We start from the raw sequence: 57,545 nt of genomic DNA on the forward strand, positions 1-57,545 counted from the left end.
TCGAAACACAGCCTGACCTCCTCACCCAGCACACCCTCTTCCACGGGTGGCCTCTCTCAACCAACGAATCGGAGTCCGTATGAGGGGAAATCTGATCCTAAGTTCCTCCTCCCAAGGGTCTGCCCCTGAGACTGCTGCGCCATGTCTACGGTTAACCATGGCCCCCGCAGCCTTCTGAAGATTAGGAAGAGGGGGGCGGAAAAGTCACGCCATAGCGGGCGCAAATCTCAACTGAGGGTGAGTCGATGTTGCACACCTGGAGTTAAGCCCCGATTCACGCGGAGGCACCCCATGACCCAGCGCAACACGTATACCGCCGAATTCAAGCGAGGTGCCTGCGCAACTCGCGCAGTCCACCGAAAATATCGCCGGCACTGCCCGCAATCTTGGAACCCTATTGCTCGCCTTAAGACAGTGGATCAAAGCGGCTCCAATGCTCAGCTTAGAAGCGGGCCTGTGAGACGGACCACCACCACACGCCCGCCCCAACGAGCACGGGCAAGGCCACCGTCAGCAGAAATCCAGTGGTGTAGCGCCCCAGTCTGCCCCGAGCGAGGGTGCCGGCATCCGCTGAGGTCTGCCGTTGGCCCGGTCTCACCCAAAGACTCAGCGCGCCCACACCGTAGCTGATCAGGATGCTGGTCAGCAGGGTGACCAAGCTCAACCGCCCCACCTTTCCGTTAAGCGCGGCCAACGTCCACGCCAGCACACCGCAAGCCACGCCCAACACGGTCGGGGATGCAGTGGCTGAACGGGGCACGCGCCCAGCATACCTGCTTGTCCTGCGTGCAGGCGCGTTGAAGAGGGCGCACCTGCACTGGAGTTCCTAACGTCAGGCCCGGCGCAGCACTTGGCCGAGAGAAACGCACTCCTGCTGGATAACGGTGCAGCCGCAGCTCAGCCGCACGGGCAGAAGACAGTCCAGTGGCGACCTGCACGGCCTCTCAACCTCTTCCGTTGGTTCACTCCAGTTCAGCTTGGCCCCCGCTGGAGGCTGATTACGTACCTTCACCCCTCAGGTACCTTGACCTCCACCGCTTCAGGCTGTGGGGTGGGCTAGGTTTCCGGTTCTGGGCTGGCCCGCCGCTTCTTCCCCTCGCTCGGTGCCTACCAAGCCACCGGCCCAAAGCGGTCAATGAACCGGCCAGTCCCCGCCTCTGGAGCCTCAGTCGCCAGGGTGACGATGGCGTCGGTGCCTTCCAGCACAGTCTGAGGCCCACTGTGGCCGTTGAACTCGGTGGCGGTATAGCCGGGATCGACGGCGTTGAAGCGGATGCTGGGCAGCCCCCGGGCGTACTGGGTGGTCAGCATTGTGACCGCTGCTTTGGACGCCGTGTAGAGGGGGGCGACGAACTGCCCCTCTGGCCGCTCCGGGTCGTGCGTGGCGGCAAACGACCCCATTCCGCTGCTGACGTTGATCACCACCGGGTGTTCCGCGCGCTGCAACAGGGGCAGGAGAGCTTGGGTCACGCGCACGATTCCCGCCACATTGGTATTGAAGACCTCGGTGGCGTCTGCGCCCGTGAGCTGCGCGGTTTCCCGGTGGGGGCCGGAAATCCCGGCGTTGTTGATCAGCACGTCGAGACGCCCTTCGTGCGCTTCAATGTCCTGTGCCGCGCGGGTGACGGAGGCGTCGTCTGTCACGTCGAGCTGCACGAAGCGGGCCCCCAACTGCTGCGCGGCGCTCTGGCCGAGTCCGGTGTTGCGAGCGCTGATGATGACAGTGTGGCCGAGGCCGATGAGTCGCCGGGCGGTTTCGAAACCGAGGCCTTTGTTTGCGCCTGTGATCAAGGTGATGGGCATGCAGACAGTGTGGGGGGCAAACGCGCACGTGACCAGAGACCGGGCGTCCATAGGACTGCCAATCCCACGTTCCTTTGCGCCAAGCGGCGCTACCATCAGATCCATGACCGACACCAGCAGTCTGGCCGCCACCCTCCGGGTGTGGCGCGACAGGCTGACGCCGAGCGAAATCGGCCTTCCCGCCCACGCGCTTCGCCGCACCGCCGGACTGAGGCGCGAGGAACTGGCGGAACTGACGGGGCTTTCGGTCGATTACATTGTCCGGCTAGAGCAGGGCCGCGCCACGTCGCCATCGGGGACGGTTGTGGCGGAACTGGCCCGCGCCCTGCGCCTCGTCCCGGCAGAGCGTGACCACTTGTACCGATTGGCGGGGCTGCAGCCTCCGGCAGACCGGTTGATCAGCGACCTCATCTCACCGGGCGTTCGCCGGTTGCTGACCCGGCTGGGCGAGATGCCGGTCTCGGTGTTCGCGGCAGACTGGCGGCAGGTCTGGTGGAATCAGCGCTGGGCGGCGCTGGTGGGAGACCCCTCCGGCGTCGCCCCGGAAGACCGCAACTTTGCGGCGGCGCGCTTCCCGGTGCCGGGCCGCCGGGCGCAGGTGGCCGCGTGGCCGGTGCGGGTCAGGAACCAACTGGTCTCAGACCGCGCGCTCGTCGCGGATCTCCGGCGGGCGAGCGCGCACTACCCGGGAGATTCGCGCCTGAGTGACCTCGTGCAGCACCTGGTCAGCGGCAACCCGGAATTCGCGGACCTCTGGCGTGGGGGGGTGGTCGGTCAGCACACCGATGACCGGAAAGTCATCGAGCATCCGCTGATCGGTGAGGTGGAGGTCGATTGTGATGTGCTCTCCGCTGGCGACACCGACCTAAAGATTGTCGCCCTGACCGCGTCGCCTGGAAGCGAGGCGGCCCGGCAGATCGAGACTGTGGGGGTTCTGGCCGCTGAACTCGAAGCGCTGAGCGCAGTTGTGATTGGAGACGACTGACCACCACGCACCGCAGGGGACGGTGTTCCAAAGAAATGACCGTACCGGTTCGGCCAGCGTTCCCTTGGAAAGCCGAGCTGTGGTTCGGTGGGCAATTTTCGAATTCGTTGAGGTCTTCTATACCCGATAACGCCCTTATTTAAATTGGCGGACTTGATGCCACACGAGTGCGAAACCGACTCAAGCCCAAACGCGCCCTTTGACGCGTTCTTGGCCATAGTCTTCGGGATGGTGCCCCACGCTGGGCTGGAGATGGAGGGTGTGAATTTTCACTCCAGCAGTCAGGCACGAACTCCATTGGAGCATCAGTTCGCCTCAGTGGCCCTGGTGAAGTTCGGGGCCGATCCGACGCCGCTGTTGGAGCACTTCACAGTCTCCCGCCTCTTGGACACCCTCCTGTATCCGTACCGCACCGCGACCCAGGAGGTGATGCATACCGTCATCCAGTGCCGGGAGGCGGGCGTGTCGATCGCCGGGGTACGGCTGGATGGAGAGTTCGGACGAGATCAGGTCGTGACTGAAGGTCACGACACCCAGATTCCCGTACTGGTGCGGGCTCAGCGGAACATGGGGGTTGAGGCTGAGCGTGTTCCCCCCGAACGGTGCCCTCTTTCCGCCGAGCTGGGATAGCGTGCCCATCGCCTCCGGGTACCGCGCGAGGGCGGCGCGTTCGACAGAACTTATTAGTTGGGGCAAGGTTCACGGCCAATGGAGCTGCTTGTTCCTGTTCAGTACCTTCGAGCCCTCATGGACTGTGCGGGCCTTCCAGGCCCGCTGGGGCATCAAAGTGATTGACCGCTTGATCAAGCAACGTCTCGGTCAAGGGCGCTGCCGCTGTCGAACCATCTAGGCCCAAGAAAACTGGGCTTGGTGTGGTGGAGGCAGTTCATGCGGTGCTGCTGGTGCGTCAGGCGCACCCGCTCGCCACGCGGAACGGTACGTCCTGAGCGAGATGCAGCCTTCCCCCCACCAACTCGACGCCGCGTGACACGGCATCGAAGAAATTGCGGAACCTCTTGTTCATTGGTCAGAGACCGCGAGTGGAATAGGACCGGTCAATCCTTCGAGTTCAATGGTGCGCTTTTCATTGCGGTCGACAAATTTGATCACGCCACCGATGAGGGGCTGGCTGGTCGCCATAAAGCGGTTCTTGCCCAAAGGCAACAGGTTAACTGCGAACCGAACGCCTTGAAAACCAGACTCTAGTTTGAGCGTGCGACTGTCAACGGCCGTGATCTGGGTTGGCTTACTGTCAGCCAGACTTTTGTAGCTGCCCACCAGAACACTCAGTTCTGAGGCGTGAGGCTGGTAAGTGCGGGCCGCCAGCCGATCCGCTGCAATACTGACGTTGTCTTGACCTAAAAGTTTGAGTTGTGCTTGCAGTACGGCGTTGACATCGGGCCCTGGACAGCCGAGCAGGACTTTGGCGACATGCAACCGGACTGCTTCCATAAACGTGTTGGCTCCCTCGACATTGGCCAAGATCACCACACCTGAACGCCGTTTGGGCAACAGGGTGATATTGGCGGTTTCGCCTGTGACATTCCCGCCGTGTTGTACCAGCGTCTCCCCGAGAAACGTTTCGACCCCCCAGTAAAAGCCGTAGCGCTCGCCGGTGACAAGTGAAGCGGGTACATCCGACGGTCTGGCGGCAACTTTACGCGCCTGATCCGCAAAGATGCCCGGCAGATTGAAGTCAGGTGCAGCCACCTGACCTTGGTGCATCTCATTGAGGCTGGCCTGAGAAAGGAGTGGGGAACCGTCACCGAGCTGGAAGCGCACGTAGCGGGCCATCTCAGCGGCACTGGCGTTGACGGCTCCAGCGGGAGCGTCCGCTCCTAAGGTCAGATAGTCGGTGGGTTGCGAGCCGCCGCCTTTCACATTTAGCTCGTGCGCCACGGCGATATCAGGCTGTTTTTTAAGGTTCTCAATAGAGAGTGTCGCCGTATTCATTCCCAGCGGTTGCAGCACACGCTGACGGGTAAAGACTTGCCACGGCTGACCGCTGACCCGGCTGATAATTTCACCGGCGATAATTGTGTTGACATTGCTGTAGACAAACGTTTCGCCGGGTTTACCGACCAGAGGCGTACTTGCCGCCGCCGCAATGATGTCTTTGGCCGTCAGTTTCGGATTGAACGTTGAGGCGTCGGTTCTGACCAATCCGGTTGAATGCGTGAGCAGGTTCCTCACAGTAACGGTTCGGGTGGACACCAGGTTGGCCAGCTTGAATTCCGGGATGTAGGTCGTAACCGGCGCGTCAAGGTCAACCAAGCCGTCCTCGACCAAGACCATCATGTCCAACGCGGTGAATGATTTCGTCACCGAACCGATGGCAAATTGCGTGTTGACCGTGACTGGCGCGCGCGTCTTCACGTCGCGGATGCCGTACCCTTTGACATACCGAATGTTGCCGTTCTCAATGACCGCCAGGCCCACGCCAGGGACGCCGTACTCCTTCATCATGCGCCGTATGTAGGCGTCGAGCTGTACAGGATCGAACGTAGACTGAGCGACGCTGCAGGAAGGTTGACCGCCGCCGCCCAGCGCGAAGGTTGTGTGGTCAAGCGCAGTCTGGGCAAAAGTGCCCTGCGACAACAGACAAATGGTGGCCAGCATTGAGCGAGAAGTGCGGTTTGCACACATAGAAGACTCCTACTAGAGCGGCCGAAGCCCTCAAGAGGGCCGTCGGTTAAGGAAGGCGGCTGGGAAGTGAAACGGCGGTCAACCGGTGCGGGGCGCAACACCTGAAAGGCGACCGGTGCCAACAGCAGTGTCGGTGCCAATCAATCAGCCTTAGCCCGGCCTTTGACAAGATCTTTCCGATCTCGCGCAACTTCTCAGGAGTGCTCCTCAGGCCGGCAGGATCACCCTCCTTCAGCTGCTTGGATCTCGAGTTCTCATCCCATCCTGTTCCAATCTTCTCAAAACCCAGCTGCCACTGCTCCACTCCTCTTACACTGAGGGATGGGTTCATTGGCATCCCGGTCTTCACTTGTCCTCGTCGTCGAGGATGAACCGAGTTTGAGTCAGGTTCTTGAGGCCTATCTGCGTCGGGAAGGGTTCCGAACCGAACGCGCCCTTGACGGTGAAAGTGCTCTGCGACTCTTTTACGCCACCCGCCCAAATCTAGTGCTCCTTGACGTGATGCTGCCCAAGCTCGATGGGTTTGAGGTTCTGCGGCGGATCCGCCAAGCTGGGGACACCCCGGTCATCATGGTCACCGCCCGCGTCGACGATGTTGACCGGCTGGTGGGATTTAGGATGGGCACGGACGACTACGTGACTAAACCTTTTAATCCGCCTGAGGTGATCGAGCGGGTCAAGGCGGTCTTGAGGCGCGCGCAGCCCAGGGACGGGGAGAAGCCGGTAGTTGTGGCCGGACTTGAAATTGATTCTCGCGGGATGCAGGTCAAGGCTTTGGGCAAGCGCCTCGATCTGACCTTGAGCGAGTTTCGGCTGCTGGAACTATTGGCCCGGCATCCAGGGCGTGTGTTCAGCCGTGCCGAACTCATCCAGGCGTGTCTGCCTGAATCTGGGGCGCTGGAACGTGTGGTCGACGCACATCTCAACAGCGTACGGCGGAAGCTCGGTGCCATCGGGGCCACTGATCCACTCGAATCAGTTCGTGGCGTCGGGTACCGTCTGGGCAACGGGAGCAGCTGATGAACCGCATTTGGGTTGGCCTCTGGCTGGCCATTATGGGTGTCTTGGTGGTCTTCTGTGTCCTGTTTCAACTTGCCAAAGGCTTGACGTCGCTCTTCACGGATGAAGCAGCTGTGCCAGCCTGGGGATCGCTCTTTGGATTCATGTTGGCCACGCTGCTGGCGGCCTTCATCGCGTGGTCTCTGGCCCGGCCACTCAGCGCAGTCTCGAAGGCGGCGCAGCGAGTGGCTGGGGGAGATTTGAGCGCCCGTGCCCAACTGCCGTTCATGCCGCAGAGAAGGCATTTGAACTGGCAGAGCGGTGAAACTCTCCGCCTTCTCGACGACTTCAATCTGATGGCCTCTTCTCTTGAACGGCTTGAGACCGAACGACAGGCCACCACAGCTTCGATCGCCCACGAACTACGAACCCCGCTGGCCGTTCTGCAAGCCCGGCTCGTCGCCTTACAAGACGGCATCTTTACGCTAGATTTGAACGAAATCAATATTCTTAAACAGCACACTGATTTCTTGGCACGGTTGGTGGAGGATCTGCGCTACCTCTCGCTGGCAGATGCGGGCAAACTGAACCTTAATTTTGAGACGTGCGATCTGGCTGTTGTCGCCAGCGACGTGGTGGCCGGGTTTCGGCAGCGCGCCCTCCTGAAAGGAGTCCATCTCGACCTCTCTGTGCAGAAGGCAGTCTTGCGGGGTGACTCCGCACGGCTCTCTCAAGTCATCATGAATCTGCTGGAAAACGCACTGAAGTTCTCTCCTCCGGCAGGGCAAATCAGCGTGTGCGTTGAGGCGCAGGGAACAGTTGTGAAGCTTCTCGTTCATGATTCCGGCCCCGGCATCGCCGACGCGACGAAGGCGCGGATTTTTGAGCGTTTTTACCATTCGGACACCCACGGTTCTGGTTCCGGTCTCGGCCTAGCTATCGTCAAACAGCTGGTTGAGCTGCATAGGGGCACCGTCGAGGTCATGAACGCGCCAGAAGGGGGGGCCTTATTCCAAGTAGAGTTTTCCAGAATGGTTGTACCAAGTTAACCGTGCAGCCGCTTAAAGCAGCATAACCCGATGTGGTTATGCTGCTTCAATTCGGTCAGGTTAGGCTGATCCGCTGTGACCGCTCCAAAGTCCTACCGTCACCGACTCAAGCTGATCATCATTCGACATGCCGACCTAGCTGTATCACCGCTTTCCATGAGCTACCGAAAGGGTAGCGTTGCCCTAACTGGCTCAGGAGGGGTGAACCGGCCGCAGCTAGTGCTAGCGTGGACACCTCGGTACTCCAGACGAGCAGCTCCTAGGGCTTAAGCGCCGACTGCTTCAGACCCGGTAGCCCCTGTCCTTTCCAGGTGGCTGGGATGCCGGGGCTGACCTCGCCGTCGTTCAGCACTTGACTTTGCACTGGCAGGCGTCATGTGATGGGTGGGCGCGGGAAGCGCAGCTCAGTCAGTGGCTCAGTACGAGACAGTGCTTAATGGGCGAGATCTTTACTTGGTTCACCAGCCTGGTACAGATTCCGTTCCACTGCCGCTGATGCTGACCTATGGTTGGCCAGGCTTATTCGTCAAGTTGGAACGATTGGTGCGTTTGCTTGCCTACCCAGATGCGCACGGCGCAGACTCAGCCGACGCTTTTCATGTGGCCGTTCAGTCTTTGCCTGGTTTCGGCTTCTCCAACCCGTCGGAAGTGCCCAGCACCCACAGCCGTCAGATCGCGGGCCGCTGGGCACAGTTGATGACCAGACTCGGCTAAGCCCGGTTCGGAGCGCACGGAGGTCACATTGGAGCAGGGGGCTCCGCTTGGCTCGGCTTCGATTGTCCAGCGCGGGTCATCGGCCTGCACATCAACTACATCCCCGGTTCGTTCTTGGCGCGGATCGCAGCGTGGGACGAGGAAGAGGATGGGTATGGGCCCCTCCAGGATCATCGGCCACAGACGGCCACCTATGGACTCAGTGATTCACCGATCTGCCTAGCTGCTTGAATCGCTGAGAAGTGTTACGCCTGGACGGACGTAAGGGGCTGGGGATCTCCACCGACGCGCCGCTGACGAACATCGCGCTGTATTGGTTGACCAACATGATCGGCTCATCGGTGCAGCTCTGCCGCGAGAATCGGCGGGAGCCGGTTCACTTTGGCTTTGGGGAGCGCGTACAGCCACCATTCAGTACGGCGCTGTTCCCCCATGGGCTGCCGATGCCGCCGAGGAGTTGGGTTGAACGGGTGTACAACAGGTACCACTGGACGCCCATGGCCCGGGGTGGGCACTTCACCGCCATAAAACAATCTGAACTGTTGGCCGAGGACATTCGTCAGGCGTGCTGCCCTCTTGCGGGAACAGCACTGACCAGAGAGAACCAAAAGCGTTTCGTACGTGTTGGTGTTGCCCTCTCCACCTGCGCGAGAGGGGCGCTTGGGTTGCAGCGGGGCGAGGGGGCTACAAGCGGCGAACCCGCCCTCTGTCAAGGATTCAATTTAATCTCGTATAGCACTTATCCCAATTGAACCTGCCTTAAACCGGGACACCAACTCGGCTGCCGGTTCAATCGGATTTTCGTTGTACCGATTTTGCAGTAGACGGGTGGGACGCGAAATTTTTCTTAGCGAAGTAAGATTTCTGGAACGTGCTTCCGCCCCTATCCTTGGGGCACAGCAAAACGGCTTAAGGCTCAGGATAGGCGGCCGCTAGGTCTGCCTTCTCCCCTAGTCTGGTGGGTTGGGGTCAGGCCATGCCGCTTTCTAGAGACCTGTACAGCTCAGTATAGGCCGGCTCCTTTTCGCTTTCTCGCACTCCGTCATATTCACAGGTCTGCTCCCGGCCATGAGATTCGGGGCGCTGCCGTAGATTCACGCAGGATCAATTCAGTCAGGAAAGGTGGAGGGAGCGCCGTCTCTTGGCCCTCAGCCAGCCCCACGAGCAGCTGCACGGCCTGCTCACCGATCCGGTGAAGGGGTTGAGACACCGTGGTCAGCGCTGGGCGAGCCGCCGCCGAAAGCGGCAAGTTGTCGAAGCCCACCACCGAGAGGTCTCGCGGCACCTGCCATCCCCGATCTTGAGCGGTGTGAATGGCGCCGAGCGCCATGGCGTCCCCAGAAACGAACAGGGCCGTGGGAGGCCGGGAGAGCTGCAGCAACTGCTCAGCGGCGCGCGCGCCGCTGAGTTTGGTGAAGTCACCGTGCTGTACGTATTCAGACTGGAGGGGTAAACCGGCAGCAAGCAGACCCTCACGGTAGCCCCGCAAACGCTCATGGGCGTCGTTGCGTTCAAACGTCTCTTTGTAAGCCGCGGCGTCCCCCACCTCTGGTTCAGCCTCTAAGCCACTGATGAACCCGATCTCCGTGTGCCCCAGCGCCAGCAAATGCTGCATGGCCAGGCGTGCCCCACCGTAGTTGTCCACCGTCAGAGGATGCGCCGAAGGGCCGTCTACGCTAACGACATGGGCGGGCAACTCGATGTTCCCCCACTGCCCTTCTCGCGAGGGCTGGATCAGCAGGGCACCGGCGGACAGCCGTGTCATCGTGGAAAAGTCCGAGGTGCTGGCCCCAACCAGCATCATCACCACCAGATCGTAATTCAGCCGGTCCGCAGCCTGGGCCGCGCCCTGCACAACTTCCGAGGCATAGGGACGGTTAAGCTGAGGCGTGAAGACGCTGATCAAGCGGTTGCGGCCGCCGGCGAGAGAACGGGCCGTCGCGTTGACCCGGTAGCCGGTCTCGGCAATGGCCTCCAGCACCCGTTGCCGGGTCACTGGACGCACCACATTTTTTCCGTTGATCACGTTGGACACCGTCATGGGCGAAACGCCCGCCCGAACCGCGACGTCGTGCAGGGTCAGTACCGGACTGCCGGCCTTATCTGGCATGACGGTCTAGTGGATTTAGCAGCTCACGGGGCAGGGCAACAGGAGATTCAACTTGCATTCTACCAATTATAGCGCTACATTCTACGAACACACATCATCCAGTCCTCTCCCTTCTCTGCGCTTACCGAGTCAGGAGGTGCCTTTGGCTTTGAGCATCCATCGGCCTGTTATCCGTCACAAAATTATAGCGCTATAACTCCCGTGCCCGAGCGTCTGAGGTGTCTGCTCCCTCAGCACTGCGCCAGGAGCGCTGTCACTCCGAGCTGTTCACTGAGGAGCACCATGAACAAAGTTGTCACCCTGTTGACCGGACTGACCGTCGCCTTAACTGCCTGCGGCACCTCCACAAACCCCCGTCCAGCTGCTGCAGAACTTCAAGCGCTGGCTACCTGCAACCCCACCAATGTGGCGCTGGGCAAAGCCGCTTCAGCCTCGTCCACCGAAAATCCAGCGTACTTGGGCGCTCAACAAGCCTTCGATGGCAGCGGTACCGGGGGTACCCGCTGGGCCAGCCAGTGGAGCGATCCCCAGTGGCTCCAAGTCAATCTAGGCTCCCGGCAGCCCCTGTGCTCAGTCACTCTCCTCTGGGAAGCCGCCTACGCCAAGACCTTCCAGATCGAGGTCTCCGACAACGGCACAGCGTGGACTCCGGCCTCACCGGTGGTCAACGGTACCGGCGGCACTCAGACGGTGGCGGTCAGCGGCACCGGGCAGTACGTCCGCATGAAGGGCCTGACCCGCATCGGCGGCTACGGCTACTCCCTCTACGAACTGCAGGTCTACGCGGGCAGCGGCACCACCACGCTCCCCACCTCCGACACCCCAGACTTTGGCCCGAACGTTTCAGTCTTTGACCCGGCCACCCCTATTTCCACCATCCAGTCCAAGCTGGACACAGCCTTCAATGCGCAGCTGAAAAATCCTAGCGCGCAGTTCGGCGACCAGCGCAACGTGTTTCTGTTCAAACCGGGCACCTACGGCCGCGTCTTCGCCAACGTAGGCTTCTACACGGCCCTCGCAGGTCTGGGGCGCAATCCCGATGACGTGACCATCAACGGCGCGGTCAACGTGGACAGCGGCTGGGTGTTCGGCGACGAGCGGAACGCGACCCAGAACTTCTGGCGCAGCGCCGAGAACCTCGCCGTGGTCCCCGAAGGCGGTACGAACCGCTGGGCCGTGTCTCAGGCCGCGCCCATGCGCCGCGTGCATATCCGGGGCAACCTCACCATGGGACCCTCCAATCAGGACTTTGGTCAGGGCTATTCCAGCGGCGGTTACATCGCCGACAGCAAGGTTGACGGCGCCGTGACCTCGGGGTCGCAGCAGCAGTGGTACACCCGTGACAGCACCCTGGGCAGTTGGAGCGGCAGCAACTGGAACATGGTCTTTTCCGGCGTGCAGGGCGCGCCCGCCCAGACGTTCCCCAAACCTGCCTACACCACGCTCGCCACCACCCCTGCGTCGCGCGAGAAGCCGTACCTGTACTTTGAGAACGGCAAGTACAACGTGTTCGTGCCCAGCTTAAGAACCAACTCGGCGGGTATCACCTGGCCCAATACGCCCGGTACGTCTATCCCCATGAGCCAGTTTTATGTGGCCCGGCCCAGCGACAGCGCGGCGACGCTTAACCAGGCGCTCTCACAAGGCCTCAACCTGTTTTTCACGCCCGGCGTGTACCACCTCAATCAGACCCTGAACGTGACCCGTGCGGGTACCGTGGTGACGGGTATCGGCTTCCCGACCCTGATTCCCGACGGCGGTGTCAACGCCATGCAGGTTGCCGACGTGGACGGCGTGAACATCAGCAGTCTGCTGTTCGACGCCGGCACCGTGAACAGCCCCGCGCTACTGACCGTGGGCACCGCCGGATCGCACGTCAGTCACGCGGCCAACCCAATCAGCGTGCAGGACGTGTACTTCCGCATCGGCGGCGCGGTGGCGGGCAAGTCCACCACCAGCCTGATCGTCCACTCTGACCACACCCTCATCGACCATATCTGGGCTTGGCGGGCCGACCACGGCAACTCTCCCACGGGCTGGACCATCAACACGGCCGATACCGGCGTGATCGTGAACGGCAACAACGTCTTGGCGACCGGCTTGTTCGTCGAGCACTACCAGAAGTACCAAGTGATCTGGAACGGTCAAGGCGGCAAAACCATCTTCTTCCAGAACGAAATGCCCTACGACGTGCCCAACCAAGCAACCTGGCGTGCGGGGGCCAACGGCTATGCGGCCTATAAGGTGGCCGACAACGTCACCACCCATGAGGGCTGGGGACTGGGAGCCTATGCCTACTTCAGCACCAATCCGGCCGTTCACGCCGACCGGGGCTTTGAGGTGCCGAACACTCCGGGCGTCAAGATGCACAGCGTGTTGACCGTTTCGCTGGGCAACACGGGGTACATCGACCGCGTGATCAACACGGTGGGCGACACGGTCCCCTTTGCCGATCCGGCCAAGAACACCGCGCCCAGCACGGTGATCAACTACCCCTGAGGCGGGAAAACCGACTGCGAGGGGGCTGGCACGAGGCGCGGGAATACCCGCAATAACCGGCCCCAGCCCCCAAGTTGGACAGCACGAGGGGCACGTTCGCACCGTGTCCCTCGTGCACAGGCTTGAAAACGCCCCCTTCACTTGCTTTCAAGAGAGACGATCATGCCAGACGACGCACGGATCACCCCGGCTCCGCTTCTCAGCGCTCCCCTCTCGCCCAAGCGTTCCAGCGTTCCTCTCCTGATGACCCTGGCTGGCCTGACATTGCTGCTGGGCAGCTGCGGTGAGCAGAGCGGCACGGCAGCGCGGCTGCCCCAGACAGGCGCGAATCTCGCCGGAATGGATCACGCGGGGATGAATATGGACGGAACCAGCCTGACCATTCAAGCTCTGGGGGACTGCGCTACCCTCGGCAGCGTGAACCTCGCGCAGGGACGGGTGGCCGCCGCCTCCTCCCTTCAGTCCCTCGAATTCAAGGCCCGCAACGCCTTTGACGGCACGGACACCACCCGCTGGTCGAGTCTGGCCAACACTGATCCGCAGTGGATTCAGGTCAATTTGGGCCGTGTGCAGACCGTCTGCGGCCTGACGGTGCAGTGGGAAGGGGCCTACGCCAAAGCCTTTCGCATCGAGGTGTCCAACGACGCCGTGACCTGGACGCAGATTTACAGCACGGCCACGGGCACCGGCGGCACCCAGACCATCAAGCCGACCGTGACGGCCTCAGGCCAGTATCTGCGGCTGACCGGCACGGTGCGCGGCTCACCCTACGGCTACTCGCTCCTGGACATGAAAGTGTTCGGCCCCTCGGGCAGCGGCCCGGCCACCTCGGGTGCCGGCTGGGTGGACGCCCCTCAACCGGTGACGGGCGTGACGTCCTCCACGGCCAAGCCCACGCCCACTGGACACCATGAGTTTCAGGCCAACTGCTCGGTGAGCCGCAGCAACCTGTCCGACGATCCCATCAAATTTTTTGCCCAACCCGGTGCGTCGCACCTGCATACCTTCCTGGGGAACACCACGACCAATGCGGGCACCACCCTCTCCAGTCTGCAGGCGGGGGGCGGCTCCTGTACGGCCCCCGACGACCGCTCGGCGTACTGGATGCCGACCATGCTCAACGGCGATACCCCGGTGCAGCCCGTGGGAACGCAGGTGATCTACTACAAAGCGGGCGTGACCGACTACACCAGCGTGCGCCCCTTTCCAGCCGGCCTGCGCTTTATCGTGGGCGATATGAACGCCACGCGCGAAGAGTTCCTGGCCGAATCCGTGGTGGGCTGGGAGTGCGGCGATAAGACGGGCCTGTCCGACTTTCCAGCGAGCTGCGCGGCAGGCAGCCAGCTCAACTTGCGGTACCAGGCGCCAAGTTGTTGGGACGGCCTGCACCTTGATTCCCCCGACCATCAACGCCATATGGCTTACCCGGTGGGCAGCACTCAGGATAACGGCGTGTGCCCCGCGTCCCACCCCATCGCTGTCCCCAAGATCGAATTCAAGATGGCGTTTCCGGCGGGCAGCGACACCTCGCGCGTGCGCCTCTCCAGCGGGCGCGGGTACTCGTTCCACTACGACTTTTTCAACGCCTGGGATCCGGCCACCCTGAAGGCGCTGGTCGACGGCTGCATCCGCAAGGGCTTCCAGTGCAGCGCGCAAGGCGCTGATCTCTACCATCCCGAAGTTAAACCTGTACTGGGCTCCGACTACCGCCTCCACTAGCGCTGGGCGACGGCGGCTTGACCACTGGGGAGGCGTGAATAATTGTCCGCTTCCCAGTGGTCAACCCAACCCTGCGCCCTCCTCCTCTGCCGCGAAAGAGCTGTGCGGCACTCCCCAAGAGGTGACGGATGAACCGAAATCACGTATTGACCCTATCGGCTGGACTGGCTCTGCTGCTGAGCGGCTGCGGTAACACGGGCACGTCCGCGCGCCAGTCGGACGTGGAGCCAGGGGCCCAGGCAGGCGCACAGCACCGCCTTCAGTCTCAGGCGATCGCCAAAAGTTTTAAGCGCGGCATCGCCTACGACCTGTCAAGCGCCGCCGACTTCAGCGCGCTCGCACCCGGCGTGAGCTGGTGGTACAACTGGGGGTCTTCTCCCAACAGCAGCGTGCCGCCGGATTACAGCGCGCGCTACAGCATGGACTATCTCCCTATGCTGTGGAACGGCAACTTTGACGCGGCCACCGTTGAGGGCAAACTCAGGGCCAATCCAGCCGTCAAGTACTTGCTGGTCATGAACGAGCCGAACCTCACGGCGCCGCAAGCCAACCTGACCCCCACGCAGGCCGCCGACATTTGGCCGAGATATGAACAGGTCGCGCGCAACACGGGCGTCAAGATCGTCGGGCCGCAGATCACTTGGGGCAACCTGCCCAATTACAATGACCCAGTGGTGTGGCTCGACGCCTTTTATACGGCCTACCGCACCAAAAACGGAGGCCGTGATCCCCAGATCGACTTCCTGGGCTTTCATTGGTACGACTATGGCCTCGCCGGACAGCTCGACCGACTCAAGAAGTATGGGAAGCCGTTTTGGGTGACGGAGTTTGCCAACTGGCATGTGGGGGACGGCAACGCGCAGATCGATAGCGTCGCCAAGCAAAAGGCGCAAATGGCCGAGATGGTCGCGACGCTCGAGGCACGCCCAGATGTGTTCCGCTACGCCTGGTTCACGGGGCGCTGGACCAACGACACCCATTTCACTGGGCTGCTGGGTGCCGATGGTCAACTGACCGAACTGGGTTCTTACTATCTCTCGCTGCCGTATAGCGGCGCAGCGAGTGGGGGAGCGGGAACGTGCAACCCCACCAATGTGGCGCTGGGCAAAGCCGCTTCAGCCTCGTCCACCGAAAATCCAGCGTACTTGGGCGCTCAACAAGCCTTCGATGGCAGCGGTACCGGGGGTACCCGCTGGGCCAGCCAGTGGAGCGATCCCCAGTGGCTCCAAGTCAATCTAGGCTCCCGGCAGCCCCTGTGCTCAGTCACTCTCCTCTGGGAAGCCGCCTACGCCAAGACCTTCCAGATCGAGGTCTCCGACAACGGCACAGCGTGGACTCCGGCCTCACCGGTGGTCAACGGTACCGGCGGCACTCAGACGGTGGCGGTCAGCGGCACCGGGCAGTACGTCCGCATGAAGGGCCTGACCCGCATCGGCGGCTACGGCTACTCCCTCTACGAACTGCAGGTCTACGCGGGGCAGTGAGGCATGCGGATCTGCCTGAACCGGACCGGGGTCTTGGGCGAACAACCAGCCAGATGGGATGCACGTGTCGTAGGGCGGAAAGGGCTCCCGCTATACGAGGTGAGTACTTTCGGGCTCAATGTTGGTCACCAAAACCATGAACTCAAAGGCCCGGCGGATGACAGCGAGGCGCCGCTGCGCCTGAGGGGAGGGACTCCGGACACCGCGGTGGTCAGGAGGAGCGGCCAGCTGTCCAACTCCCAGGGATCTGGAGCTTCAGCCTGGCCTAGCACCAGCACACCGAGATCGGTCACCGACAGAGGGATGAACTCCGCCCAATGCCAACCGTGTAGGGTTGAACCTCGACCTGCGCGCGAAGCATGCGATCCATAAGGCACTGTATTCAATGCTGCTCTCACGCACGCGTGTGGTGCTGCAGGCCGCGGAAGCTCGCCTTTCTCTTTGCTGTGCAGCCACTTCACCTTACGCCCCTGACGATGCCAATCAGGGATCTCCGTTTACCCTGACCTTGTCGGCGTCAATAGGCGGGGGCCAGTAGGCCATCGGTGTTAAGTTTGGACAGGATGCTCCCCGCATGCCCGCCACAGGCTCCTCGACTGCCGCAGAAGGCGGTACCGAACCAAACATATTCATTGGGAAATTGATAGGCTCCTAGGGCATTGATGCGCCGCCGGGTGCGTTCCCCGACATTAAGAACGTTGTACGGCACCTGGAAGCCGTAGGAGCAGTGGTCGCTCCCCCAAAATCCTCCCCGGTCACAGCGGGCGGTGCTCAAATAGTTCCCATGTTTGTTCTCCGACGAGAACAACACGCCTGTGCCGCCGCCCAGCCGGCCCCAGGTGCAGCTCAGGCCCAGATACTGCGTCTCACGCGAATCCGCGACTGTCCCCTCATGTGCCACCGTCTGCGCCGCATAAACGCCGTATCCGTCAGGACAATCGGCATTGGGAGCCAAGGTCAATGCAAAGGGTTCGACGTCTCCGTCGTGCCCAGACGCGAAAAAGTCCCCACAGTCCCGGCTGTACAACAGCACGTACTGGATGGCGATTTTGCCCCCGTCACCAGGATGGGGCCGGATGCGGGCCAGGGCTGTACCAGGATTCCAAGGGGCGGCAGGCCCACTGCACCCGTAATTCTCACCCGTGTCGAACCAGACCCAGGGCATGAAGTGTGAGGCGAGACGATCTTCCAGACCGTCTGGAAGGCCATCGCCATCATTATCCAGCGCGAGATCCACCGGTTGAGGCAGGTCATAACTCGGCGGTGGGGGCGGCGGAGGCGGTTCACAGTCCGGTTCGGCATCTGGCGGACAGTATCTGCGTAGCGCTTCCAGAGGTCCAGAAGGCGAGTCTGGCGTGCGAGAACCCTGTTCAGGCGTGTGGGTTCCGCACGCCGTGAGCGACAGTGCGAGCAGGAGAGCCAACATAGACGGTCTCTTCACAGATCTCCTTTTCGGCTGGAGGTAGGGCTCCCACCGAAGGGCAGTGAGCCGCCAAAGGTCTGTCAATGCAGACCTCTGGCCGATGAACGTTTCTGCGCTGGGGTGCCCCCCAGATCGCCCATAGACAGGGTTTAGTAACGGGTAAAGGTGCGGACGCGGCGATCCACGTACGTGACGCCGTTGTTCACGGCTGTGTAGTCGCAGGCAATCTGCAGACCGTCGCGAATGTCTTCGTTGAACTGGACATCCACGCGCGAAGCATTCGACTCGCGGTCTTGATCCCTCAGGCCGCCATTTTCGTAGCATTTGATCTCGATGGAGTTGGCCCGTTTACGCTGCCAGCTTCCCCCCTGATTTTCCTCGAAAAACAGCACCGCACTGAAGACTTCGGCTTCAGGGTTCTCCCAGGGATAGATGACGTCTTGATGGTTGACGGTCAGCTCGGTGCGGATGCGGAGAGAGGCCGGCGGTGGAGGCGTGCCGCCGCCCCCACTGCCCCCGCCATACCCGCCCCCGCCGCCCGAATCTGGATCGCAATCGGCGCAGACCTGCTGGGCTTGGAGGTTGCCTTCCGGGAAAGCCGCTGTGCTGCAGGCGGACAACGCGCAGAGGGTCAGCGCTGAGAGGGTGAGCAGCGGAAGGGCTTTGTGCATGGTGCCTCCTGAATCTGGATGGGAAGAGTTGAGGAAACCCAGAACAGGGGGTGAGCGCTGCTCTGGCCACCCCACAACGAGGGCGACGCACCCGACAAGGGTTTAGGTACACCCGCAGTCTGCTGGACAGTACCTCCCACGTCTCCTGTCAGAGGGCACCCCACTGACCCCTGACCAATGGCACTTGACACTGGAAAACCTGGGGAGCGGTGCTACCGTACAGGAGGCTATGAACTCTTTGGGCAGCGCGCGTCGTTCGGCAGACCCACACCTTAGCCGCTGGCTGTCGCCCACCTTGGGCTTTTGGGTGGCGTGGTTGGTGTACGCCGGGGAAGCAGTGCTGATCGGGCTCCTCTGGCAAGCCCAACCTGATCGCCTCACGGTGGGGTTGGGCGGGGTCGGGGTGATCAGTTTCCTCTTTTTTGGTGTCGGCTTGGCAGGCTACAGCCTGCCGCGGGTGGCAGCGCAACACCGGCTGGGCGCGGTGGTTCTGATGTCGCTCTCGTCGGTCGCATTTAATCTGGTCTTCAGTCACTTGGAGGCCTTCACTGCGCTGGCCCTTCAAGTGGTGAGTGCTGTCGCCATCGTGACCGTCGTACCGGTGCGTGCAGCGACCCTGTGGATCGTGGTTCAAGCCAGTGCGCTGGCCTGGGCCAACTCTTCGGGGGTACCGGCCACCTTCGCGCTGCTGCTGTACCCCGGCTATATGCTGATGCAATTGTTTTCTGCCCACCTGATGCAGCTCGTCTGGCGTGAACGCCGCCAGCAGCTGACCTTGATCAATCTCAACGCTGAGCTGCAAGCGGCGCGGGACGCCGTAGCGGCCGCCTCCCAGGACGCTGAGCGTCACCGCATCGCCCGGGATCTGCACGACACCTTAGGGCACCGCCTGGTGGCCTTGGGGCTGGAACTGGAATTTGCCCAACAACTCGCGGAGGGTGAGGTGGCCGCTTCCGTGGCGCGCGCCAATCTCATGAACCGGCAGCTGCTGAGTGAGGTGCGGGAAACCATCCGCGACGTTCGCCACCCCAGTCTCTTGCCGCTTCCCGAAGCGTTTGAGGCCTTGGCCACCCACCTGCCTATTGAGTTCAAGGTGGAGTGCGGCGGCGTCACGCTCAGCGCCGAACTGCGTGAGGTGTACCTCAAGTGCGCCCGGGAAGCCCTGACCAACGCTGTTCGGCATGCTGGAGCGCAGCGAGTGAGCCTGCACCTGCTGGGACGACCGCAGGGCAGTGTGCTGCGGATTGAGAATGACGGTTGGGTGGCGGGAGGTTCGGCAACAGCGGGGCAGGGCCTGCGGGGCATGCGGGAACGGCTCTCAGCATTGGGCGGCACCCTGCATATTTACACCGAACGGGGCCGTTTTGTTTTGGAAGCCTGCGTGCCAAGCTGCCGCCCATGAGATTGCTGCTTGCCGATGACCAGACCCTCGTGCGTCAAGGCTTGGCCCGGCTGCTGTCCCTCGATTCAGGGATAGAGGTGGTGGGGGAAGCCGCCACCGGCCGCGAGACCCTAGAGCTGACCCGGTTCCTACAGCCAGATGTCTTACTGCTGGATGTCCGAATGCCGCAGTTAGGCGGGTTGGAGGTGCTTCAGGCGCTGCGTGCCGAGGGCAATGCTGTGGCCGTCGTGTTGCTGAGCACTTTCAGTGAGGCGGCCGCGGCGCTGGCAGGCCTGCGGCTGGGGGCCTACAGCTACCTGCTCAAAGATGTCGAGTTTGCAGTGCTGACCGAGACTCTCCACGCGGCCGTCAAGGGAGACCGGACCATCCACAGCGCCTTGCCCAGGCATTTTCTTCCGGTGGATCAAGCCAACCCACAGCCAGAATTAACCCTCCGCGAACTGGAGGTCTTGCGGCTCATGGCAGGGGGACACTCCAATAAACAGGTGGCGCGGGCCCTGCATCTGCAAGAGGGCACCGTCAAAAATCATGTGTCAAGTCTTCTGTCCAAGTTGGAGAGGCAAGATCGGCTGCAAGCGGTGCTGCGGGCCTTGGATCTGGGTCTGCTGTGAAGATGGGAGCTGGCGCTACGTTCCGCTCCTCTCTGAAGCGGTGGGCGAGCCACAGAGCAGACCCGATGACGCTCCGGGAAAAACGAGAGCCGCTGCGGCTTCCAGTCACTCATTGTTCACCAGCCTACCGAGCTGAAGTAGCCACAACTGGCGGAGAAGAGGCGAGTTCAGATGACGAGTAAGCGCTAGGCCCCTAGCCTCTCTCGCTACTCGAGTTGGAAGTCTACGGTGAGCTGCACTGTCAGCACATGGGTTGAGCTGTACTGCACCCCTGCATCGAGTGAACTGGCCCGGGCGCGCGGCGCCCGCTGAACGTCCTGAGCCATCCAATCTGGCTGCAGATTGATGACGCTTACGGGCATCTCCCAGGTATCAGACGCATGGTGCACCCCGACCACCCGGTGACCGGCCGCCTCAGCGATGACTTCTGCGCGTCGCCTGGCCTTGTGCATGGCCTGTGGCCCGAGCAGAAGACTGGCCTCAAAATCGTCGAAGATCCATTCCAACCGAGTGAGATCCACCTGCTTCTGGTTCGCCAACAGGCTCAGTACCTCCGGCAGCAACGCGGCTTCCGTCTCCACCACGAGGAGGAACCGGGCCTTCTGGCTTTTCGTCAGAAGCCCAGTCCGAGTGCTGATTTCTACGCCTTTCACCTGAATCTGAGAGGTTGGAATGCCTGCGGCCTGCAATTGCTGCGTGACGTCCCGCACTTCTTTAACTCGTTCAGTGGCAGCGTTGCCCATCACCAGCGTCTCGCCCGAGATTTCGAGATGCAGTTTAACGCTGATTGCAGTGACGTCCAGATGGTCTTTCAGTTGAATTCGGAGCACACCCATGCCTTCACGGTACTCCAGTGCATTTCCTGTCGGTGAAGACTGGTTGATGTTGCAGGTCTCTGAGTTTTTGCCTTTTCGCTGGAGGTCACCGAGAGAACGGTGCGCCGTGACGTCGAGCGGCTTCGCGACCTCGGCTATCCGGTCGATGCCACGTCGGGACAATACGGTGGCTATCGCCTGGCAACAGGGGCACACGTTCCGCCTCTGATTCTCAGCGACGACGAAGCTGTCGCCGTAGCCGTCGGACTGCGCTACGCCGCTGAGGCAGCCATAGATGGCATAGAAGAAACGTCGCTGCGTGCGCTGACGAAGATTGAACTGCTCTTGCCCCATCGACTGCGCCGACGTGTGTCAGCGCTGCATTCGAGCGTCACTTCTCTCCGGCGCATGGGCGACGATGATGACATCGACCCAGAAGCCCTCAGCGTGATCGCCGCGGCCTGTCGCGACCGCGAGTTCGTGCGTTTTGAATACCGGGGAGGCGACGGCGAAAGCAGCAAACGAATCGTCGAGCCGCATCAACTCGTGACTTCGGATCGTCGTTGGTATCTCGTCGCCTGGGATCAGACTCGCCAAGATTGGCGAACCTTTCGACTAGACCGACTCCGAGAACCGCGAATCTCGGGAGATCAGTTCCCACCACGCGGGATACCAGGAGGTGATGCGGCAGACTTCGTCGCGACCTCACTCGCCTCGACCCCTCGTCAGGCGGAAGCGAGAATTACCGTGCAAGCCTCGTTCGCCGAACTCGAGAGTGTGCTTCGGTGGGTGGATCACACACCATTCGAGGGAGAAACGAACTGCAACACAATCACGATTCGCAGTGAAGATCTCGGCCGGCTTGCCATGACGGTTGCTCGCATCGCACTCACCGCTCCCATAACGGTAATTGAACCTGCCGAGCTCGCCGCGGTAATCCAGCGGCTCGCGCTTCACTTGACCGTCAACCCCGCCTAAAACTGTCAGACTCAGAGGTTGCACCTTGAACTTCTGAGTGCATAGCGGTGCTGGCGCAGAAATTCCTCGTCTTGAGCCAGGCGGTGGAAGAGCAATTGATCTCCGCGTAAGCCGGCAACACGATGAGAGCGAGAGCGTTTTCCAGGAGCGGAAGTTTGATTCTCTTTCAATGAGCGAACAGCGGAAAGCGTCGTCAACCTTGGCCGAGATCAATCACATGGCGGGGCTGCTCCATCTTTGAGGCAATCATCAACAGTGACGCAGAGCCTGTCAGAGGGGGTCACTCCACTGGACGAGCTTTTCGCCACCACTTGCAAATCACTTTACAACCAGGTAACGTTCTGCAAAGACACCTACAAAGCAAGTGCAAGTTCCGCCATCAGCACCAAGAAGTGTTCCGACTGGTTTCAAGGAGTTGCCCATGTCACGCCCCGAACGCGAGTGGAGTTGCCAGAGTTCTAGAGTGCGTGGAACGCAGCCGTGAGAGTCGAACACGCCGAGTTGCGCGTGGTGTCGCTGCCTTTGCTGCACCCCTTCAAAACCTCGTTTGCGGTGATGACCGACAAGACCTTTTTGCTGCTAAGGCTATTTGGCGAGGGGCTGGAGGGAGTGGCGGAGGGCGTGATGGACGCCCGCCCCATGTACCGCGAAGAAACCATCAGCGGCGCACTGGCCCTGCTGCAAGAAACCGTGCTGCCCGCCGTACTGGGCCGCGACTGGGCCAACCCCGAGCAACTGGTTGCTAACCTCGCCCACCTGCGCGGCAACCGCATGACGCTGGCCACCGTGGAAATGGCCTTTTGGGATTTGTGGACGCGGAGTTTGGGCCTGCCCCTGTCTACCGCGTTGGGCGGCGTGCGGAACGAGGTTTCGGTGGGCGTTTCACTCGGCATTCAAAGCACCGTGGAGGCCACCGTAGACAGCGCGGTGCGGCACGCGGGACTGGGCTACAAGCGCATCAAACTCAAGATTGAGCCGGGCTGGGACGTGGCGGTGGTGCGGGCGGTCAAGGCGGCCCTGCCTGACCTTCCTGTCACTGTGGACGCCAACGCTTCTTATTCGCTGGCCGACCTGAACACGCTGCGGGCGCTGGACGGCCTCGGCCTCGACTACATGGAGCAACCGCTGGGGTGGGACGACATGCGCGACCACGCCAAGTTGCAGGGGCTGATGCAGACGCCGCTGTGCCTCGACGAGTGCATCACCAGCGCGCAGGACGCCCGAAAGGCGCTGGAGACGGGGGCCTGCCGCTTGATCAACATCAAAGTCGGGCGGGTGGGCGGCCACCTCGAAGCCCGCCGGATTCATGATGTGGCCGCCGCCTTCAGCGCTCCCGTGTGGTGCGGCGGGATGCTGGAAAGCGGCGTCGGGCGGGCGCACAACATTCATCTGTCCACCCTCGCCAACTTCACCAAGCCCGGCGACACCAGCAGTTCCTCGCGCTACTGGGCCCGCGACATCATTCAGGAACCGCTGGAAACGGCGGGCGGCCTGATGAAAGTGCCCAGCGGCGTCGGCACGGGCGTCAGCCTCGACTTGCCCTTCCTCGATACCCTCACGCAACTGAAAATTTACGTTGATCCGGTGTCGCACCTTACGGCGGGAAGCCCGGCGTGACCCAGCCCGCTCCTTGTGCAGTGCGGGAGTTGTCCGGGTTGGCTGAATTGGCCCTGACGCCCACGCTGGCACGGGCCATCTGGGGAGAGACAGACCGCCCCGAAGACGCGGTGCTGCTGCATGTCGTACAGCACATCGGCGGGCTGGTGGCCGGGGCGTTCGATGCTCAGGGGGCGCTCCAGGCCTACCTGGTCGGCCTGCCCACCAGCGAAGCGGGCGTGCACCATTCGCACCGTCTGGGCGTGCATCCGGGGGCGCGGCGGCAGGGCCTGGGCGAGCGCCTGAAACGCTTTCAGCGCGACTGGTGCCTGTCGCGCGGCGTGCATGAGGTTCGCTGGACATTCGACCCCCTGCTGCTCGCCAACGCCCACCTGAATATTCACCGCTTGGGGGCCACGGTCAGCACCCTGCTGCCCGACTATTACGGCGCGATGTCCGGCATCAACGCGGGCCTGCCGTCTGACCGCTTCGAGGCCCACTGGGAGCTGGGCAGTGGGCGGGTCGAGCGCCATCTGAATGGGCAAACGAGCGATCAGAGCTGGCCTACCGCGCCCGCGCTTCACCCGCTGCACGCCCGCTGGCCCGCTGAACTGGCCGACGCTGTGGCGCTAGAAGTGCCCCGCGACTTTGGCGCGTTGCGGCGCGACGATCCCGAATTGGCGCTGGACTGGCGGCTGAAGGCCAGAGAGGGCATCACGGCCCTGTTCGGCCTTGGCTACACGCTGACCGATGTGGACTTGGGGCGCAGCCAGTACCTCTTTACACGGGCTCCCGCTCACTCGGGAACCCCATGCTGAGCTTCATCCTGCGCCGCCTGCTGGCCCTGCCGCTGATCTTGCTGGCAGTGACTTTCCTGATCGTGCTGGTGATGCAGCTCATTCCCGTCGAGCAGCGTGCCGCCGCCTACACCACCGATCTGGCGCAGCTTTCGCGCATCCCGGAGATCATCAAGACCAACCGCCTGGACGCCAGCGTCTTCGAGCAGTACTGGCGCTGGCTGGGGCAGGCCCTGGGCGGCAACCTGGGGTTCTCGCGCACCAGTGGGCAGCCGGTGCTCAGCACCCTGGCGGCGCGTTTTCCCGCCACCCTGGAACTGACGCTGTCTACTCTGATCCCGCTGATCGGTCTGAGTGTGTGGCTCGGCTCGAAAGCCGCCGTGCAGCGGGGCCGGGCGGCCGACACGTTCATCCGGGTCATTGCTGTGGTCAGTTCCAGCACCCCCAGCTTCGTACTGGGCGTGTGGCTGCTGGTCATTTTTTACGGCGCGCTGGACCTGCTGCCCGGCACCGGCAACCTCAGCAACGACAGCGCCATCTCCTTCCTGACGGGTGAGATCAAACGGGTGACCGGATTCGTCACCATCGATGCCCTGCTCGGTGGCCGTCCCGAGGTGTTCTGGGACGCTATCAAGCACCTGATCATGCCGGTCTTTACCCTGATGGTGGTGGGCAGCGCCGGGCTGATCAAGGGCACGCGCACCTCCATGCTGGAGGCCCTGAACAGCGATTACATCCGCACCGCCCGCGCCAAGGGGGTCAGCGAGCGGGTCATTGTCCGCAAGCACGCGCGGCGCAACGCCCTGCTGACGGTGATCACGCTGGCGGGCCTGAGCATCTCCGGGCTGCTTCAGGGCGCGGTGATCGCCGAGACGCTGTTCGGCTATCCCGGCGTCGGGGCCTGGGCCGCGCAGGCGGCGGCGCTGGGCGACCTGCCGGGCGTGCTCGGCTTCGCGCTGCTGGCCGCCACCATCGTGGTGCTCATCAATCTGGCGATTGACCTGGCCTACACCGTCATCGACCCCCGTGTGAGGTACGCATGACCGCCATCGGTGGAAGCGAAGTTCGTCCGATCAAGAAAGCAAGGGGCGGCTTCTGGGCGCGGCTGTTCCGCCACAACCGGCTGGCCTGTGTGGGGGCTGCACTGGTCAGTTTCTTCGTGCTGGTCACGCTGCTGGCCCCGGTGCTGGCCCCACCGCAGGGCAACTGCCGCCGGGCGCTGGGCATGGAGGGCACCCAGACGGTCCCCGGTCCGCTGGCCTACCTGCGCGAGCTGGTGGCGACGCCGGGCGCGTGCCTCCAGATGCCGCGCGTGGGCTTCGCGGCGCAGCCCAATCCGCCCGCTGCCGGCGCGCCGCTGGGCCGCGTCAATGGCTACGACATCCGCTACGGCCTGGTCTGGGGCACGCGCACCGCTATCTTCCTGGGCCTGACGGTGTTGGCCATCACCGTGACCATCGGCTCGCTGGTGGGCCTGACCGCCGGCTTCCTGGGCGGCGTGACCGACAACCTGCTGATGCGCCTGACCGACGTGATCTTCGCCTTTCCCGCGCTGGTGCTGATTCTGGTGCTGGTGGCCGCGCTGGGGCCTGGGCTGCTGAACATCATCATCGCCCTGAGCCTGGTGTCGTGGGTGGGGCTGGCGCGTGTGGTCCGTTCGGAGGTGCTGCGCCTACGCGAGCTGGAATTCGCGGCGGCGGCGCAGAGTCTGGGGGCCAGCCGCGCCCGCATCGCCCTGCGCCATGTGCTGCCCAACGCCATTGGCCCGCTGCTCACCATCGTGGTGCTGGAAATGGGCAGCCTGCCCATCGTGGCCGGAACGCTGTCCTTCCTGGGACTGGGCACGCCGCTGGGCTACGCCGACTGGGGCCAACTGATCGCCCTGGCCCAGAAGTGGATTCAGGGACCGCCTGGCGAACCGTTCGCGTACTGGTACGTCACCCTCTTTCCGGGCCTGTGCATCTTTGCCTACAGCCTGGGCTGGAGCCTGCTGGGCGACAGCCTGGCCGAGGCGCTGGATCCCAGGAACCGCTGATGCCGCCCGGTCCTTTCCCCTGACTCTCCCGCTCCCCCGCACGTTCCGTCCATCGACCAGCCGCCTTTTCTCTTCCCCGGAGGTTCACCCATGAAACGCACCCTGCCCACTATGAGTACAGCCTTGACCCTGGCCCTGCTCGCCCCCTCCGCCCTGGCCACCCCTGCCAACACGCTGGTCTACCAGATTGCCTCGGCCACTGCCAGCGTCGAACCCGCGCAGGCCGTCGTAACCTTCGACGTGCTGCCGGTCAAGCAGATGTACGAGGGGCTGTACCTCGACAACTTCGGCAAGTACCAGCCGCTGCTGGCCACCTCCTTTACCCAGAGCAAGGACGGCAAGACCACCACCTTTAGCCTGCGTAAGGGGGTCAAGTTCCACGACGGCTCGGCCATGACCTGCGCCGACGCCGAATACTCGATGCGGCGCACCTTCCTAGTAGGCAGTGAAACCTCGCTGGCTGCCCAGGTTCGCGCCAATCTGCTGAGCATTCCCGGCTTCACCCCGGAGGTCAAGAAGACCTACACCTTCACCAAGTTGGCGAGCATGGTCAAGTGCAACGCGGCGGGCCAACTGGTGCTGACGCTGGACCGTAACGTTCCCAGCCTGCTGGATTCCATCACCCAGACCTACATCGTGCCGATGAAGACTCTGGTGGCGGGCGGCGACTGGAGCGGCACGGCCAAAGATTTTGACGCTTTTTTAGGCAAGGACGTGTCCAACTCGGTGTTGGCGCAGAAGCCCATCGGCACCGGGGCGTACCAGTTCGTGGCCCGCGATCCCAGCCGCTTCGTGCTGAAAAGCTTTGACGGCTACTGGGGCGGCGCGCTGAAGCTGAAGAACATCATTCTCCAGAAGGTAGACAGCGACACTGCCCGCGTGCTGGCGCTGCAAAAGGGCGACGCTGACATCGCGCTGATTCCAGACCGCGACACGCTGGCGAAATTAAAGGGCGTGTCCGGCGTGTCCGTCTATGAGGACCTGCCCACCCAGAACCTGACCAGCGTGGTGCTGTTCAACCAGAACATCAAGGACGACAAACTGCTGCCCGCCGGGCAACTGGCCGAGAACAACATCCCCGCCAATTTCTTCGGCGATGTTCATGTCCGCCGGGCGTTCGCGGCAATGTTTGACACCAAGACCTTTGTCAAAGACGGCTTGCAGGGCTTTGGTCTGGCCCGCAACACCACGCTGCCGCCAAACAACTGGGCCAACGACAAGACCCTACGCCCCCCGGCCTACAACCTCAAGACCGCCGAGGCCGAACTCAAGCAGGCGTTCGGCGGCAAACTGTGGACCACGGGCTTTACCATTCCCCTGTCCACTTTCGGCGGCAGCGGGCTATCGCAGGTGGTGGCGGGCATCTTCAAGCAGAACATCGAGCAACTGAATCCCAAATTCCATGCCACGGTCAGCACGCTGGAACTGAGCGCGGCCAACGCCTCGCTGCTGGGCGGCAAACTACCTTTCGGCGCACTGACCTGGGGCGGCGCGGACCCGGACACCAACCTGCGCGGGCTGTACAGCTCCGAAGGCATCCTGGCCCCGGCCACCAACATCAAAGACCCCAAGATGGAAACCATGTTGAACGCGGCCCGCGACGCCGTGGGCCAGAGTGCTCGCAGGCCGCTGTACAAGTCGCTACTGACCTACTTAAATGCGCAGACCTACGCCTTCCCGCTGCCGCAACCGCTGGTCTTCGCGGCCACCACCTCGGCCCTCAAGGGCTACCCGGAATTCAACAAGACCACCCTGTTCCGTGTACTGAGCAAATAGGCGTTTCAGGCCGCCCGTTCGTGACCCGCCGCGCCAAGTTAGGCGCGGCGGCAGAGGGAATCGGTCGCAGCCCGTTCGCCCGCCTCCGTTTCCCAGTTCGAGGAGAACAGCATGACCGCCACCACAGCCAGAAGCAGCACCGAACTCGCCGCCGCCTTCGAACAGGAGGCCAGACGCTTGATGGAGGAATACAAGATTCCCGGCGTCACGCTGGGCCTGCTGACCCCGGACGGCGATCACTTCGTCAATCTGGGCGTCACCAATCTAGAAAACCCACTGCCCATCACGGAAGACACCATCTTCCAGATCGGCAGCACCACCAAGACCATCACCTCGCTGACCTGTTCGGTGCTGGTGGCGCAGGGCAAACTGGACCTGGACGTGCCGGTGCGAACCTACCTGCCCGACTTCAAGCTGAAAGACGAATCGGTGGCCGCCACTTTAACGGTGCGCGACGTGCTGACCCATCAGGGCGGCTTTCAGGGCGACCTCTTCGAAGAGACCGGCAACGGCGACGACGCGCTGGCAAAGGTGCTGGACATCCTGGCCGAGTCGCCGCAGGTGGTGCCGCTGCGCGGCCACTGGAGTTACAACAACGCCGGGTTTTACGTGGCCGGGCGGGTGATCGAGGTGCTGACCGGCAAGCCCTTTGAAACCGCCGTCACCGAACTGATCTTCGGGCCACTGGGCATGGACCACACCCTCTTTTTCCCCAACCAGGTGATGACCTACCGCTTTACCACCGGACACAACAAGATCGAGGGCGAGATGGTGATCCAGCGGCCCTGGATTCTGCCGCGCTCGTCGGCCCCGGCGGGCGGAACCTTGAATTCCAGTCTGCGGGACATGACCCGCTACGCCCGTTACATGATGTCGGGAACCCTGCTGGCAGCGGTCTATCATGGGGCCGGGGCGGAAGGCGACGCGACCCAGCCCGCCGAGGCGTCACCGCTGGAAACGCTGAACCGCGCCCAACTCTGGACACCGCAGCGGCCCATCGGCAACGCTGTTAACGCCTTTCCGGGCGAGCTGGGCCAGATCGGGCAGAGCTGGTTTATCGATCAGTACCCGGAGGCCACCATCATCAGTCACGGCGGCACCACCCATGGCCACCAGTCGGACTTCTGGGTCTCGCCGGACCGGGGGGTGGGCTTTATCGCCATGACCAACGCCAGCAACGGCCACGCCTACAACCGCAAGCTCAGCAACTGGATCAAGCGCGAGCTGCTGAGCCTCAGCGCCCCGGAGCAGCCAGACCATCCCGTCAGCCCCGAGGACCTGAGCGCCTATGAGGGCGAGTACCTGATCATCGGCATGCCGCTGAAAATCAGCTCTCACGCCGAGGATGGGCAGCTGACCCTCGCCATTCCCGACACCACGCCCGGCGCGAGCGGCACCAAGCCCGCCCCGCTGCGCTTTATCGGCCCGGACCGCGCGCTGGTGACGGGCGGCGGCGACATGGACGGCACCGGCGTCGAGTTCCTGCGCGGCAAAGACGGAGGGGTAGAGTTCATGCGCTTCGGAGCGCGGCTCTATCCGCTCGAGAGCCAAGAGGCGGCCCAGGCACTGCCATTGACCGCGCTGTAAAGACCGAGCTTAGCGACTTTTTGTCGTGTATTCGCCGCGTCAGGCGGCAGGGAGGCCCACACATGACCGTAGCCACCACCAAGAGCAGCACCGAACTCGCCGCCGCCTTCGAACAGGAGGCCAGACGCTTGATGGAGGAATACAAGATTCCCGGCGTCACGCTGGGCCTGCTGACCCCGGACGGCGATCACTTCGTCAATCTGGGCGTCACCAATCTAGAAAACCCACTGCCCATCACGGAAGACACCATCTTCCAGATCGGCAGCACCACCAAGACCATCACCTCGCTGACCTGTTCGGCGCTGGTGGCGCAGGGCAAACTGGACCTGGACGTGCCGGTGCGAACCTACCTGCCCGACTTCAAGCTGAAAGACGAGTCGGTGGCGGCAGCGCTCACCACGCGCGACGTGCTGACCCATCAGGGCGGCTTTCAGGGCGATCTGTTCGAGGAAACCGGCGAGGGCGATGACGCCGTGGCAAAGGTGCTGGACGTGCTGGCCGAGTCGCCGCAGGTGGTGCCGCTACGCGGTCACTGGAGCTACAACAACGCCGGGTTTTACGTGGCCGGGCGCGTCATCGAGGTCATCACCGGCCAGACCTACGAGGCCGCCGTGACCGAACTGGTGCTGAAGCCGCTGGGCATGGACCACACCTTCTTTTTCTCCAACGAGATCATGACCCACCGCTTCGCCGCCGGGCACAACAAGATTGAGGGCGAAATGGTGGTGCAGCGCCCCTGGATGATGATGCGCTCGGCAGCTCCGGCAGGCAGCAGTTGTTCGTCCACCGTCAGCGATATGGCGAAATACGCCCACTACATCATGTCGGGAACGATGCTGGAACAGGCGGAGGCGACGCAGAAAGCGGCGGACGACTCGGCAGCGACGGAAAAGGCCGAAGTTCCCAAAACGCCCACCCTGAGCGGGATGGACCGCACGCACCTGTGGAAACCCGTCCGCCCCGTCGGTGTGGGCATCAATTCCTTTCCCGGCGAGGAAGGGCAGGTGGGCCAGAGCTGGTTTATAGATCAGCACCCGGACGCCCTGATCATCAGCCACGGCGGGACCACGCTGGGTCAGCAGTCGGATTTCTGGGTGTCGCCGGACCGGGGGGTGGGCTTTATCGCCATGACCAACGCCAGCAACGGCCACGCCATGAACCGCAAATTGGGCGAGTGGGTCAAGCGTGAGCTGCTGGGTCTGGTCAAGCCGGAACGCGCGGCAGTTGAGTTGAACGCGGACCAGCTCGAAACGTTTTCGGGCACCTACGACGTGATCGGTCAGACCTACAAGATCACGGCAGAAGTGGAGGACGGCCAACTGGCGCTGGTCATCCCCAACACCACGACGGGCGGCACCGAGAAGCTGGCCCTGCGCTTTATCGCCCCCGAGCGCGCCATCGTGATGGGCGGCGACGCGGACGGCATCGGCGTGGAATTTCTGACCACGGACGGCGAGGTGGACTTCCTGCGCTTCGGCGCACGGCTGTACCCGCTTGCCAGTGCGAACGCCGCCAGCGCAAGCCTGCCGGTAGACGCCCTGTGAGTCAAACCTGGATCACCGGGGGCACCCTGCTGGACGGCACCGGAACCCCCGGACGCCGGGCCGACCTGCTGATCGAGGGCGAGCGCATTGCCCGGATCAGCGGCCCCGGCGGCCCCGCACCCGCTGGGGCCGAGGTGGTGGACGCCACAGGCCTGACGGTGGCCCCCGGCTTCATCGACGTGATGAGCCATTCGGTGTCCACGCTGCTGCACGACGGCCTGAGCGTGGGCAAGGTCACTCAGGGCGTGACCACTGAAATCATGGGCGAGGGCTGGACTCCGGCCCCAGCGGTGGAGGGCGAGGCGCACGGCTTCCCCATTCACGGCCTGCCCGGAGAGGACGCGGCGTGGATCGAGCGTTCAAGAGGTTGGACGCGCTTCGGCGACTGGTTGAGTGCCCAGGAAGAAGTGGGGGCGGCGGTGAACTTCGGTTCGTTTATTGGCGGCGCAACCGTCCGGATGGCGGGCCGGGGCCACGCCGAGGGAGACAGCACGCCGGAGCAGATCGCCCAGATGCGCCGGGTGGTGAGGGGGGCCATGGAGGACGGCGCGTTCGGGATGGCAACGGCCCTGATCTATCCGCCCGGCAGCTATGCCAGTACCGATGAACTTGCCGCCCTGTGCGAGGAAGTCGCGGCGTTCGGGGGCATCTACATCACCCACATGCGTTCGGAAAGTGCCGCCATTCTGGACGGGCTGGAAGAAGCGCTGGACATCACGGGGCGCAGCGGAGCGCGGCTGCATCTGTATCACCTGAAGGCGGCGGGCGAGGCGGCTTGGCCCAAGATGGAACAGCTGATTGAGCGGGTGAATGCCGAGCGGGCGGCGGGCCGGGACATCTCCGCCGATATGTACCTGTACACCGCCGGGGGCACGGGGTTGGCGGCTCTTGCGCCTCCGTGGGCCAGCGAGGGCGACCAGTTGGTGGAGCGCCTGCGAGACCCGCAGTCCCGCGCCACCATTCGGCAGGCCATCTTGGAGCCGGACGGCACCTGGGAGCCGCTGGGCAGCCTCGCCGGGCCAGCCGGAGCCTTCCCGGTGGGCCTGAAACTGCCGGAACACCGGGCCTACATCGGCAAGTCGCTGGCCGACATTGCACAGGCGCGGGGGCAGGACTGGATCGACGCGGCCCTTGACCTGATCACTTTGGAGCCGGAACGGGTGGGCTGCCTGTTGCATCTGATGACCGAAAAAAACATCGAACGCCAACTGCTGGAACCCTGGGTGATGCTGGGATCAGATGCGGCGGGCTACGATCCGGCCCTGCAACCCGATGGGGGCACCACCGGACACCCCCGAGCAATGGGAAACTTTGCCCGCCTGCTGGGCCACTATGTGCGCGAACGCGGCGTGCTGACCCTGCAGGACGCCGTGCACCGCATGACCGGACTGCCCGCTGGGCACCTGCGCCTGACCGACCGGGGCGAACTGCGGGCGGGGGCGTTTGCCGATGTGGTGGTCTTCGATCCGGCCACCATTCAAGACCGGGCCACCTACGCCGATGCGGGCCAACTGTCTACCGGAGTGCGTGACGTGTGGGTCAACGGGGTACGTGTCTTGCGGGACGGCCAGCACACCCGCGCCCTGCCCGGTCACCGTCTTTCCGGCTCCCAGCAGCGCAGCCCGCAATGAACGCCGCCCCCCATGACGCCGCGCCCAATGAAGAATTCATCCCGCCCCACTCTGCGGGCAGGCGGTAGCGTGGGGGCCGCATGATCACCTCTCCCGCCGCCCTGCCTGCCCCCTTACCCACCACCGTCGTGGACTTGCTGCTGAAGGGTCTGGAAGGTTTCGGACGCCGTGACCAGATTATTGCCCGCCACTTTATAGACCACGCCGAAGAATTGCCGTTCCTGAGCGCCCTAGAACTGGCCGAAGCCCTGAATGTCAGCGGCGCGGCCATCACCCGCTTTAGCCAGCGGGTGGGCTTCGAGGGCTATCCGCACTTGCAGCGGGTCATTCGGCAGGAGTTGCGGGCCACCCTGGGCATCAAGCAACCGGGGCAGCAGGACGCGGTGGTGGCGAGCTTCTGGGCCAGCCAACGGGCCAACCTCGACATTCTGGAAACCGTGTCCGAACAGCAGTTGTTGGAGGTGGCCCGCGCTCTCGTGCAGGCCCGGCAGGTCTGGGTCATCGGGGCGCGGTCTTCGTATGGGCTGGCCCTCACCACCGAGTATCTGCTGTCGTCGTTTCGGCCCAGGGTGCAGGCCTACTCCACCGACCAATTGGCAAGTCGGCCCGAACAACTGCTGGAAATGAACGCCGAAGACGCGGTGCTGGTGTTCACCGTCCGGCGCTACAGCCGCTCCACCACCAAAGTCACCACCGCCCTGCAAAGCCGGGGGGTGCAAGTCTTGCTGCTCACTGATCAGGGCGCGTCCCCTCTCGGCAAAATCGCCCACCACAGCATCCGGATTCCCACGCAGGGATCTGAAGCGCTGGCCTCTCTGGCCCCCATTCTCAGCCTGGTGTCCTTGATTGCCTCGCTGGTGGCCCGCGAACTGGACGGCGGGCACCTTCAGGAAGCCGAACAACTGAAAGAAGCGTTTTCGATCTACGAATATTGAGGGTAGTGGTGAACTGGGTTGATCAGTGGTTCGGACGGTTTTTAGTTTCAAAAAGCAGTCCAGAGAGAAACGTGGTCTGGGACGCCCTGCACGTTCCCCCCTCCCAGCCTCCCCCGCAAGGGTGGAGGAGCGAGAACACCGTGTTCTTGAACAGTGATCGGCAAAATCAGGAAACTGTCCGAACCATTGTTTGATGCACAACTAGAAAGACTTGCCTATATGGGGCGGGAACGCTCCTGGGTGGCCCCCTCACCCCGCTGCTGTGCAGTGCCCCTCTCCCGCAGGTGGAGAGGGCAACACCCCATGTTCGAGACTCTTTTTAATCCCGCATGAGAGACACACCACGCGGCCACTTTCCAGCGGCCAACTGTCCTGCCCCTCTCGTTCTACGACTGGCGCACAATAACCCCATGACCGATCCGCACCTGCCCCCGGTTTCCCGCCCCAACGTTCAGTTCGATTTCAGCGGTCAACGTGCGCTCGTGACTGGCGGGGGGAAAGGCATTGGCCGGGAAATCGCGTCTCTGCTGGCCCGCAGTGGGGCGGCGGTGGTGGCGGTCAGCCGCAGTGCCGAAGACCTGTTCAGCCTCAGCCGGGAAACAGGCTGCGAGGGTGTAGCCGCCGATCTGGGCACGGTGGACGGCGCGAAACGGGCCGCCGAAGCCGCCGGGCCGATTGACCTGCTGGTAAACAACGCAGGAATTGCCTTGCTGGAGCCGTTTTTAGATGCCACGCCCGAAGCCTTTGACCAGACGATGAATGTGAATGTGCGGGCCGCCCTGATCGTGAGTCAGGTGGTGGCGCGGGGCATGATCGCGCGGAGAACAGCGGGGGCCATCGTGAACGTGTCCAGCCAATCCTCATCGGTGGGGCTGCCGCTGCACGCCGCCTACTGCGCATCTAAAGGGGCGCTGGATCAACTGACCCGCGTGATGGCGATTGAACTGGGGCCACACGGCATCCGGGTCAATGCCGTGAATCCCACCGTGACCCTGACGCCGATGGGCCAGATGGCGTGGGGCGATCCGGCCCGCAGCGCCCCGATGCTCTCCCGCATTCCGCTGGGCCGCTTTGCCCAGCCCCTTGATGTGGCTCAGGCGGTGGCCTATTTGCTCAGCGACGGGGCGGCCATGATCAACGGCGTGATGCTTCCGGTAGATGGGGGGTTTTTGACCTCGTAGCTTTGGGCAGCGAGACAGCAGGACGGGGCATCCACTCGCCCCGTCCTGCTGTCCATTTTTTCTGGCCCCTACTTGATGGCCCCCATCGTGAGGCCCTGCACCAGATGGCGTGACACCAACAGCGAGAAAATGACGACGGGCAACACAATCAGCGTGCCCGTCGCCATGATTGCGCCCCACGGCACGTCGTAGCCGCTGAGGAAGTTGGTGGCGCGAACCGGAGACGTCACGCCGTCGCCGCGCGTGAGAAACAGGGCGAACAGCAACTCGTTCCAGCTAAAAATAAAGCTGAGGATGCTGGACACCACCACGCCGGGCAGGGCCAGCGGTAGCGCGATTCTTAGGAAAATGAAGCCGGGCGACGCGCCGTCCACCATAGCGGCCTCGTCCAGTTCCCGTGGAATCGAGCGGAACTGATCGGTACAGATCCAGACCACCACCGGAATAGAAAACGTGAGGTACATGGCGATGAGGAGGCCCGGATGGCCGATCAGCCGGAGTTGCGAGGCCAGAAGATACACCGGCAAAATGATGACCACCGGCGACATGAAGCGGTTGGAGATGAACCAGAACCACAGGTCATCTTTGCGCCTAAAGTCGAAGCGGGCCAGTGCATAGGCGGCGGGCGTGCCCAGCAGCACGGCCAGCACGGTGGCGGTCGTCGCCACGATCAGCGAATTGACGAGGCTGCCGCCCACGTTGTACTGCTCGCCCAAAATGGTGCGGTAATGCTCCAAAGTGCCTGTAAACAGCAGCAGCGGCGGCTTGGAGAAAATCTGATTGGTGGTTTTGAGCGAGGTGCTGACCATCCACAGGAACGGAAACAGCGTGCCGAACAGGACAACCAACAGGCCGAATCCGTGCAGAGCCGCTTTGACCCGGCTGGAACGGCGGGCACGCTGCACGGCCAACTGATCGGCGGTTCGGGGCACAGCAGCAGCAGAAGTGGAGTGCGTCGTCATGCGTTGTCTCCCCGGTAGAGATAGCGGATATACATCCGAGACAAGACGGTGGTGAGTACCAGCATCAGGATGGCCTGAGCCGATGCCACGCCCTGATCGAAGGCCCCGCGCAGGCCGATGCGCGTGATGTACAAATTGATCAGTTCGGTGGAACTGCCGGGGCCGCCGCTGGTCAGGGTGTACACCATGTCAAATTGCTTGAGGATGTCGGCGGTTCTCAGGATCAGGATGGCGGTCAGCGCGGGCAGCAAAAACGGCAACTGGATGTGGCGCAGCATGGCCCAGAAGGAGCGGGTTTCCAGCGTGGCGGCTTCTTCCACTTCTACCGGAACAGCCGTCAGGCCCGACAGGAAAATGAGTGCAGCAAAGGGCGTCCACTGCCAAATTTCCATCAGCAAAATGGTGACGAACGCCAGATTGGGATTGCCCAGCCACTCGGTGCCCACCGTTTGCCCGGTGACACTGTTGAGGGCAAAATTGACCACGCCGAAATCCTGGTTGAACATCAAGCGCCCGATCAGGCCTGTGACCACCGGCGTCATGGCGAGCGGAATCACGAGCGCCACCCGCGCAAAGCCGCGCAGTCTGCCCCACGGCCCGCGCCGCAGCAGCATGGCAATGCCGAGGCCCAGCGCAATCTGAATGGGCAGCGACACGCCCAGATACAGCAGCGTGCGCCCAATCGCGCCCCAGAACGAGCCGTCTTTGAGAACCGTCAAGTAATTGCTGAGCCACACGAAGTCGTGAGGAATGTTGGGCTGCGCCAGCAGGTAGGTGTGCAGCGACACCCACGCGGCGAAGATCAGCGGATAAATGCCCACCACTGCCAGAACCAGCACGGCGGGCGCGAGGAAGACGAACGGGGTGATGCGTCGTTGGGTATGCATAGGGCAGCACGCTCCGGGGCTGGCAGAAAGGGCGGGTGATGAACGAAAACGGATAGGCGTTCAAGCTCAGATCCGGTTCTGATACCGGGTGTCTGATATTGGGGCCGACGCAGGCGGCACAATCAATGGCGAATCAACAGAAATTGGGGAGGCCCGCAGCCGAACAGAAATACGGGAGAGAAGACCAGCCTGACCGCGCCTGCACACTCGGCCCTGCTGGACTTCTCCACCCTGCGGCTTACTGCAGCTTCAGCTTTTTGCCGCTGTAGTAGCCCGCTTTGGTCAGAATGGCCCGCACCTGATCGTCGATGGTTTTGGCTCCGGCCACCGTGCTGAGCTGCCCCAGCATGATCTTGGTACCGTTTTCGGCCACGATCTGCGAGATCTGGGGCCACTCGGCAAAGCGGGGGCGGAAGGCAGGGACAGCGGTTCCGGCGCTCCACGATTTCACCATCGGGTCGACGTAGAGGTACTTGGCGCGGATGGCGGGGTCTTTGTACACCGCCTGCCGCCCGCTGACGCCGCCTGCCTGCACGTAGGCCTTGGCGTTCTTCTCCGCCGTGATCCACTGAATGAACAGGTACGCGGCGGCCTGCTTCTTGGCGTCCGAATTGGAGTTGACCCCCAGCGAGAACCCGCCCAGCGCAGGCTTGAGGCCCGCCGAACCCAGCGGCTCGGTGGTCACGCCCAGACAGTTCAGGCCGATTTTGGACTGCTTGGGATCGGTGATGGTGGGGTAAAACGCAGACCATTCGGTGATGATCGGCACCGTGCCTTGGTTAAAGGCGTTGACCACTTCGTTGTGATCCATGTCTACCACGCCGGGAGGCATGTACTTCATCAGGTCTTGGCGGAACTTCAGGCCCCGCTGCGAGGCGGCGCTGCCGAGGGTAGGCTGGAAGGTTTTGGGGTCGATCAGGCTGCCGCCCGCCAGCCAGAGGGTGCGCATAAACGAGTCGGCACTCTGGGTTTCGCCCCGGCGAGACTGCAAGGCAAACGCGTACTTGCCGCCCCCCGTCAGCTTGGGGCCGTAGACCTTCAGCAGCTCATCCCACGTCTTGGGCGGGCCACTGAATCCGGCGGCTTTCAGGCTGCATTTGTTGTAGTACATCAGGCCGGAATAGTTGTCGAAAGGCAGCCCGTACACCTTATTGTTCCAAGTGCCGAAGGAATTGAGCAGCACCGGGAAGAAGCCCTTGAGGTTCAGCGCGGGATCGGCCAGCTTGGGGTCTTTGAAGAACTTGTCGAGCGGCACCATCCAGCCCGCGTCGGCAAACTGACCGATCCAGACCACGTCGCTGAGGACCAAATCGGCCCCACCGCCCGAGGTGAAGTCCAGCACGTAGCGTTGGTTGGTGCTTTCATACGGCACGACTTCAAAGTTGATCTTGATGCCCGTTTCCTTTTCAAACTGCGGAATCAGCGCGGCGGCGGCCTTGTAGCCGGGGCGGTCGAGGAAAATGGCGCTGACGGTGGTGCCTTTGTAGGGCGCGGCGGCAGCGGCCAAACTCCACGATTGGGCGTGGGCTTGGGCACCCAGCAGGGCGGTCACGGCGGCGGACAGGGCAAGGGCAGTACGTTTCATGGAAAGCCTCCTGAAGATGGGGGAAGTGGACGGGGTTGATGGGGCGCAGGACAAGCCTGTTTGGGTCAGCGTGGACATCATGTGGGGTCTTGACGGTCACCGGGCACGGTTCCGCCCGGATAGATCACGGCTTTCAGGAACCCGTCTTTGGCCTCAAAGGCGTCGCTAAAGGCGCGGGCGGCGTCTTCCATGGGGTAGTGGTGGGTGGCGATGGGAGTGATGTCTACCCGGCCCGAGCGCACCAGTTCAATCGCGCGGGGATAGACGTGGCCCATGCGCCGCGACATTTTGATGATCAGGGCCTTGCGCCGGGCGTTGGCCGCCGTCATCTGGAAGGTGTCGCCGTCAGGGATGCCCACCAGCGTGATTCGTCCGCCGATGCGGGCAATCTGCGCGGCCTGTTCGGGGGCGTCGGGCGAGGTGGTGGCTTCCAGAACGTAGTCCTCTCCCCTGCCCCTGGTGATGTCCAGAATCTCGGAATAGTGTTCGTGAACGCTGTCGGCCCCCATCCCCCGCGCCGCTTCGCGCCGGGCCGCCTTGGGTTCCACCATCCGCACGTGCGCCGCGCCGCACACTCGGGCCACTTGCAGCAGCATCAGCCCAATCGGGCCAGCGCCCAGCACGGTCACGCCGCTCATGGGTTTGATGCGGGTGATGTCCAGCGCGTGCAGCGCCACGCCCAGCGGCTCCAACAAAGCGGTCAGCGCAGGCGAAAAGCTGTCCGGCACGGCAAACAGGCTGTGTGGCGGCACGCTGATGTATTCGGCCAAGCCGCCGTCCACGCCAGGTGATCCCAGAAAGCGCACGTTGGGGCACAGGTTCGGATAGCCCGCCACACACTGCTCGCAGTGGCCGCAGTGCTGCGCCGGATCGACGGCGACCAGCGTGCCGTCGCTGAGGCCGTAAGGCTCCCCGGTGCCGCCGATGACGGTGGCGGCGAACTCGTGGCCGGGGGTCATGGGGCTGCGGATCACGGCGGGGCCGATGCCGCCTTCGGTGTAGTAGTGCATGTCCGAGCCGCACACGCTCACGGCTTCCACCTTCAGCAGCACCTCGCCGGGCCGGGCCAGCGGGCGAGCTTCGTCGTGCAGCCGCAGGTCGTGGGCCGCGTGCAGCCGCGCCGTTCTCATGGTGGCCGGGGGGAGCAGGGTGGGCAGGGCAGCGGGATGTTCTTGGGTCATGCTCAGTTCCTCCTGTCGGACAGAGAGGCGGCCTGCGGCGCGGTGTGGGCTGCCGTCGCTGCTTCGCTGGTCAGCAGCACCTCGACATCGTGCTGGTCGCAGTACTTCCGGTAATTGGGCGGCATAGCGTCGCAGACCACCGCATGCACGTCTTCTAGGTGTCCGATTTGCGGCCCCACCACCTGACCGAATTTGCTGGCGTCGGTGAGCAAGACAGTTTTGCGGGCGGCCCGGATCACGGCGCGAATGACCCGCGCTTCTTCTTCGGTGTAGATGGTCAGGCCGCCTTCCAAACTGACGCCTGTGACGGCAATAAAGGCGTAATTGAGCTTGAGGGTCGCCAACGCCGCCTCGGTGGTAGGGCCAACCAACGCTTCCACAAAACCCACCAATTGCCCGCCCAGCAGGGTCACGTTCACGCCCTGCGGCGTGCTGCGGGCCAGTGCGGTGGCGGTGGGCAGGCTGTTGGTGTAGACCTGCAACTCGTCTTGGTGGAGTGCCAGCGCGAACTCGTGCGCGGTGCTGCCGGGGGCCAGATACAGACTCGTGCTGGGGCGCACCAACGTCTGGGCCAAGTGTGCCACCGCCACTTTGGCCTCATGGTTTTGCACGGCGCGGTCTTGGAAACTCTGCTCTATGTAATTGCGGAGCACCGCGCCGCCATGCACCTTCCGCAGCAGATTCAGCCGGGCCAAGTGCGCGAGGTCACGGTGAATGGTCATCTCGGACACGCCGAGGTCACGGGCCAGTTCAGCCACTTTGCAGCTGCCCCGCTCCTGCAATTCCTTGAGCACATATTTGTGGCGTTCATCGGCCATGCGGGACGGACTCGGCATATTTTTGGTCTCCTTGCCAGCAGATCAGGCGGGGAACGCACAGAGGGGAAACACGGGGCAGCCGCTCAGGCCAAGCAACAGGCCAAGTCCCAAGTCAGCACGGGGCGAGCAAGTCAGACAACGGTGCGTCTATAAATGAGTGATTTTTTGTTACGTTTGGAGTATGCGGTGGGAAAGTCTGAATGTCAAGCCACAGGGAATCACAGCAGGCAAGGTAGGCTTGGCCGAGACCGATGTTGACGATATCCGACTGTCAAGAGAGGAGAAGCAGGAGTTGTCCAGCTGTCGACCGTAGCCAATCGGCGAGAGTTGGGCTACACTCGCCTCAGCTCAAAGATCACAAATAATCACATCAATGATTGAGAGGGGAACGCGCCCGCTTCCGCACAGGCTCAGCACCGACGCCCGGTAGACATAGCCACCCAAATCCGAATCAGGAGAGCAGATGAGTGACCCACCCGACCTGCCTGCCGCCTTCTCAGACGCAGCGTTTCCAAACCGCATGGACGCCCACCCCAGCGCCTCCTACCTGATCGGCCTCGACTACGGCACCGAATCGGCCCGCGCCGTGCTGATGCGGGCAGACGGCCCGGAGATTCTGGCAAGCGCTGTTCACCCCTACCGTCATGGCGTGATCGAGCGGCACCTCAGGGGGCGTCCGTTGCCGCGCACCTACGCCCTGCAAGACGCCGACGACTATCTGCTGGCCGCCCGTGAGCTGCTGACCAGCGTGGGCGCGGCGCTGCCCGCTGACGCCGAACTCGCAGGCATCGGCGTCGCGTTTACGTCCAGCACACCCTTGCCCGTCAACGCTCAGGGCGACCCGCTCTCCCGCCAGTTTGCGGAGGAGCCGCACGCGTATGTGAAACTCTGGAAGCACCGGGCAGCGGCGGAGTACACCGCGCCGTTTCAGGCGATGGCCGATCTGGACTATTACGGCGGCAGTTCTTCCCCGGACTGGTTGCCCGCCAAAGCGCTGGAACTGGCCTCCGAGGCCCCGGAACTGTGGGCGCACACCAGCCGCTTTGTGGAGGCTGCCGATTGGCTGACCGCTCAGCTGTGCGGCGAAATTGCCGATGAAGTTCGCAGTGCCAGCCACGCCGGATTCAAGGCCCATCACCGGGGCGGCCAGTCTCCGCCGGAAGTTGAGTCGGCACTGGCTGGGCGCTTGGGAACGGGCCTGCCGCAACCGCTGGGCACGGCGGCTGGACGGCTCAGCGCCGAGTGGCAGGCAGAGTGCGAATTGCCCCGTTCTGGCTTGTCCAGCCGTCCCATCGTTGCCGTGTCCACCATCGACGCCCACGCCGCTTGCTTGGGCCTCGGTCTCGATCAGGACGGCGAACTCACCGCGATTCTGGGCACGTCGGCCTGCTACCTGCTGTCCTCGCGGGAAGAACGGGCTCTTCCCGGCATTTGCGGCGTGGTAGACGGCGGCATCGTGCCGGGACTGTACGGCTACGAGGCGGGACAGGCAGGCTTCGGCGACGTGCTGTCGTGGTTCGTTCGCACCCACCCGGCCTTTCTTGGGTGCAGCGAGGCGCAGAGTTTTGAGCACTACAACGCGCTGGCCGCCGCCCTGCGGCCCGGTGAACACGGCCTGTTGGGGCTGGACTGGTTCAACGGGTGCCGCACCCCGCTCGACCGGGGCGACCTGAGCGGGCTGCTGCTGGGCTACAGCACCGCCACCACCTTGGCCGACATGTACCGCGCCCTGTTGGACAGCCTGTGTTTTGGGGCGCGGCGGGTCATCGACACCTTCCGGGCGGCGGGGGTGCAGCCTACCCGCATGGTGCTGACGGGCGGCCTCAGCGAGCGGCATCCGCTGTTGGTGCAGCTGCTCTGCGACGTCGTGGGTCAGCCGTTGGAAGTGGCGCAGACCGAATCCGCGTCGGCACGGGGAGCTGCCATTCACGCAGCGGTGGCCTGCGGCGCGGCTCCCAACTTTGGCGCAGCCTGCCGCACATTGGCCGGACGCGAGACCCGCACCGTGCAGCCTGACCCTGCCCATCACGCCATCTATAACGTGTTGTACACCGCCTACCTTCAACTTGGCACGCTACTGGCCGCCAGCCCCGTCATGGCGCAGGTGCAGGCGTTGGCGTCCAGCATCAGAACAGATCAACGGCAAGACAGTGTTCCTGCTCAAGCTCATGTGGCCGCTGCCACTACCGGGAGACCCTGATGAACAACGAGATTCGCAGCCACCACCCGGACGGACAGGGCGAACTCATGGCGCACGCCGTCGACGCCTGCGTGCATTGCGGGTTTTGCCTGCCCGCTTGCCCTACCTATGCCCTGCTTGGCGACGAAATGGACAGCCCGCGTGGGCGCATCGTGCTGATGAAGGAAGTGCTGGAAGGCGCGTTGCCACTGGTTGAGGCGGCCCCTTACCTCGACCGCTGTTTGGGGTGCGTGGGCTGCGTTACGGCCTGTCCCAGCGGCGTGCCTTACGGCGAACTCATCACCAGTTTTCGCGGCTGGAGCGAACCTCAGCGCAGGCGTCCGCTGCTGCAAAAAGTTACCCGCGCGGCTGTTCTCACGATGTTGCCGCGTCCGGGCCTGTTCCGGGCAGGGGCCAGTGTGGGCCGCTTTGCCAAACCGCTGGCCCCGCTGCTGCCTGAGGCTCTGCGTGCGCCGCTGGATTTGCTGCCCCGCACGCTGGAACCAGCCCAACCGCTGCCCGCGCTCACGCCTGCTGAGGGGGTGCGGCGCGGTCAGGTGGCATTGCTGAGTGGCTGCGCCCAACAAGTACTGACGCCTAATTTCAACGCGGCCACCGTGCGGGTGCTGAGCCACAACGGCATAGAAGTCGTGGTACCGCCCACTCAGGGCTGCTGCGGGGCCGCCGCCATGCACACCGGAGCGCGGCCACTGGCGCTTCAGCAAGCGCGGCGCAATCTGAACGCCTTCGAGGAAACGCAGGTAGACGCCATCGTGTCCAACGCGGCGGGGTGCGGGGCGGGCCTGAAGGAATACCCGATGTTGCTGGCCGGAGAAGGCGAGCCAGACGAACGCCGCGCCCGCGAGTTGGCCGCCAAGGTGCAGGACATCAGCGAATATCTGGGCAAGCTTCTGGAGCGGGGCGAATTGGAACCGTTTCTGCCCACCTCGCGCCCCTTGAAGGTGGCGTACCACGACGCCTGCCACCTCGCCCACGCGCAGGGTGTGCGTGCTGCGCCGCGTGCGCTCTTGCGGGCCATTCCCGGCGTCACCGTGCTAGAAGTGCCGCAAGGCGATCTGTGCTGCGGCAGCGCCGGAACCTACAACCTAGAGCAGCCCGACTTGGCGGGGCAATTGGGCGATCTGAAAGCCCGCAACGTCATGGCAACAGGCGCGGAATACGTGGTCAGCGGGAACGTGGGCTGCCATACGCAGTTGCAAAGCCACCTGACCCGTTTGGGCAGCAAGGTTCGCGTGCTGCATACGGTGGAACTGTTGGATATGGCGTACCGGGGGGAACTATGAGGGAAGCTGGCAACGTAGATCGTGGAGCGTGGGCAGGGCAGATACGAGGATCACACGCCCTGTCCTCCCCTCTCAGGGGGGGCGTTGCGAAGCAACGGGGGGGGTTGCCTTTGGGTGTGCGGAGTCTGGATTGTAGAACGTGGACTGAGCCACAACCGAAGACAGTTGGGGGCCAAGTATGACCGTTGCCCCGCGTCCTTTCTCCACCCTTGCGGCCACCCTGAGCCGCCTGCTCGGCCCGCGCAAAGTCCTGTCCAGTCTGTCCGAGCGCCTGAATTACCGCTACGACGCCATCGCCTTTGGGGAAACGCCAATCTGTGTAGTGTTACCCGAAAGTACCGCTGATGTGGTGACCGCAGTCAAGGCGGCACGGGCAGCAGGTGTCCCGATTGTCGGACGCGGGGCGGCGAGTGGGCTTTCGGGTGGCGCGGCTCCCACCGAACCCGGCTTGGTCATCTCGTTTACCCGCATGACCCGCCTCAGCATTGACCCCGTGCGGAGAGACGCTGTAGCTCAAGCTGGGGTCATCACGTTGGCCGTCACAGAAGCGGCCAAACCGTTTGGCTTGATCTATCCCCCTGACCCGGCCAGCTTCCGCACGTCTACGATTGGCGGCAACTTGGCCGAGAATGCAGGCGGGCCGCTGTGTTTCAAATACGGCGTGACCGGCGACTATGTGCAGGGCTTGGAATTTGTCGATGCGGAGGGGGAGGTGCATCACCTCACCCGCGACGCCTACGACTTGGCGGGCCTGCTGATCGGCTCGGAAGGCACGCTGGGCCTGATTACGGAAGCGACTTTACGCCTGACTTCTCCGCCCAAGTTTACCCGCACCCTGATGGCCCATTTTGCCGAAGTCGGTCAGTGTGCCGAGGCGGTGAGTGCGGCGATTGCCGCCGGAGCCGTGCCCAGCAAACTGGAATTTATGGATCGGGCCTGCACCAACGCCATTGAGGACTACTTGCATCTAGGCTTGCCCAGAGAGGCCGAAGCGGTGCTCTTGGTAGACACCGATGGGGATGATGTGGAAACGGTGGAAGAAGAACGGGCGCTAGTGGAAGCAGCGTGCCGGAATGCAGGCGGCACCGTGAGCCGCGCCGAAACGGATGCCGAAGCCGCACAACTCTGGCAAGCGAGACGCAGCGTCTCGCCCGCGTTGGGCCGCATTCGCCCGCAGCGCATGAATGAAGACATCGTGGTGCCGAGGAGTGTGTTGCCTGAAGTCGTGCGCGAAATTCGGGCGTTGGGTGACGCCTCAGGGCTGCATCTGGTGCAGTTTGGGCATATCGGTGACGGCAACTTGCACCCCAACATCCTGTTCGATCCGCGCACCGAATCCTTGGAGGCGGTGCATGAGTTGGCGCATGAGGTGGCCCGTGTCGCCATCCGGCATGGCGGGGTCCTCAGCGGCGAACACGGCATCGGCTCGATGAAGCTGGCCTTTATGCGCGAAGCGGTAGATGCAGGCACGTTGGCCGCACTTTGGCGGGTCAAGCACGCGCTTGACCCACACGGGGCACTCAATCCCGGCAAGGTGCTGCCTACAGAAGTGTTGCCTACGGAGTTGGCGTGAAGAGATGGTCTCAGGGTCAAGCGTCGCAGCGCGTGTTTATAGAGCGCCATTTAAATGGTTCATTCTCCGTACAAGACTGTGTTGATGGGTTGTTGCTCCCTCTCCCCTTGCGGGAGAGGGCTGGGGAGGGGGGAAGTGAGCGCAGCGATTGCCGTTCTACACGCAACTTGGCAACACCGCCGATCCTTTATAAGCACGCTCTCAGAAGCACAGAGGCTCAGACACCTGCCCACATCCCACATTTCCCGAAGGCCAGCCATGCCGATTCTTGAGCTTTCTCCGGGTGATCAGACGCTCACCGTCACCGGCGATACGGCATTGCTGGAGGTCTACGCCGCCTTGCCTGCGGGCTTGTATCCGCCGTTTCCGCCCGTGGAATTGCCCGGTGGCGTGGGCGGATTGATCAGTCGTGGGGGCTTTGGACAGACTTTTTTCTTCGCCGCCGAAGTGTTGGGCCTGACGTTCATTTCGCCCAGCGGTCAGCGCATCGTGGCGGGCGGGCGCACGGTCAAGAATGTGCAGGGCTATGACCTGACCCGGCCCTTCGTGGGCAGCTTCGGAGCACTCGGCACGGCAGAAACCATCACACTTCGGCTACGGCCGGGCCGAGTGAGCGCTCACCACAGCCGAAGAGGAATGCTCTCGGACACCGCCGATCTTCCGGCCAGATTCGTATGGCAAGCAGGTGACGCGCTTCATGCCTTCCATGCAGGTCACGCTGCCGAAGTCAACTTGGTGATGAGGCAATTTGGGGGCACACCGTATACAGGACAGCTTAATTACTGCCCGCAGTTTGAACAAGGCATGGGTATTGGCGAGCAGGCAACGCTGCAAGATCGGCGCTTTTGTTGGGCCAATGGGGCTGTGGTGCCAAGCGTCCCTGCTCTATTTCAACGGTTGGCCCGTCGCCTCTGAACGGAAGGCGAGAGAGCGACATGTTGAAGAACATCTGATGTCGTTGCGAACCTACGGAAAGTACAGCAAGTCCGTACAGGCCCTCTTCGCCCTACTGTAGGCTTCCCCCATGACAGACCCTTTTCTTTTGACCCCGGCTGAGGCGACACGCTTCGTGGAGGCCTTGTTGGGCCTGATGATCGAACATGGCCTGAGCAGCCTGATAGCGGGACAGGGAGGGGGGCAGTTGGGTCTGACTGGGCCCGGCCAGTTCGTGACCCAAGACCTCAATTTCCATTTCATGTCCCCGGAAGAACACCGCTCTGCGGCGCAGGCCTACCAGCTTCCGGCGCACCTGTTCCGGCCCGCCGCTGGCCCCCGAACCGATCAGGACGCTGGGCGGTTTGTGCGTGCGCTGGGCCAGTTATTCGATCTGCACGGCGTCTACAGCTTGCAGTTCGAGTCGGGCGCACATCTGGGTTTCCGGGCCGATGGCGCGGCACGTGAGTTTGTGTTGGAAGGCGTCAAGGTCAATACGCGGCCTTAACGCCTCCGCCTCTGCCGGTGGCCGACAGGGAGCATCTGTTGAGGGGCATTCATTTGCCGTTTGGATCGGTCTCCGTCTCAGGGTCACTGGGCGAAAGCGGTCCGGCCAGCACATGTACAACCACCTTCTAAAAACGCTCAGCCTGCTCAGGATTGGGGGCGTAGGCGGCCACTCCATTTCACGGTGTCAGGTACGGGCGGGGCCGCCTCTTGGCACCCTTCTTGCAGCGCCCCCACGCTGGTTGAAGCAAGCCCTGAAGATCTCGGTAGCTCCGTGGAAAGTGGGAGCAGGAGGGCTTTGGAGCAGTCTGGTCAAAGCACGCCCCTCTAAACGTTTGCAAGCAGAGGGGAAGCAGTTTGATCTCCCCCGGTTGACCAAGAGTAAACCGCGTCTACGAAGTCAACTTCTCCGAGTTCTTCTTGGAAAAGAAGCGTCTGAACTGTCGTCAGGCGTTCTCCGATAAGGCCGTTCCAGACAGCGAATGTTCTAATAAACCGAGTGTGCTGAGTGAGATGAAAGCCAGGCGTCCGTGACCCCATCTTGTTAAATGATCGTTTTTTATGTTAACTTGAACATAGATCTTGTTCAACACAGAAGGGTATGTGGGATCCCCCATACCGAGGAGGCTCTCTGTCGCTTCAGCTAGGGTTATCACCGTCCGTATCGGTTCAGGCTCCTTCCAAGCTCAGCTTGGGTAGGGTGCTGATGCAGTGCATCGCCCAAATCTCACCGAAGCAAGGCATCTTTTATACGATCGGTTTTGCCACCACTCAAACAGGCATTTCTGCGCCTCTCACCTCTCTGACGGCTCTGCTGGTGTGCTTAGGCGTGGGGACTTTGTTGGGGCCAAACAATGTGTTCAACTTGCTCGGAACGACTGGCACATTCGTCTACATCCCTGTTTTTATCCTGATGAACCTCGCCGCCTACCGCTTCTTCCGTGAACAGCGGCCCAGCGAGTTCAATTTCTGGTCACAGCTGTTGTTGCCTGTGCTGTCGACAGCCGCGCTCCTGTTCATCGGCTACAACAGCATGGTGCCGTTGCCCGCCGCGCCTATCGTTTTCGCACCCCTGCTGACCCTGTTCTACCTTGCGGTGGGCTTAGGAATCTTGTTTGGCCGCACCCTCAGACCCGGACAGCGGGCGTGGCGCACTCAGGCGGGCAACTTGCCCGAAGTGTCCTGAGGCTCCTGGTGGGATCTGGCAAAGTGTCCCTTATGCAGACCAAAGCCCGGCAGAACGAAATTTTGCAGCAGCTTGCCCGTGAGGGTGAACTGAGTATCACGGATCTCAGCGCCCTGTTCAGTGTGTCTGAAATGACCATTCGCCGTGACCTGAATCAGTTGGCCGCGTCTGGACTGGTCGTGCGAACACATGGCGGCGCTTCCCGGATGCTCAGCAGCAGTTTCGAGCCGCTGTTCGAGCAACGTGCACGGACGAACGCCGAGGCCAAAGAGCGCATCGCTGGCGCTGTGGCCCAGCAGATCAAAGATGGACAGACCGTGATTTTGGACGGCGGCAGTACTGGGTTGGCAGTGGCGCGGGCCTTGGTGGGCCGCCGCCTGACGGTGTGCGCCCTCAATCTGCGCGTGGCCCAAATCCTTTCGGAGAACGTCGCCACCCACGTCATCGTTCCCGGCGGCGTGATCCGTACCCACGAACTCAGTTTCGTCGGCTCTGAAACAGAGCGCTCGCTCGGCCAGTACAACTTCGACGTGTACGTGATGACGGCTTCTGGACTGGAGACCGCCGCCGGGTTTACCGAGTGGAATGCAGAAGACGCCGCCGTCAAGCGGGCCGCCCTCGCCTCCGCCCGGCGCACCGTTGCCGCCTGTGACTCTTCCAAATTCGGTCAGGTGGCCTTCGCGCACATTTGTCACCTCAAAGACGTGGACACCGTCGTATCTGACCCGGCCCTAGGAACGCAGCAGAGCCGTGACATTACCGTTTCAGGCTCTCAATTGCTGATCGCCTGAGTGCGCCGCGCCTAAGACTGAACAGTTCAGTGCCGGACGCTCCCCCCCTCAAGGAGATTGCCATGACCCAGAACTTTGTTCACCTTCCCACTGTTCCCTTTCCCACCTACGTAGACACCCTTGTGATCGGCGGCGGCACCGGGGGCGCGGCCTTTGCCGGAACGCTGGCCGCCCACAGCGACGAATCCGTGCTGCTGCTGGAGGCGGGGCCGGATTACGGAAGCCGCACCGCCGGACAGTGGCCGGACGACCTGCTCGACGCCCGCTCTATTCCGCTGTCGCACGATTACGACCTGCACACCACATCGGGCGGCGCGGCCCTCGACTTGCCCCGCGCCCGCGTGCTGGGCGGCTGTTCGTCTCATAACGGCTGCACCGCGTCTATCGGTGCACATCTGGACTACGACGAGTGGGCCGCGTGGGGCAATGCAGGCTGGAGCAGCGAAAACGTGACGCCGCTGCTGCACTGGGCCAGAGACCGGTTCCGGGTGCGCCGCTACCGCATGGACGACCTGACCGTACCGCAGCGGGCCTTTGTAGAGGCGGGCCTCGCTGCTGGGCTACCCTACGCCGACGATCTGGACACGCTGGAAGCCGCCGAAGGCATCGGCCCCATGCCGGTAAATGTAGTCGACGGCGTGCGCTGGAACAGTGCCTTCGCCTTTCTCGATCCGGTGCGGGGGCGGCCCAACCTGAGCATCGTGGGCAGGGCCGAAGTGCAGCAGTTGGTCATTGAAGACGGCAAGGTGCGGGGCGCGGTGGTGCGGACTGCTGAGGGCGAGACCCTGATTCATGCCCGCCGGGTGGTGGTGTGCGCGGGCGCCTATCACTCGCCTGCCCTGCTGCTGCGCTCCGGAATCGGGCCAGCCGACGAACTGCGTGCCCTCGGCATACAAGTCGCTTTAGATTTGCCCGGTGTGGGGCGGCATCTGCTGGATCATTCCTGTGTGGGGCTGCATTTTGCCGGACAACCGGGGCTGCTGGACACGCTGGCCGAGCGCCCGTGGAGTCCCGACGAACAAACGGTGGGCCGCGCCCGGTCTTCGCGCTGCGACGACGGCCCGTATGACATTCATGTGTTTATGGTGGCCGGATCGAATTCGGGGCATCCAGAATTGCCGCCCATCAGCCTGTACGGCGGGGCCATGCGTGCCGTCTCCGAAGGCCGCGTGACGCTGGCCCCCGATCTGGACGTGACCCGCCCCGTCATCGATCACCGCTACGGCACCGATCCGGGCGGCTATGACCGTCAGGTGCTGCGCGAGGCCACCGACCTCCTGCTTGATCTGGCGTCGCGCCCCGAACTGGCCGAAGTGCTGGGCCAGCGCGTGATTGTGGACGGTCAAGACGATCCGCTCGACCACATCGTCAATTATTGCCACCCGGCAGGCAGCTGCAAAATGGGGCCAGCCAGCGATCCTCAGGCGGTGGTAGACAACCGGGGGCAAGTGCACGGAATCGGCGGCCTGTACGTGGCCGACGCCTCGATCATGCCCGCTATTTCACGCGGCAATATCAATTTGCCCACCGCCATGATCGGTGCCCGAATCGCGGCATTCATGCTGAGCCAAGAGCCGCATGAGCTGGTCAGCGGGCCAGTGGCCGTTTCAGGAGCAGGCGCGTGAGCGGGCCAGCCACTTCCAATCCCGCTTCGCCCGAACTGACTTCTTTTGAGCTGGACATGCTGGAGCAACCTGCGGCGCTTCGGCGGGCACTGGAACTTCGCGTGCCCCCGGAACTCGCCCACCTTGTCAACCGTCCGTGGAACCGCGTGGTCTTCACCGGCATGGGGTCTTCGCATTATGCCGCCCTCCCGACTTGGCGCAGCGCGGTGGCTGCTGGGCTTCCCGCTTGGCACCTCGACGCGGGGCAACTGCTGGACTCTCCCGATCTGCTAACCGACCAGACCTTGATCATCGCCACGTCTCAATCGGGAGCCAGCGGTGAAATCGTGGAACTGATCGAGCGGCAGCGGGGCAAGTGGGGTGCATTGATCGGCGTAACGGACATCGGACACAGCCCATTGGCCGCCGCTGCCGATTTGTTCTTGCCCCTCGGCAGCGGCCCCGAGGCCACCGTCAGCACCAAAAGTTATCTCAATACCCTGTTCGTTCACCGGCACATTGCGGCGGCCATTGCGCGCGAAGACCGCGCCGAGGTGGAGCAGGAACTTCACGGGGTTGCCGATCTGGTTGGGCCGTTGCTGAGTCCACTTGAGCTGGGTGAACTCGACTTGTCTGCTTTGGCGCGGGGCGTGCTTGAGCAGGCTGGATACCGCCTTGTTTCGATTGGCAAAGGAGACGACGCGGCCACCGCCTTGTACGCCAGCCTGATTATCAAGGAGGCAGCCAAAGTCGCGGTGGAAGGCTATATCGGCGGGCAATTCCGGCACGGCCCGATGGAATTGGCGGGCGCAGGGCTGACCGCCCTCGTATTCGGTGCACGCCGCACGGCTCCCGATGAAGGTCTCCGGCGTCTGGCACAGGACATCACTGCAACGGGTTCCCACGCTGTCCTCATCGGTGATGACCGCTTGGAGGGGGCCAGTACCACCGAAGTTCCCTGCGGTACAGCCTTCGCGAGCTTGGTATCGGGCGCACTGGTGGCCCAGCATCTCGCGGTTCAGTTGGCCTGCGCCAACGGGGTCATCCCCGGCGCATTCATCTACGGCAGCAAAGTCACGTCTACCTTGTGATGCACAGCGTTCAAGAACAGGCCGTCCCGGTCACTGTGAGCATTGATCTGGGCGGGACAGGAACCCGTTTTGTGGCCCTTGATTCGCAGGGCGTGGTGCGGGGGGAGGGAGTGTGCCGACGCCTCGCCAGCGCGATCCCAGTGGACACACGGCATTTTTCAAAGAACACATTGCGGGCGTTGTGGGTCAGCACAGACTGGTGGCTATCGGCATTGGGGCCAGCGGGCCAGTGGATGTGGGCAGCAGCATCCGCAACCCCAAGACGTTGGGGGCGCTGAGCGACATCCATCTGCCGCACCTGCTGGGCCACCTCTTTGGCGTGCCTTGCCTGATCGACAATGACGCGGTGACGGCGGCGTTCGGAGAAGCCAAGTACGGCGCGGCACCATTCCACCGTCTTGATGGTCACACTCGGCACTGGAGTCGGCGTCTGCTTTCTGCGCGTCTTGCTGCCGCACCGGGGCGGAGACGGGCAGCATCCTGAAGCCGGTCATCTGAGTGTAGGAGGAGCGGCGGCCCCGTGCTACTGCGGACGCTCTAGCTGTTGGGAGCAGGTGGCCTCACGGGCCGCCCCCGAACGTGCGGCTGTAAAGCTCGCGCCTGATAAGCAGACACCTCGTCAGGCTCTCGAAGCCGTGGCAGACCGGGCAAGGCAGGGAGATGCCCAAGCTCAGGAGGTATTCGACACTTTTGGTGCCCGGCTCGGGGAGGGTTTGGCAGACCTGCTGACAGCTTTCCGGCCTGAATGCGTCGTACTGGGAGGAGGGGGGCCAGTTATCTGCCGCTGTATCAAGCGTCGCTGCTGGCTACATTGGCCGCCGTTAAGGACTGCTTTCCGGAGATCCAGTTGTCTGCCAGCACACTCAAAGATGAAGGGGGCGCAATCGGAGCGGCGGCGGGAGCGTGGAGCAACACAAGCTGAGGTGAGCTGACCAAACCTACTGTTGTACTGAAAACTGGGAGCACTCCAGGTGCAGTGGACGCCCTGAACCTGGACGGCGGCGGCTCAACAGCCACCTAGTGAACGGCATGTTGCCGGGCGCGACGTCTCCGGCGAGCGTCCTGACGGCGACGCCATTCTGATCTTTCCCCGCTGAGAGGGGTGAAGAACCACAGTTGCCCGAAAGTGTGTTTTAAGAGGAAAATATCGTGCTCGACGGAGGTTCTCAACTGACGGTGGAAGCCCCAACACCGCCGCCCAAGGTGTCTGCGCCGTCTAGGATGCCGCTTCGGTTGTACCCTTATTCTCCCGCTCCTATTCGTCACGTTCAGGGCCAACCGCTTGAGCTGTTTCCTTTTCGGTCGGACGCACCTGCACTCCAGTGACGCGGCGCAGAAAGTCGATGACCACGCGCAGGTCTGGTTCTGGATACACGGCGCACAGCTCACGCAGTTCCTGAGCGGCATGGGCGTAGTGCTCGGTGATACGCTGACTCTGAACCGGGTCGGCCCGCACCAGCACGCGGCGGCGGTCACTGAGGCTGCGTTCCCGCACGACCCACCCGCCCCGTTCTAGCCGGTCAAGGACACCGGTCATGGTCGCCAGATGCAGGCCCATGCGCTGCGCGAGTTGGCTTGGAGCATGGGGGCCGTGCCGGGACAGAATATCCAAGCAATCGAGGTCGACTTCATTGACCGAGAAGTGTTGTCCCACCGAGCGATTGAGCACGGAGAGAGTGAGGCGTAAGTCTTGCAACATCGTGAGCAGGGTGTCGGGCAAGGCTTCCGGCGCGGTCTCCGGGGCGACACGAGCTGCATTCATCACCACAGTATACCGGCCTTCATCTTTTACGCATTTCATATAATATGGATTCCGTAGTATTTTGATAGTATGGAACTCGTATGCGCTTGACCGTCTTCGGAGCAAATGGACCAAGTGGGCGCTTGGTGGTTCAGCAAGCCCTGGCCCTCGGTCATACCGTGCGGGCGGTGACCCGTCAGCCAGAGGCTTTTCCAGCCCTTGGGCCGGAACTGGAAGTCACGGGCGCAGACGTCTTCGACGCAGATGCCGTTGACCGAGCGGTGGCCGGTTCCGACGCAGTGATCTCGTCGCTCGGCGTTCCCTACAGCCGTCAGCCCATCGAGGTGTACTCCACAGGCACCGGCCATGTGGTTGCGGCCATGCAGCGCCGGGGGATTCGGCGGTTGCTGTGTGTCAGCTCTACCACTACCTTTCCGGCAAACGATCCGCAGGCGGGCTGGATCAACCGTGTCGGGGTGTCGCTGGTCTCTAAGACCATCGGCCGCACCACCTATCAGGACATGCGCCGCATGGAGACGCTGGTGCGGGGCAGCGGTCTGGACTGGACGATTGTCCGGCCCTCCGGTCTGTTTACGGGCAAGACGGTCACGGCTTACCAGACCGCCGAAAACGCGCTGAGTGGCCGCTTCACCGCCCGTGCCGATCTGGCCGCCTGTCTGCTGAGCGAGGTACAAGACTCCCGCTGGGTCGGCAAAGTCATGGTCGTCATCACCACCCAGAACACGCCGTCGTTTACCGAGTGGTTCCGGGGTGAAATTCTCAAGCAACCCTGAACGTCGGACGAAGCACCAGACACCCGCACGACAGCGAAAGAAACCTCTGTCAGAGAGGTGGGAGAAGTTCGCCTGCTGGGTGTTGTACGGATTCCGTCTGATTCCCGTACAGTCGGCCCTGCTCATCAGTATTGCCGCCGCCTGTCCGTCCACCTCCCTTCAGTCCGTACTGTTTCCTTTTCCCTTCAGTCGGATGAACAACCAAAATGCACGGCTTTTAATCGGAATCCGTACGACTTGAAGAAGTTCGGCCTCCTGTTGTGTACCGGTCTCAGGTCCAAGGGTGACCACTTGCACGGCCTTGCCGGAGATCAATTGACCGAGGAAGCTTTCCAACACATCGGTAAGGGGCGTGGGCACTTGTCCAGCTTGAGCCTCCAATTGATCCAGCTGAGTTTGGGCCGCCACCTGATCCGCAGGGCTAGGGGAAAACAGAGTTGTCATTGAAAACTGGACTGCACCCAAAATCCCAGCATCACTCTAGGGTGGGCTGCCCGCCTCTCCTAGCCTCTTGGAGTAACTTGATCATTTGCTCTTTCGTGAACTGCTGATGGTCGATGACGTTTCCTCGCGTTCCAGCCTGACCCTGCACGGCTGGAATGACGAGCCTTCGTCTCCACTTCACGTCGTCCAGTTTTGGGGGGGCACTCCATCCCCCCAAAACCCTTTCTACTTGATGCTGCTGTTAATTTCCTTCAAAGCTCCGTCCAAAATGGAGGCGTAGTTGGGATTGGGTTTCTGGACGCTCTGGCTGACGGCGCTCCCCCACGGCCCCCACACCGATCCCATTTGCGGCACGTTCGGCATGGGCGTGCCTGCCGAAATCGCCTTGCCGAACCCCGTCACCACCGGGTCTGCCTTCAGCTTGGTGCGGGCGGCCAGACTGACCGGAATGCGCCCACCGGCCTGATTGAACGACACCTGCGACGTGCTGGTGATCAGCAGTTTGGCAAACTGCGCCGAGGCATTCTTGTTCTTGCCGTACGCGTTGAGCACCACGCCCTGCACGCCTACAAACGGCGACCACTTGGCGGTGGCTCCGGGAGGGGTCGGCAAGGTGGTGATGCCGTACTGAATCCCCGCTTTTTTGATGTCGCCCATGTCCCAAGGCCCGGTGATGATCATGGCGGCGCGGCCATCCACAAACGCGCTTTTGACGACGTCGTTTGACACGCCTTCGGGCACGAGCTTGTACTTGTAGCGCAGATCGTTTAGGAGAGTCACGGCCTTCAGCGCCCCCGCATTGCCGACCCCCACGTCTTTCACGTTCAGGGTTCCGGCATTGTTTTTAAAGATGTAACTGCCGTAAGCGCTGAAGATGCCGTAGTTGGCGTACGCGTTGGTGAGATCTACCAAGAAGCCGAACTTGCCGTTCCCCGTATTCTTCTGGGCCACCGAGATAAATTCATTCCAAGTGGTGGGCGGCGTGGGCACCAGCGCTTTGTTGTAGATCAGCGCCATCGACTCAGCAAACATCGGAAAACCGAACACTTTGCCCCGGTAGGTCATGGCGCTCAGGGCGGTTCGGTCAGTGTCTGAGGTCGAGAGAATGTAGCGGTCAAGCGGCTCCACCACGCCCGACGCAGCCAGTTGCCCAAAACGGTCTTGCGGCAGGGTCACGATCAGATCTGGCCCCTGACCTTTGGGCGCACCCTGAATCAACTTGTCGGGAATTTGGTCGAGGGGCACGCTGACGATGGTGACCTTGTTGCCGCTGGCCTTGGTATACGCGGCGGCCTGCGTCTGCAACCAGGACACTTCGGCGGCGTCCGTAAAGTGGCTCCATACGGTGAGGGGCGCGGCACTGGCACTCGCGGCGAGGGTCAACGACAGCAGCAGCAAGACTTTGTTCATGGTGTTCTCCTTGAGTATGAAACCCGGAAAAGTTCCGGTGGTGGGGCGGGATTGGAGGGGGTTGGAGTCAGTTCAGGCCGTCGATGGCCAGAGTGGCGCGGCCTTGATCGTCGAACAGGGAGCGGCGGGAAGCGTCGTCATCTGTCCAGCCGGGAGCCTTGAGCCAGCGCGGACTCTGTGACCAGAACGCGCCCCAGTAGAAAATGCCGCTGCCGCCCGCGTTTCTGACGACTGGCGTCAGGGCTTTGAGGTAATCGGACTGCCCTTGTTGGGTCTGGGGATAGGGCAGGCCGCTGTAGCCAACCTGATTGGTCTCCCAATAAAAGGCGGTTTCGGCCAGATACACCTTGGCCCAAGAAAAGTTGGAACGCAGGGCCGACACCGTGCTGCTGAGGTTGGCAAAGTCGCCGTGCCACATGGGGTAATACGACAGGCCGATGGCGTCTACCCACCCGCCCGCCGCAATAAAGGCCCGGTACCACGCCACCGTCTGGGCCGCGCCCTCCGTTTTGGCAATGTGCACCATGATCGGGGGCATGCTGGCGTTGCCGCCGCTCGCGTCCCGTACCGCTGTCGCGCCCGCATTGCTGAGCTTCACGAAGTTCGCCATATTGGCGATTCGTCCAGCTTCCCAGAGCAGGCCGCCGTTAATCTCGTTGCCGATCTGCACCATGTCGGGCGCGGTGCCCTGAGCGCGGAGTTGGCTGATCACGTCTTTGGTGTAGGCGTACACGGAACTGGAGAGCGCATTGACGTCTTGCCCGGCCCACCGCGCTGGAGTCCACTGGTTGCCGGGATCAGCCCACCAGTGCGAATAGTGCAGGTCAAGCAGCACCTTCAGGCCGCGCCCCTTGGCGTCTTTCATGACCGCTTTGACATAGGGCAGGTCTTGTAGTAGGCCGTAGGTGCCGTCTGGGTCTACCATCAGCCGAATACGAATCCAGTTGTACTGGTGGTCTGTAACCAGTTGTAGGGCGGGCTTGACCGCGCCGTTGCGGTCTTTGAAGGTTACGCCCGCCGCCTCCGCCCCCCGCGCCTCCGACACGTCAACTCCCCTAATCCATTCGCTGGGCAAGGTGGCCTGCGGAGCGAGTGCGGCAGCGGGCGCAGTGCTGGACGGCTCAGAAGCGCAGGCGTTGAGCGTCAGCGTCAGCAGACCCGTGAGCGTAAGGCAGGCCGTGCGGGAAATAAGAGTGTTGATCACAGCACCTCCGAAGGTGTCAGAAAGCGGGTGCTGACCGGGGCCAACTCTTGCCCCTGCCAGTGGACAGGGTGTGTATTCCAGTTCTGAAGCAGGGTGATGCCCCCGCGCCGCGAGAGCCGCACACCCTCTGGAAGCGGTAGAGGACTCAGGCCCGCGCCGGTCAGCAGGTCTCTCAAGACCTCTGAAATCAGTGATTCGCTGTGCGCACCGATGACGGTCACGTTGCCGTACCGGATCACGGCGGCCTCCCCGTCCAGTGGGCCGCCCCGGTAGCGGTACAGGGCGTCTGCGCCCTCCAGCTCGTAGCTTTCGGCCCACAGGTCGGCGCGATGGTTTGGCCCCGTATGTGCCCGTCCTGCAC

General features: G+C 62.8%; 50 protein-coding genes (1 of these 50 running past the window's edge). 33 read left to right on the forward strand and 17 right to left on the reverse strand.

Features of this window, described 5'->3' with window-relative positions; all coding sequences use genetic code 11:
• Positions 1–442 precede the first annotated feature (442 nt).
• Positions 443–760, reverse strand: coding sequence for a hypothetical protein (locus E7T06_RS08300; RefSeq protein WP_136365369.1), 318 nt, complete (start codon positions 758–760; stop codon positions 443–445).
• Positions 761–1,107: 347 nt separating this feature from the next.
• The gene (locus E7T06_RS08305) at positions 1,108–1,803 is read right to left on the reverse strand and encodes an SDR family NAD(P)-dependent oxidoreductase (RefSeq protein ID WP_136365370.1); all 696 of its coding nucleotides are present in this window, start codon (positions 1,801–1,803) and stop codon (positions 1,108–1,110) included.
• Positions 1,804–1,906: 103 nt separating this feature from the next.
• On the opposite strand from E7T06_RS08305, the gene E7T06_RS08310 reads away from it, so the two are divergent.
• Both E7T06_RS08310 and E7T06_RS08315 read left to right on the forward strand, forming a co-directional pair.
• Positions 1,907–2,788 (forward strand): helix-turn-helix transcriptional regulator, encoded by an 882-nt coding sequence (locus E7T06_RS08310; protein ID WP_136365371.1) that lies wholly within the window; start codon positions 1,907–1,909, stop codon positions 2,786–2,788.
• Positions 2,789–3,016: 228 nt separating this feature from the next.
• On the forward strand, positions 3,017–3,418 hold the full coding sequence (locus E7T06_RS08315; RefSeq protein WP_136365372.1) for a hypothetical protein: 402 nt from the start codon (positions 3,017–3,019) through the stop codon (positions 3,416–3,418).
• 390 nt (positions 3,419–3,808) lie between these two features.
• Here E7T06_RS08315 and E7T06_RS08320 read toward each other — a convergent pair whose 3' ends face one another.
• A complete protein-coding gene (locus E7T06_RS08320; RefSeq protein ID WP_168733439.1) occupies positions 3,809–5,407 on the reverse strand; it encodes a serine hydrolase domain-containing protein in 1,599 nt (532 codons plus the stop codon).
• Between the two features lie 348 nt (positions 5,408–5,755).
• On the opposite strand from E7T06_RS08320, the gene E7T06_RS08325 reads away from it, so the two are divergent.
• The 4 genes from E7T06_RS08325 (at position 5,756) to E7T06_RS08340 (ending at position 8,948) form a co-directional block, all read left to right on the forward strand.
• Positions 5,756–6,454 carry a response regulator gene (locus E7T06_RS08325; protein ID WP_136365374.1) on the forward strand — a complete coding sequence of 233 codons (699 nt, stop codon included), beginning with the start codon at positions 5,756–5,758 and terminating at the stop codon, positions 6,452–6,454.
• Positions 6,454–7,482, forward strand: a complete 1,029-nt coding sequence (locus E7T06_RS08330) for an ATP-binding protein (RefSeq protein ID WP_136365375.1) — start codon at positions 6,454–6,456, stop codon at positions 7,480–7,482. Before E7T06_RS08325 ends, E7T06_RS08330 begins: the two co-directional genes overlap by 1 nt.
• A gap of 495 nt (positions 7,483–7,977) precedes the next feature.
• Positions 7,978–8,196, forward strand: coding sequence for a hypothetical protein (locus E7T06_RS08335; protein WP_136365376.1), 219 nt, complete (start codon positions 7,978–7,980; stop codon positions 8,194–8,196).
• A 242-nt stretch (positions 8,197–8,438) separates the two neighbouring features.
• On the forward strand, positions 8,439–8,948 hold the full coding sequence (locus tag E7T06_RS08340) for a hypothetical protein (protein WP_136365377.1): 510 nt from the start codon (positions 8,439–8,441) through the stop codon (positions 8,946–8,948).
• A gap of 296 nt (positions 8,949–9,244) precedes the next feature.
• Here the strand turns inward: E7T06_RS08340 and E7T06_RS08345 are convergent, their stop codons facing one another.
• Entirely contained in the window at positions 9,245–10,306 is a 1,062-nt protein-coding gene (locus E7T06_RS08345) for a LacI family DNA-binding transcriptional regulator (protein ID WP_136365378.1), read from the reverse strand.
• A gap of 282 nt (positions 10,307–10,588) precedes the next feature.
• On the opposite strand from E7T06_RS08345, the gene E7T06_RS08350 reads away from it, so the two are divergent.
• From E7T06_RS08350 to E7T06_RS08360, 3 genes are all read left to right on the forward strand, one after another.
• A complete protein-coding gene (locus tag E7T06_RS08350; RefSeq protein WP_136365379.1) occupies positions 10,589–12,805 on the forward strand; it encodes a discoidin domain-containing protein in 2,217 nt (738 codons plus the stop codon).
• A gap of 162 nt (positions 12,806–12,967) precedes the next feature.
• Positions 12,968–14,524: a DUF1996 domain-containing protein gene (locus tag E7T06_RS08355; protein ID WP_205750856.1), complete on the forward strand. Its 1,557-nt coding sequence runs from the start codon at positions 12,968–12,970 to the stop codon at positions 14,522–14,524.
• Between the two features lie 128 nt (positions 14,525–14,652).
• The gene (locus E7T06_RS08360; protein ID WP_136365380.1) at positions 14,653–16,008 is read left to right on the forward strand and encodes a glycosyl hydrolase; all 1,356 of its coding nucleotides are present in this window, start codon (positions 14,653–14,655) and stop codon (positions 16,006–16,008) included.
• Between the two features lie 517 nt (positions 16,009–16,525).
• Here E7T06_RS08360 and E7T06_RS08365 read toward each other — a convergent pair.
• Together E7T06_RS08365 and E7T06_RS08370 are read right to left on the reverse strand one after the other, a co-directional pair.
• A complete protein-coding gene (locus E7T06_RS08365) occupies positions 16,526–17,173 on the reverse strand; it encodes a hypothetical protein (RefSeq protein ID WP_136365381.1) in 648 nt (215 codons plus the stop codon).
• A gap of 407 nt (positions 17,174–17,580) precedes the next feature.
• Entirely contained in the window at positions 17,581–18,102 is a 522-nt protein-coding gene (locus E7T06_RS08370; RefSeq protein ID WP_136365382.1) for a hypothetical protein, read from the reverse strand.
• Positions 18,103–18,331: 229 nt separating this feature from the next.
• On the opposite strand from E7T06_RS08370, the gene E7T06_RS08375 reads away from it, so the two are divergent.
• Both E7T06_RS08375 and E7T06_RS08380 read left to right on the forward strand, forming a co-directional pair.
• Positions 18,332–19,504 (forward strand): histidine kinase, encoded by a 1,173-nt coding sequence (locus tag E7T06_RS08375; RefSeq protein WP_136365383.1) that lies wholly within the window; start codon positions 18,332–18,334, stop codon positions 19,502–19,504.
• Positions 19,501–20,115: a response regulator transcription factor gene (locus E7T06_RS08380; protein ID WP_136365384.1), complete on the forward strand. Its 615-nt coding sequence runs from the start codon at positions 19,501–19,503 to the stop codon at positions 20,113–20,115. Before E7T06_RS08375 ends, E7T06_RS08380 begins: the two co-directional genes overlap by 4 nt.
• Before the next feature lie 206 nt (positions 20,116–20,321).
• Here the strand turns inward: E7T06_RS08380 and E7T06_RS21475 are convergent, their stop codons facing one another.
• The gene (locus tag E7T06_RS21475) at positions 20,322–21,284 is read right to left on the reverse strand and encodes an SIMPL domain-containing protein (RefSeq protein WP_136365385.1); all 963 of its coding nucleotides are present in this window, start codon (positions 21,282–21,284) and stop codon (positions 20,322–20,324) included.
• 54 nt (positions 21,285–21,338) lie between these two features.
• On the opposite strand from E7T06_RS21475, the gene E7T06_RS08390 reads away from it, so the two are divergent.
• From E7T06_RS08390 to E7T06_RS08440, 11 genes are all read left to right on the forward strand, one after another.
• Complete coding sequence (locus E7T06_RS08390; protein ID WP_240740923.1) at positions 21,339–21,908, forward strand: WYL domain-containing protein; 570 nt, start codon at positions 21,339–21,341, stop codon at positions 21,906–21,908.
• Positions 21,909–22,388: 480 nt separating this feature from the next.
• Positions 22,389–23,525 (forward strand): o-succinylbenzoate synthase, encoded by a 1,137-nt coding sequence (menC, locus tag E7T06_RS08395; RefSeq protein ID WP_136365387.1) that lies wholly within the window; start codon positions 22,389–22,391, stop codon positions 23,523–23,525.
• The gene (locus tag E7T06_RS08400; protein WP_136365388.1) at positions 23,522–24,322 is read left to right on the forward strand and encodes a GNAT family N-acetyltransferase; all 801 of its coding nucleotides are present in this window, start codon (positions 23,522–23,524) and stop codon (positions 24,320–24,322) included. Before menC ends, E7T06_RS08400 begins: the two co-directional genes overlap by 4 nt.
• A complete protein-coding gene (locus tag E7T06_RS08405; RefSeq protein ID WP_136365389.1) occupies positions 24,316–25,344 on the forward strand; it encodes an ABC transporter permease in 1,029 nt (342 codons plus the stop codon). Before E7T06_RS08400 ends, E7T06_RS08405 begins: the two co-directional genes overlap by 7 nt.
• The gene (locus tag E7T06_RS08410; protein ID WP_136365390.1) at positions 25,341–26,336 is read left to right on the forward strand and encodes an ABC transporter permease; all 996 of its coding nucleotides are present in this window, start codon (positions 25,341–25,343) and stop codon (positions 26,334–26,336) included. The genes E7T06_RS08405 and E7T06_RS08410 overlap by 4 nt, the downstream gene beginning before the upstream one ends.
• A 90-nt stretch (positions 26,337–26,426) precedes the next feature.
• Positions 26,427–28,112 carry an ABC transporter substrate-binding protein gene (locus E7T06_RS08415; protein WP_136365391.1) on the forward strand — a complete coding sequence of 562 codons (1,686 nt, stop codon included), beginning with the start codon at positions 26,427–26,429 and terminating at the stop codon, positions 28,110–28,112.
• Positions 28,113–28,223: 111 nt separating this feature from the next.
• Positions 28,224–29,699, forward strand: a complete 1,476-nt coding sequence (locus E7T06_RS08420; protein WP_136365392.1) for a serine hydrolase domain-containing protein — start codon at positions 28,224–28,226, stop codon at positions 29,697–29,699.
• A gap of 62 nt (positions 29,700–29,761) precedes the next feature.
• Positions 29,762–31,243 carry a serine hydrolase domain-containing protein gene (locus E7T06_RS08425; RefSeq protein ID WP_136365393.1) on the forward strand — a complete coding sequence of 494 codons (1,482 nt, stop codon included), beginning with the start codon at positions 29,762–29,764 and terminating at the stop codon, positions 31,241–31,243.
• Positions 31,240–32,874 (forward strand): amidohydrolase family protein, encoded by a 1,635-nt coding sequence (locus E7T06_RS08430; protein ID WP_136365394.1) that lies wholly within the window; start codon positions 31,240–31,242, stop codon positions 32,872–32,874. The genes E7T06_RS08425 and E7T06_RS08430 overlap by 4 nt, the downstream gene beginning before the upstream one ends.
• A gap of 80 nt (positions 32,875–32,954) precedes the next feature.
• Positions 32,955–33,809: a MurR/RpiR family transcriptional regulator gene (locus E7T06_RS08435; protein WP_136365395.1), complete on the forward strand. Its 855-nt coding sequence runs from the start codon at positions 32,955–32,957 to the stop codon at positions 33,807–33,809.
• 410 nt (positions 33,810–34,219) lie between these two features.
• Positions 34,220–34,990, forward strand: a complete 771-nt coding sequence (locus E7T06_RS08440) for a glucose 1-dehydrogenase (protein ID WP_136365396.1) — start codon at positions 34,220–34,222, stop codon at positions 34,988–34,990.
• A 68-nt stretch (positions 34,991–35,058) separates the two neighbouring features.
• Here the strand turns inward: E7T06_RS08440 and E7T06_RS08445 are convergent, their stop codons facing one another.
• From E7T06_RS08445 to E7T06_RS08465, 5 genes are all read right to left on the reverse strand, one after another.
• On the reverse strand, positions 35,059–35,952 hold the full coding sequence (locus tag E7T06_RS08445) for a carbohydrate ABC transporter permease (RefSeq protein WP_136365397.1): 894 nt from the start codon (positions 35,950–35,952) through the stop codon (positions 35,059–35,061).
• Positions 35,949–36,839 (reverse strand): sugar ABC transporter permease, encoded by an 891-nt coding sequence (locus E7T06_RS08450; RefSeq protein WP_136365398.1) that lies wholly within the window; start codon positions 36,837–36,839, stop codon positions 35,949–35,951. Before E7T06_RS08450 ends, E7T06_RS08445 begins: the two co-directional genes overlap by 4 nt.
• A gap of 238 nt (positions 36,840–37,077) precedes the next feature.
• The gene (locus tag E7T06_RS08455; protein WP_136365399.1) at positions 37,078–38,424 is read right to left on the reverse strand and encodes a sugar ABC transporter substrate-binding protein; all 1,347 of its coding nucleotides are present in this window, start codon (positions 38,422–38,424) and stop codon (positions 37,078–37,080) included.
• A gap of 77 nt (positions 38,425–38,501) precedes the next feature.
• Complete coding sequence (locus E7T06_RS08460) at positions 38,502–39,605, reverse strand: alcohol dehydrogenase catalytic domain-containing protein (RefSeq protein WP_136365400.1); 1,104 nt, start codon at positions 39,603–39,605, stop codon at positions 38,502–38,504.
• A gap of 2 nt (positions 39,606–39,607) precedes the next feature.
• Entirely contained in the window at positions 39,608–40,441 is an 834-nt protein-coding gene (locus E7T06_RS08465) for a DeoR/GlpR family DNA-binding transcription regulator (protein ID WP_136365401.1), read from the reverse strand.
• Positions 40,442–40,886: 445 nt separating this feature from the next.
• Between E7T06_RS08465 and E7T06_RS08470 the strand changes: the two genes are divergently transcribed.
• From E7T06_RS08470 to E7T06_RS08515, 10 genes are all read left to right on the forward strand, one after another.
• Positions 40,887–42,623 carry a ribulokinase gene (locus E7T06_RS08470; RefSeq protein ID WP_136365402.1) on the forward strand — a complete coding sequence of 579 codons (1,737 nt, stop codon included), beginning with the start codon at positions 40,887–40,889 and terminating at the stop codon, positions 42,621–42,623.
• A complete protein-coding gene (gene glcF, locus E7T06_RS08475; protein ID WP_136365403.1) occupies positions 42,623–43,906 on the forward strand; it encodes a glycolate oxidase subunit GlcF in 1,284 nt (427 codons plus the stop codon). The genes E7T06_RS08470 and glcF overlap by 1 nt, the downstream gene beginning before the upstream one ends.
• Before the next feature lie 178 nt (positions 43,907–44,084).
• Positions 44,085–45,479 carry an FAD-linked oxidase C-terminal domain-containing protein gene (locus E7T06_RS08480; RefSeq protein WP_136365404.1) on the forward strand — a complete coding sequence of 465 codons (1,395 nt, stop codon included), beginning with the start codon at positions 44,085–44,087 and terminating at the stop codon, positions 45,477–45,479.
• A gap of 258 nt (positions 45,480–45,737) precedes the next feature.
• Entirely contained in the window at positions 45,738–46,394 is a 657-nt protein-coding gene (locus tag E7T06_RS08485; RefSeq protein WP_136365405.1) for a DUF5639 domain-containing protein, read from the forward strand.
• A 109-nt stretch (positions 46,395–46,503) separates the two neighbouring features.
• Positions 46,504–46,920: a hypothetical protein gene (locus tag E7T06_RS08490; RefSeq protein WP_136365406.1), complete on the forward strand. Its 417-nt coding sequence runs from the start codon at positions 46,504–46,506 to the stop codon at positions 46,918–46,920.
• Between the two features lie 705 nt (positions 46,921–47,625).
• The gene (locus tag E7T06_RS08495) at positions 47,626–48,105 is read left to right on the forward strand and encodes a hypothetical protein (protein ID WP_136365407.1); all 480 of its coding nucleotides are present in this window, start codon (positions 47,626–47,628) and stop codon (positions 48,103–48,105) included.
• A 32-nt stretch (positions 48,106–48,137) separates the two neighbouring features.
• Positions 48,138–48,896 carry a DeoR/GlpR family DNA-binding transcription regulator gene (locus E7T06_RS08500; RefSeq protein WP_136365408.1) on the forward strand — a complete coding sequence of 253 codons (759 nt, stop codon included), beginning with the start codon at positions 48,138–48,140 and terminating at the stop codon, positions 48,894–48,896.
• A 62-nt stretch (positions 48,897–48,958) separates the two neighbouring features.
• Complete coding sequence (locus E7T06_RS08505) at positions 48,959–50,521, forward strand: GMC family oxidoreductase (RefSeq protein WP_136365409.1); 1,563 nt, start codon at positions 48,959–48,961, stop codon at positions 50,519–50,521.
• Positions 50,518–51,591 (forward strand): SIS domain-containing protein, encoded by a 1,074-nt coding sequence (locus E7T06_RS08510; protein ID WP_136365410.1) that lies wholly within the window; start codon positions 50,518–50,520, stop codon positions 51,589–51,591. The genes E7T06_RS08505 and E7T06_RS08510 overlap by 4 nt, the downstream gene beginning before the upstream one ends.
• A gap of 112 nt (positions 51,592–51,703) precedes the next feature.
• Positions 51,704–52,075: an ROK family protein gene (locus E7T06_RS08515; protein WP_136365411.1), complete on the forward strand. Its 372-nt coding sequence runs from the start codon at positions 51,704–51,706 to the stop codon at positions 52,073–52,075.
• A 771-nt stretch (positions 52,076–52,846) separates the two neighbouring features.
• Here the strand turns inward: E7T06_RS08515 and E7T06_RS08525 are convergent.
• Complete coding sequence (locus E7T06_RS08525; RefSeq protein ID WP_205750862.1) at positions 52,847–53,353, reverse strand: MarR family transcriptional regulator; 507 nt, start codon at positions 53,351–53,353, stop codon at positions 52,847–52,849.
• Positions 53,354–53,433: 80 nt separating this feature from the next.
• Between E7T06_RS08525 and E7T06_RS08530 the strand changes: the two genes are divergently transcribed.
• Positions 53,434–54,126 carry an SDR family oxidoreductase gene (locus E7T06_RS08530; RefSeq protein ID WP_136365413.1) on the forward strand — a complete coding sequence of 231 codons (693 nt, stop codon included), beginning with the start codon at positions 53,434–53,436 and terminating at the stop codon, positions 54,124–54,126.
• 159 nt (positions 54,127–54,285) lie between these two features.
• On the opposite strand, the gene E7T06_RS08535 is transcribed toward E7T06_RS08530, so the two are convergent.
• The 4 genes from E7T06_RS08535 to E7T06_RS08550 form a co-directional block, all read right to left on the reverse strand.
• Positions 54,286–54,570: a hypothetical protein gene (locus E7T06_RS08535; protein WP_136365414.1), complete on the reverse strand. Its 285-nt coding sequence runs from the start codon at positions 54,568–54,570 to the stop codon at positions 54,286–54,288.
• Between the two features lie 225 nt (positions 54,571–54,795).
• Entirely contained in the window at positions 54,796–55,980 is a 1,185-nt protein-coding gene (locus E7T06_RS08540; protein ID WP_136365415.1) for a maltose ABC transporter substrate-binding protein, read from the reverse strand.
• 67 nt (positions 55,981–56,047) lie between these two features.
• Entirely contained in the window at positions 56,048–57,184 is a 1,137-nt protein-coding gene (locus tag E7T06_RS08545) for a glycosyl hydrolase 53 family protein (RefSeq protein ID WP_240740924.1), read from the reverse strand.
• Positions 57,181–57,545, reverse strand: the end of a protein-coding gene (locus tag E7T06_RS08550; RefSeq protein WP_136365416.1) for a beta-galactosidase. Its footprint extends 1,705 nt past the window's final position; the window shows 365 of its 2,070 coding nt (coding positions 1,706–2,070); its start codon lies off the right edge, out of view — the gene reads right to left on this strand; its stop codon occupies positions 57,181–57,183. Before E7T06_RS08550 ends, E7T06_RS08545 begins: the two co-directional genes overlap by 4 nt.

This window comes from Deinococcus sp. Arct2-2, from assembly GCF_004801315.1.
Classification (GTDB): domain Bacteria; phylum Deinococcota; class Deinococci; order Deinococcales; family Deinococcaceae; genus Deinococcus.

Excerpts from the sequence above, each read along its gene's own strand:
- E7T06_RS08535 (WP_136365414.1), bottom strand. The coding sequence starts at position 54,570 with ATGACAACTCTGTTTTCCCCTAGCCCTGCGGATCAGGTGGCGGCCCAA.
- E7T06_RS21475 (WP_136365385.1), bottom strand. The coding sequence starts at position 21,284 with ATGGGGCAAGAGCAGTTCAATCTTCGTCAGCGCACGCAGCGACGTTTC.
- E7T06_RS08460 (WP_136365400.1), bottom strand. The coding sequence starts at position 39,605 with ATGACCCAAGAACATCCCGCTGCCCTGCCCACCCTGCTCCCCCCGGCC.
- E7T06_RS08305 (WP_136365370.1), bottom strand. The coding sequence starts at position 1,803 with ATGCCCATCACCTTGATCACAGGCGCAAACAAAGGCCTCGGTTTCGAA.
- E7T06_RS08315 (WP_136365372.1), top strand. The coding sequence starts at position 3,017 with ATGGTGCCCCACGCTGGGCTGGAGATGGAGGGTGTGAATTTTCACTCC.
- E7T06_RS08365 (WP_136365381.1), bottom strand. The coding sequence starts at position 17,173 with ATGCCCTGGGTCTGGTTCGACACGGGTGAGAATTACGGGTGCAGTGGG.
- E7T06_RS08490 (WP_136365406.1), top strand. The coding sequence starts at position 46,504 with ATGACAGACCCTTTTCTTTTGACCCCGGCTGAGGCGACACGCTTCGTG.
- E7T06_RS08505 (WP_136365409.1), top strand. The coding sequence starts at position 48,959 with ATGACCCAGAACTTTGTTCACCTTCCCACTGTTCCCTTTCCCACCTAC.
- glcF (WP_136365403.1), top strand. The coding sequence starts at position 42,623 with ATGAACAACGAGATTCGCAGCCACCACCCGGACGGACAGGGCGAACTC.
- E7T06_RS08485 (WP_136365405.1), top strand. The coding sequence starts at position 45,738 with ATGCCGATTCTTGAGCTTTCTCCGGGTGATCAGACGCTCACCGTCACC.
- E7T06_RS08540 (WP_136365415.1), bottom strand. The coding sequence starts at position 55,980 with ATGAACAAAGTCTTGCTGCTGCTGTCGTTGACCCTCGCCGCGAGTGCC.
- E7T06_RS08405 (WP_136365389.1), top strand. The coding sequence starts at position 24,316 with ATGCTGAGCTTCATCCTGCGCCGCCTGCTGGCCCTGCCGCTGATCTTG.
- E7T06_RS08500 (WP_136365408.1), top strand. The coding sequence starts at position 48,138 with ATGCAGACCAAAGCCCGGCAGAACGAAATTTTGCAGCAGCTTGCCCGT.
- E7T06_RS08335 (WP_136365376.1), top strand. The coding sequence starts at position 7,978 with ATGCTGACCTATGGTTGGCCAGGCTTATTCGTCAAGTTGGAACGATTG.
- E7T06_RS08355 (WP_205750856.1), top strand. The coding sequence starts at position 12,968 with ATGCCAGACGACGCACGGATCACCCCGGCTCCGCTTCTCAGCGCTCCC.
- E7T06_RS08325 (WP_136365374.1), top strand. The coding sequence starts at position 5,756 with ATGGGTTCATTGGCATCCCGGTCTTCACTTGTCCTCGTCGTCGAGGAT.
- E7T06_RS08415 (WP_136365391.1), top strand. The coding sequence starts at position 26,427 with ATGAAACGCACCCTGCCCACTATGAGTACAGCCTTGACCCTGGCCCTG.
- E7T06_RS08330 (WP_136365375.1), top strand. The coding sequence starts at position 6,454 with ATGAACCGCATTTGGGTTGGCCTCTGGCTGGCCATTATGGGTGTCTTG.
- E7T06_RS08370 (WP_136365382.1), bottom strand. The coding sequence starts at position 18,102 with ATGCACAAAGCCCTTCCGCTGCTCACCCTCTCAGCGCTGACCCTCTGC.
- E7T06_RS08525 (WP_205750862.1), bottom strand. The coding sequence starts at position 53,353 with ATGAATGCAGCTCGTGTCGCCCCGGAGACCGCGCCGGAAGCCTTGCCC.
- E7T06_RS08425 (WP_136365393.1), top strand. The coding sequence starts at position 29,762 with ATGACCGTAGCCACCACCAAGAGCAGCACCGAACTCGCCGCCGCCTTC.
- E7T06_RS08445 (WP_136365397.1), bottom strand. The coding sequence starts at position 35,952 with ATGACGACGCACTCCACTTCTGCTGCTGCTGTGCCCCGAACCGCCGAT.
- E7T06_RS08310 (WP_136365371.1), top strand. The coding sequence starts at position 1,907 with ATGACCGACACCAGCAGTCTGGCCGCCACCCTCCGGGTGTGGCGCGAC.
- E7T06_RS08450 (WP_136365398.1), bottom strand. The coding sequence starts at position 36,839 with ATGCATACCCAACGACGCATCACCCCGTTCGTCTTCCTCGCGCCCGCC.
- E7T06_RS08420 (WP_136365392.1), top strand. The coding sequence starts at position 28,224 with ATGACCGCCACCACAGCCAGAAGCAGCACCGAACTCGCCGCCGCCTTC.
- E7T06_RS08375 (WP_136365383.1), top strand. The coding sequence starts at position 18,332 with ATGAACTCTTTGGGCAGCGCGCGTCGTTCGGCAGACCCACACCTTAGC.
- E7T06_RS08530 (WP_136365413.1), top strand. The coding sequence starts at position 53,434 with ATGCGCTTGACCGTCTTCGGAGCAAATGGACCAAGTGGGCGCTTGGTG.
- E7T06_RS08320 (WP_168733439.1), bottom strand. The coding sequence starts at position 5,407 with ATGCTGGCCACCATTTGTCTGTTGTCGCAGGGCACTTTTGCCCAGACT.
- E7T06_RS08350 (WP_136365379.1), top strand. The coding sequence starts at position 10,589 with ATGAACAAAGTTGTCACCCTGTTGACCGGACTGACCGTCGCCTTAACT.
- E7T06_RS08465 (WP_136365401.1), bottom strand. The coding sequence starts at position 40,441 with ATGCCGAGTCCGTCCCGCATGGCCGATGAACGCCACAAATATGTGCTC.
- E7T06_RS08390 (WP_240740923.1), top strand. The coding sequence starts at position 21,339 with ATGGGCGACGATGATGACATCGACCCAGAAGCCCTCAGCGTGATCGCC.
- E7T06_RS08435 (WP_136365395.1), top strand. The coding sequence starts at position 32,955 with ATGATCACCTCTCCCGCCGCCCTGCCTGCCCCCTTACCCACCACCGTC.
- E7T06_RS08440 (WP_136365396.1), top strand. The coding sequence starts at position 34,220 with ATGACCGATCCGCACCTGCCCCCGGTTTCCCGCCCCAACGTTCAGTTC.
- E7T06_RS08470 (WP_136365402.1), top strand. The coding sequence starts at position 40,887 with ATGAGTGACCCACCCGACCTGCCTGCCGCCTTCTCAGACGCAGCGTTT.
- E7T06_RS08360 (WP_136365380.1), top strand. The coding sequence starts at position 14,653 with ATGAACCGAAATCACGTATTGACCCTATCGGCTGGACTGGCTCTGCTG.
- E7T06_RS08495 (WP_136365407.1), top strand. The coding sequence starts at position 47,626 with ATGCAGTGCATCGCCCAAATCTCACCGAAGCAAGGCATCTTTTATACG.
- E7T06_RS08455 (WP_136365399.1), bottom strand. The coding sequence starts at position 38,424 with ATGAAACGTACTGCCCTTGCCCTGTCCGCCGCCGTGACCGCCCTGCTG.
- E7T06_RS08480 (WP_136365404.1), top strand. The coding sequence starts at position 44,085 with ATGACCGTTGCCCCGCGTCCTTTCTCCACCCTTGCGGCCACCCTGAGC.
- E7T06_RS08380 (WP_136365384.1), top strand. The coding sequence starts at position 19,501 with ATGAGATTGCTGCTTGCCGATGACCAGACCCTCGTGCGTCAAGGCTTG.
- E7T06_RS08410 (WP_136365390.1), top strand. The coding sequence starts at position 25,341 with ATGACCGCCATCGGTGGAAGCGAAGTTCGTCCGATCAAGAAAGCAAGG.
- E7T06_RS08345 (WP_136365378.1), bottom strand. The coding sequence starts at position 10,306 with ATGCCAGATAAGGCCGGCAGTCCGGTACTGACCCTGCACGACGTCGCG.